The sequence below is a fragment of the Pseudomonas sp. LBUM1643 genome (assembly GCF_059716215.1).
Genome location: NZ_CP166813.1, coordinates 401,711 through 459,381 on the forward strand (window position 1 = coordinate 401,711; position 57,671 = coordinate 459,381).

General features: G+C 60.0%; 50 protein-coding genes (2 of these 50 running past the window's edge). 28 read left to right on the forward strand and 22 right to left on the reverse strand.

All coding sequences use genetic code 11. The annotated features are described in order from the left end of the window. From phaC (ACA063_RS01765) to ACA063_RS01805, 9 genes are all read right to left on the reverse strand, one after another. Positions 1–438 carry the 5' end (the start) of a class II poly(R)-hydroxyalkanoic acid synthase gene (gene phaC, locus ACA063_RS01765; RefSeq protein WP_497664551.1) on the reverse strand. 1,245 nt of this gene lie to the left of the window's left edge, so the window shows 438 of its 1,683 coding nt (coding positions 1–438); the start codon lies at positions 436–438; its stop codon lies beyond the left edge, outside the window. A 115-nt stretch (positions 439–553) separates the two neighbouring features. Further along, positions 554–1,408 carry a poly(3-hydroxyalkanoate) depolymerase gene (phaZ, locus tag ACA063_RS01770; protein WP_497664552.1) on the reverse strand — a complete coding sequence of 285 codons (855 nt, stop codon included), beginning with the start codon at positions 1,406–1,408 and terminating at the stop codon, positions 554–556. Between the two features lie 134 nt (positions 1,409–1,542). Next, positions 1,543–3,222 carry a class II poly(R)-hydroxyalkanoic acid synthase gene (phaC, locus tag ACA063_RS01775; protein WP_497664553.1) on the reverse strand — a complete coding sequence of 560 codons (1,680 nt, stop codon included), beginning with the start codon at positions 3,220–3,222 and terminating at the stop codon, positions 1,543–1,545. A gap of 254 nt (positions 3,223–3,476) precedes the next feature. Then, positions 3,477–3,857: a gamma-butyrobetaine hydroxylase family protein gene (locus ACA063_RS01780; RefSeq protein ID WP_497664554.1), complete on the reverse strand. Its 381-nt coding sequence runs from the start codon at positions 3,855–3,857 to the stop codon at positions 3,477–3,479. Positions 3,858–4,064: 207 nt separating this feature from the next. Next, a complete protein-coding gene (hslU, locus tag ACA063_RS01785; protein ID WP_497664555.1) occupies positions 4,065–5,405 on the reverse strand; it encodes an ATP-dependent protease ATPase subunit HslU in 1,341 nt (446 codons plus the stop codon). 55 nt (positions 5,406–5,460) lie between these two features. Next, a complete protein-coding gene (hslV, locus tag ACA063_RS01790; RefSeq protein ID WP_162440024.1) occupies positions 5,461–5,991 on the reverse strand; it encodes an ATP-dependent protease subunit HslV in 531 nt (176 codons plus the stop codon). 292 nt (positions 5,992–6,283) lie between these two features. Next, positions 6,284–6,991: an SPOR domain-containing protein gene (locus ACA063_RS01795; RefSeq protein ID WP_008149545.1), complete on the reverse strand. Its 708-nt coding sequence runs from the start codon at positions 6,989–6,991 to the stop codon at positions 6,284–6,286. A gap of 1 nt (position 6,992) precedes the next feature. Beyond that, a complete protein-coding gene (gene argS / locus ACA063_RS01800) occupies positions 6,993–8,729 on the reverse strand; it encodes an arginine--tRNA ligase (RefSeq protein ID WP_497664556.1) in 1,737 nt (578 codons plus the stop codon). Positions 8,730–8,952: 223 nt separating this feature from the next. Further along, the gene (locus ACA063_RS01805; RefSeq protein ID WP_497664557.1) at positions 8,953–11,172 is read right to left on the reverse strand and encodes a primosomal protein N'; all 2,220 of its coding nucleotides are present in this window, start codon (positions 11,170–11,172) and stop codon (positions 8,953–8,955) included. A 371-nt stretch (positions 11,173–11,543) separates the two neighbouring features. On the opposite strand from ACA063_RS01805, the gene rpmE reads away from it, so the two are divergent. The 3 genes from rpmE (at position 11,544) to ACA063_RS01820 (ending at position 14,040) form a co-directional block, all read left to right on the forward strand. Further along, positions 11,544–11,774 (forward strand): 50S ribosomal protein L31, encoded by a 231-nt coding sequence (rpmE, locus tag ACA063_RS01810; protein ID WP_008080648.1) that lies wholly within the window; start codon positions 11,544–11,546, stop codon positions 11,772–11,774. A 26-nt stretch (positions 11,775–11,800) separates the two neighbouring features. Further along, on the forward strand, positions 11,801–12,589 hold the full coding sequence (locus tag ACA063_RS01815) for a thermonuclease family protein (RefSeq protein ID WP_497666455.1): 789 nt from the start codon (positions 11,801–11,803) through the stop codon (positions 12,587–12,589). A 182-nt stretch (positions 12,590–12,771) separates the two neighbouring features. Further along, positions 12,772–14,040 carry a malic enzyme-like NAD(P)-binding protein gene (locus ACA063_RS01820; RefSeq protein ID WP_497664558.1) on the forward strand — a complete coding sequence of 423 codons (1,269 nt, stop codon included), beginning with the start codon at positions 12,772–12,774 and terminating at the stop codon, positions 14,038–14,040. 248 nt (positions 14,041–14,288) lie between these two features. Here ACA063_RS01820 and ACA063_RS01825 read toward each other — a convergent pair whose 3' ends face one another. Next, positions 14,289–16,730: a penicillin-binding protein 1A gene (locus ACA063_RS01825; protein ID WP_497666456.1), complete on the reverse strand. Its 2,442-nt coding sequence runs from the start codon at positions 16,728–16,730 to the stop codon at positions 14,289–14,291. Between the two features lie 219 nt (positions 16,731–16,949). Here ACA063_RS01825 and ACA063_RS01830 point away from each other — a divergent pair, with 219 nt between their 5' ends. From ACA063_RS01830 to ACA063_RS01940, 23 genes are all read left to right on the forward strand, one after another. Further along, positions 16,950–18,014, forward strand: coding sequence for a pilus assembly protein PilM (locus ACA063_RS01830; protein ID WP_497664559.1), 1,065 nt, complete (start codon positions 16,950–16,952; stop codon positions 18,012–18,014). Next, positions 18,014–18,580, forward strand: coding sequence for a PilN domain-containing protein (locus ACA063_RS01835; RefSeq protein ID WP_497664560.1), 567 nt, complete (start codon positions 18,014–18,016; stop codon positions 18,578–18,580). Before ACA063_RS01830 ends, ACA063_RS01835 begins: the two co-directional genes overlap by 1 nt. Further along, positions 18,577–19,200, forward strand: coding sequence for a type 4a pilus biogenesis protein PilO (gene pilO / locus ACA063_RS01840; protein ID WP_497664561.1), 624 nt, complete (start codon positions 18,577–18,579; stop codon positions 19,198–19,200). The genes ACA063_RS01835 and pilO overlap by 4 nt, the downstream gene beginning before the upstream one ends. Next, positions 19,197–19,724 carry a pilus assembly protein PilP gene (locus ACA063_RS01845; protein ID WP_497664562.1) on the forward strand — a complete coding sequence of 176 codons (528 nt, stop codon included), beginning with the start codon at positions 19,197–19,199 and terminating at the stop codon, positions 19,722–19,724. Before pilO ends, ACA063_RS01845 begins: the two co-directional genes overlap by 4 nt. 13 nt (positions 19,725–19,737) lie before the next feature. Then, positions 19,738–21,828 (forward strand): type IV pilus secretin PilQ, encoded by a 2,091-nt coding sequence (locus tag ACA063_RS01850; RefSeq protein ID WP_497664563.1) that lies wholly within the window; start codon positions 19,738–19,740, stop codon positions 21,826–21,828. 4 nt (positions 21,829–21,832) lie between these two features. Further along, entirely contained in the window at positions 21,833–22,351 is a 519-nt protein-coding gene (aroK, locus tag ACA063_RS01855) for a shikimate kinase AroK (RefSeq protein ID WP_032830073.1), read from the forward strand. A gap of 151 nt (positions 22,352–22,502) precedes the next feature. Then, positions 22,503–23,603 carry a 3-dehydroquinate synthase gene (gene aroB / locus ACA063_RS01860; RefSeq protein ID WP_497666457.1) on the forward strand — a complete coding sequence of 367 codons (1,101 nt, stop codon included), beginning with the start codon at positions 22,503–22,505 and terminating at the stop codon, positions 23,601–23,603. 10 nt (positions 23,604–23,613) lie between these two features. Beyond that, positions 23,614–25,200, forward strand: a complete 1,587-nt coding sequence (locus ACA063_RS01865) for an AAA family ATPase (RefSeq protein ID WP_194691665.1) — start codon at positions 23,614–23,616, stop codon at positions 25,198–25,200. Between the two features lie 349 nt (positions 25,201–25,549). Next, positions 25,550–29,998, forward strand: coding sequence for a glutamate synthase large subunit (gene gltB, locus ACA063_RS01870; RefSeq protein WP_497664564.1), 4,449 nt, complete (start codon positions 25,550–25,552; stop codon positions 29,996–29,998). Between the two features lie 33 nt (positions 29,999–30,031). After that, positions 30,032–31,450, forward strand: a complete 1,419-nt coding sequence (locus tag ACA063_RS01875; protein ID WP_045061932.1) for an FAD-dependent oxidoreductase — start codon at positions 30,032–30,034, stop codon at positions 31,448–31,450. A 241-nt stretch (positions 31,451–31,691) separates the two neighbouring features. After that, positions 31,692–32,759: a uroporphyrinogen decarboxylase gene (gene hemE, locus ACA063_RS01880; RefSeq protein WP_497664565.1), complete on the forward strand. Its 1,068-nt coding sequence runs from the start codon at positions 31,692–31,694 to the stop codon at positions 32,757–32,759. Between the two features lie 294 nt (positions 32,760–33,053). Then, positions 33,054–34,520, forward strand: coding sequence for an N-acetylglucosamine-binding protein GbpA (gbpA, locus tag ACA063_RS01885; protein ID WP_497664566.1), 1,467 nt, complete (start codon positions 33,054–33,056; stop codon positions 34,518–34,520). Between the two features lie 169 nt (positions 34,521–34,689). Further along, positions 34,690–35,172: a type II secretion system protein N gene (locus ACA063_RS01890; protein WP_497664567.1), complete on the forward strand. Its 483-nt coding sequence runs from the start codon at positions 34,690–34,692 to the stop codon at positions 35,170–35,172. Between the two features lie 7 nt (positions 35,173–35,179). Continuing rightward, positions 35,180–37,108, forward strand: a complete 1,929-nt coding sequence (gene gspD / locus ACA063_RS01895; protein WP_497664568.1) for a type II secretion system secretin GspD — start codon at positions 35,180–35,182, stop codon at positions 37,106–37,108. Further along, complete coding sequence (gene gspE, locus ACA063_RS01900) at positions 37,105–38,592, forward strand: type II secretion system ATPase GspE (protein WP_497664569.1); 1,488 nt, start codon at positions 37,105–37,107, stop codon at positions 38,590–38,592. The genes gspD and gspE overlap by 4 nt, the downstream gene beginning before the upstream one ends. A gap of 3 nt (positions 38,593–38,595) precedes the next feature. After that, positions 38,596–39,804, forward strand: coding sequence for a type II secretion system inner membrane protein GspF (gene gspF, locus ACA063_RS01905; RefSeq protein ID WP_497664570.1), 1,209 nt, complete (start codon positions 38,596–38,598; stop codon positions 39,802–39,804). Between the two features lie 3 nt (positions 39,805–39,807). Further along, complete coding sequence (gene gspG, locus ACA063_RS01910) at positions 39,808–40,263, forward strand: type II secretion system major pseudopilin GspG (protein ID WP_497664571.1); 456 nt, start codon at positions 39,808–39,810, stop codon at positions 40,261–40,263. 3 nt (positions 40,264–40,266) lie between these two features. Continuing rightward, positions 40,267–40,734 (forward strand): type II secretion system minor pseudopilin GspH, encoded by a 468-nt coding sequence (gene gspH, locus ACA063_RS01915; protein ID WP_497664572.1) that lies wholly within the window; start codon positions 40,267–40,269, stop codon positions 40,732–40,734. Continuing rightward, positions 40,727–41,110, forward strand: coding sequence for a type II secretion system minor pseudopilin GspI (gene gspI, locus ACA063_RS01920; RefSeq protein WP_497664573.1), 384 nt, complete (start codon positions 40,727–40,729; stop codon positions 41,108–41,110). Before gspH ends, gspI begins: the two co-directional genes overlap by 8 nt. Further along, complete coding sequence (locus ACA063_RS01925; RefSeq protein WP_497664574.1) at positions 41,103–41,645, forward strand: type II secretion system protein GspJ; 543 nt, start codon at positions 41,103–41,105, stop codon at positions 41,643–41,645. The genes gspI and ACA063_RS01925 overlap by 8 nt, the downstream gene beginning before the upstream one ends. Next, positions 41,642–42,493, forward strand: a complete 852-nt coding sequence (locus ACA063_RS01930; RefSeq protein ID WP_497664575.1) for a type II secretion system protein GspK — start codon at positions 41,642–41,644, stop codon at positions 42,491–42,493. Before ACA063_RS01925 ends, ACA063_RS01930 begins: the two co-directional genes overlap by 4 nt. After that, complete coding sequence (gene gspL / locus ACA063_RS01935) at positions 42,490–43,596, forward strand: type II secretion system protein GspL (RefSeq protein ID WP_497664576.1); 1,107 nt, start codon at positions 42,490–42,492, stop codon at positions 43,594–43,596. Before ACA063_RS01930 ends, gspL begins: the two co-directional genes overlap by 4 nt. Beyond that, a complete protein-coding gene (locus ACA063_RS01940) occupies positions 43,593–44,024 on the forward strand; it encodes a type II secretion system protein M (RefSeq protein ID WP_497664577.1) in 432 nt (143 codons plus the stop codon). Before gspL ends, ACA063_RS01940 begins: the two co-directional genes overlap by 4 nt. Here ACA063_RS01940 and ACA063_RS01945 read toward each other — a convergent pair. After that, complete coding sequence (locus ACA063_RS01945; protein ID WP_497666458.1) at positions 44,017–45,249, reverse strand: MFS transporter; 1,233 nt, start codon at positions 45,247–45,249, stop codon at positions 44,017–44,019. The two genes, ACA063_RS01940 and ACA063_RS01945, sit on opposite strands and share 8 nt — an antisense overlap. Positions 45,250–45,416: 167 nt before the next feature. On the opposite strand from ACA063_RS01945, the gene ACA063_RS01950 reads away from it, so the two are divergent. Both ACA063_RS01950 and ACA063_RS01955 read left to right on the forward strand, forming a co-directional pair. Beyond that, positions 45,417–46,319, forward strand: a complete 903-nt coding sequence (locus ACA063_RS01950; protein ID WP_497664578.1) for a LysR family transcriptional regulator — start codon at positions 45,417–45,419, stop codon at positions 46,317–46,319. A 509-nt stretch (positions 46,320–46,828) separates the two neighbouring features. Next, complete coding sequence (locus ACA063_RS01955; RefSeq protein ID WP_497664579.1) at positions 46,829–47,158, forward strand: DUF6124 family protein; 330 nt, start codon at positions 46,829–46,831, stop codon at positions 47,156–47,158. 118 nt (positions 47,159–47,276) lie between these two features. Here ACA063_RS01955 and ACA063_RS01960 read toward each other — a convergent pair whose 3' ends face one another. From ACA063_RS01960 to ACA063_RS02010, 11 genes are all read right to left on the reverse strand, one after another. Then, a complete protein-coding gene (locus ACA063_RS01960; protein ID WP_497664580.1) occupies positions 47,277–48,503 on the reverse strand; it encodes a beta-ketoacyl-ACP synthase in 1,227 nt (408 codons plus the stop codon). Continuing rightward, the gene (gene fabG, locus ACA063_RS01965; protein ID WP_497664581.1) at positions 48,503–49,231 is read right to left on the reverse strand and encodes a 3-oxoacyl-ACP reductase FabG; all 729 of its coding nucleotides are present in this window, start codon (positions 49,229–49,231) and stop codon (positions 48,503–48,505) included. Before fabG ends, ACA063_RS01960 begins: the two co-directional genes overlap by 1 nt. Next, on the reverse strand, positions 49,224–49,688 hold the full coding sequence (locus ACA063_RS01970) for a hotdog family protein (RefSeq protein WP_162439900.1): 465 nt from the start codon (positions 49,686–49,688) through the stop codon (positions 49,224–49,226). Before ACA063_RS01970 ends, fabG begins: the two co-directional genes overlap by 8 nt. Further along, positions 49,685–50,881, reverse strand: coding sequence for a beta-ketoacyl-[acyl-carrier-protein] synthase family protein (locus ACA063_RS01975; RefSeq protein ID WP_497664582.1), 1,197 nt, complete (start codon positions 50,879–50,881; stop codon positions 49,685–49,687). The genes ACA063_RS01970 and ACA063_RS01975 overlap by 4 nt, the downstream gene beginning before the upstream one ends. Beyond that, positions 50,878–51,360: a hypothetical protein gene (locus tag ACA063_RS01980; protein ID WP_497666459.1), complete on the reverse strand. Its 483-nt coding sequence runs from the start codon at positions 51,358–51,360 to the stop codon at positions 50,878–50,880. Before ACA063_RS01980 ends, ACA063_RS01975 begins: the two co-directional genes overlap by 4 nt. Before the next feature lie 113 nt (positions 51,361–51,473). Continuing rightward, positions 51,474–52,199: a class I SAM-dependent methyltransferase gene (locus ACA063_RS01985; RefSeq protein ID WP_497664583.1), complete on the reverse strand. Its 726-nt coding sequence runs from the start codon at positions 52,197–52,199 to the stop codon at positions 51,474–51,476. After that, the gene (locus ACA063_RS01990) at positions 52,196–53,443 is read right to left on the reverse strand and encodes an NAD(P)/FAD-dependent oxidoreductase (RefSeq protein WP_497664584.1); all 1,248 of its coding nucleotides are present in this window, start codon (positions 53,441–53,443) and stop codon (positions 52,196–52,198) included. Before ACA063_RS01990 ends, ACA063_RS01985 begins: the two co-directional genes overlap by 4 nt. Then, positions 53,430–54,587 (reverse strand): cation:proton antiporter, encoded by a 1,158-nt coding sequence (locus tag ACA063_RS01995; protein WP_497664585.1) that lies wholly within the window; start codon positions 54,585–54,587, stop codon positions 53,430–53,432. Before ACA063_RS01995 ends, ACA063_RS01990 begins: the two co-directional genes overlap by 14 nt. Then, positions 54,587–56,929: an MMPL family transporter gene (locus ACA063_RS02000; protein WP_497664586.1), complete on the reverse strand. Its 2,343-nt coding sequence runs from the start codon at positions 56,927–56,929 to the stop codon at positions 54,587–54,589. Before ACA063_RS02000 ends, ACA063_RS01995 begins: the two co-directional genes overlap by 1 nt. Then, positions 56,913–57,506, reverse strand: coding sequence for an outer membrane lipoprotein carrier protein LolA (locus ACA063_RS02005; RefSeq protein WP_497664587.1), 594 nt, complete (start codon positions 57,504–57,506; stop codon positions 56,913–56,915). Before ACA063_RS02005 ends, ACA063_RS02000 begins: the two co-directional genes overlap by 17 nt. Before the next feature lie 146 nt (positions 57,507–57,652). Continuing rightward, positions 57,653–57,671, reverse strand: partial view of an acyl-CoA thioesterase gene (locus tag ACA063_RS02010; protein WP_497664588.1) — the 3' end only. The gene runs 407 nt beyond the window's last position; only the last 19 of its 426 coding nucleotides appear in the window; its start codon lies beyond the right edge, outside the window; it ends in the stop codon at positions 57,653–57,655.

The following is a 57,671-nucleotide window of genomic DNA, read 5'->3' on the forward strand; positions in this document are numbered from 1 at the left end:
TTCCTTGATGGCCAGCGGATTGAGCAAGCTGTTGGAGGGCGCCACAGCGTCGTTGAGCAAGGCGAACGCGAAGTGCGCGCGAGCGCGATCATCCGGGCTCATGTTGCTCTCGTCGATCCAGCTTTTGACCTGTTTCTGCCAGCTCAGGTAAGCCTGCAGACTGCGGCGGTAAAAAGGGTTGAGGCTCCACGCCGGATCGGCAAACCGATTGTCCTGCGGGTTGGTGGGGTGCAAGGTCTCCCCCAGCAACACGCGGCCCAGTTGACCGCCGAGTTTCAAGGCGTGTCGGGCGCTGTGCACGGGATTGCGCAAGCCATGGGCAGCCACGCTGCGCAAGGTCGAAAACAGATCACGGCCACGCAGGCCGGTAATCGCACTCTGTGCGTTGATGAACGCGGCGGGAGTGGGTAAGGAATCCCTCACTGGTTTGTCGCGCATGACTCAACACTCCTTCGTCTTCAGGCCAAAAACAAACTTACCGAACCAGAACACCATAGACGCTGCAACGGGTTGTTGCGCGGTGCGGCGTCCTGCCGACCGACGATGGGGAGGCTTAACCGCCCAATGGCGCCGGGTGCGGGTGCATCACCGCGCGCTGCCGTTCTTCCTCGAGGAATTTCATAATGATCGGGGCCACCGCTTCGGCCCGGGTAATGAGGAACAGATGCCCGTCATCGATGACGTGCAACTGAGCGTTGGGAATTCGCCATGCCAGCAAGCGCATGTTGATCAACGGGATCAGCGGATCATCATCACCGGCCAATACCAGCGTCGGCTGATGGATCTTGTGCAGCCAATGAATGCTGGTCCAGCCAAGGCCGGCGAACAGCTGCCAGTAGTAACCAAGCTTGCCAGCCGACCGCACCTTCGCCGCATGGCTGGCCGCCAGTGTTGGGTCGCGACGGAAAGAGCCGCCATAGATCATCGGCGCAATACGAATCACGTGAGAAGGCTGAATGTAGCGTCGGGGACTGGCCATCATCCACAGCACTTTCGGTTTGCCCGGCACCATGACCGCCCCGGCCGCTGTCGCCGCCAGCACGAGTTTTTTACAACGCTCGGGATAGTCGTAGGCGAACTGCTGGGCGAGGGCGCCCCCCCAGGACACGCCAATCACGTTGACTTTCCCGTAATCGAGGTAGTCGAGCATTCGCGCCGTGAGTTTCGCCAGACCCGGAAAGCGATACGGCCGGTTGGGCGTCGACGAACCACCGACCCCCGGAACGTCGAAAGCAATGACTTCCAGGTCCGGGTCCAGCGCCGCGACAAACGGAAACACCAGCTCCAGGTTGGCGCCGATGCCGTTGAAAATCAGCAAGGGCGTCAAGTGAGGCTTGCCGGGGCGTACCGCGGTCCGGAGGGTCTGGCCATCCAGGTCGACGGTACGAAAAACGAACGGTTGCGGCATGCTTCAGGCCCTGTGGGTGAATTCATCCCCAAACCCTGTAGGAGCTGCCGCAGGCTGCGATCTTTTGATCTCAAGAAGCAACATCAAAAGATCGCAGCCTGCGGCAACTCCTACCGAAGTGTGGGGTGTGTCAGTTACCGCTCATGTACATAAGTGCCCGGTGCAGCTTCACCCGCGACATAGGTTTTGTTTCCCAGAGCGGTCGGGGATTTCTTCAGCTTGCCCGAGCGCTCCGCCTGCCACGCCTGCCAGTGCAACCACCAGGAATCGGTGTGCTTGGTAGAGTTTTCTTGCCACTGCTCGGCGTTGGCGGCCATGTCGACACTGGTCATGTAACGTGACTTTGGATTACCCGGCGGGTTCAGAATGCTTTGGATGTGGCCGCTGCTCGACAGTACGAACTCGACCTTGCCGCCAAACAGTTGCGCCGACTTGTAGCAGGACTTCCACGGCGTGATGTGATCGTTGGTGCCGGCCAGCGAGAAGATGTCGGCAGTGACCTGCTTCAGGTCGATCGGCGTACCGCACACTTCCAGTGCATTGGGGCGGATCAGTGGATTACTTTTGAACATCTCGATCAGGTCGCCGTGGAACGCGGCTGGCAATCGAGTGGTGTCGTTATTCCAGAACAGGATGTCGAACACCGGCGGCTCGTTGCCCAGCAGGTAGTTGTTCACCCAGTAGTTCCAGATCAGATCGTTGGGACGCATCCAGGCGAAGACCTTCGCCATGTCGCGGCCTTCCAGCACCCCGGCTTGGTAGGAGTGACGCTTGGCGGCCTCGAGGGTCTGCTCGTCGACGAACAGGGCCACGTCGCTGTCCAGGGTGGTGTCCAGCACGCTGACCAGCAGCGTCAGTGCATTGACCTTCTTCTCGCCGATCGCCGCGTAATGGCCCAGCAGCGCGGTGCAGGTAATGCCGCCGGAGCAAGCGCCCAGCATGTTTATGTCTTTGCTGCCGGTGATCGCGGTGACCACGTCTACGGCTTCCTTCAAGGCTTCGATGTAGGTCGACAGGCCCCACTCGCGCTGTTCCTTGGTCGGGTTACGCCAACTGACGATGAAGGTCTGCACATTGTTGCGCAGGCAGAAACGCGCCAGGCTCTTGTCCGGACTCAGGTCGAATACGTAGAACTTGTTGATCTGCGGCGGCACCACCAACAGCGGGCGCTCATGCACTTGCTCGGTAATTGGCCGGTACTGGATCAGCTCCAACACGTCGTTGCGAAACACGACTGCGCCTTCCGTTACGCCCAGGCTCTTGCCCACCTCGAAAGCACCCATGTTGACCTGGCTCGGCATGCCGCCGTTGTGCACCATGTCCTTGGCCAGATGCGAGAGTCCGTCGAGCAGGCTCTTGCCGCCGGTTTCGAAGAAACGTTTGACCGCCGCCGGGTTAGCCGCACTGTTGGTCGGGGCCATGGCTTCGGTCATGAGATTGATCACGAAATGACCTCGGGCGACGTCCTTGGGCGCGAGGTTACTGTCGTCAATCCAGTCGTGGAGTTCCTTGCGCCACGCCAGGTAGGTTTGCAGGTAGCGTTTGTAGAGCGGGTTCTGGCTCCAGGCCGGATCGTGAAAACGACGGTCATCGCCACCCGGTTGCAACTCGGATTTGCCAAACAAAACGTTCTTGAGCTCAAGGCCGAAATGGGCGACGTGCTTGGCACTGTGAATCGGTTGTTTGATGGCCTGCCTGAGCACCATTCGAGCAGACGCCAGTAGATCCTTTCCACGCAGTCCAACGACAGGATTCAGCCCCAAGGTATTTTCCGAGGCCTGAGATTTCAGGTCATCGTTATTCTTGTTACTCATCTACGACGCTCCATTGTCCTGAGACGAGTACCTGTTCCGCTGTTCAGTCGCACAGCACGCGTCAGGTACTACTGCTCGGGTGACCGATAATCTGCACCACTGCTTTTTATGCAGAGAGCACTGCAGGGAACTTGCCAGCTCCATTGGTTACCCGAGTTTAATTTTTTTCGCAAGCGGGCCAATCGTCGGCCCTGAAGCGGAGCATTCAAACAGATGAAATTAGAAAATGCCCACTAATGAGCAAGAGGCGCGGGCTAGAGCATCAGCTTGACGATGGATTCGTTCGGGTCGCGGGTTTTTCCTGCCGCTTTAAGCTCAGCAAGATAATCGCTCCAGAGTTCCTCCTGACGCACACCCAACTGGTACAGATATTCCCAGGTGAACAGGCCGCTGTCGTGTCCGTCGTCGAAGGTCAATTTCAGTGCGTACTGACCGGCGGGATCTACCTTGGTCAGTCCTACGCTGATCTTGCCAAATTGCAGGATAGGTTTGCCGTGGCCCTGGACCTCGGCGGAAGGAGAGTGCACGCGCAGGAACTCGGCGGGCAGGTGATGTTCCTCCCCGGACGCGTATTTCAGCGACAGGGTTTTCGAGGCTTTGTGGAGTTTGATGTCGATGGGGATCTGGGTCGTCATGGGGCCGGTCGTCCGTCTTGATGAAGGCCCTGTGTCGGCAGGTGATCCAGTGGCGAGGGAGCTTGCTCCCGCTCGGCTGCGCAGCAGTCGTAAAACCCGCGCGATGCGGTTCATCTGATCAACCGCATTCGCCGGCTTTGGGGCCGCTTCGCGACCCAGCGGGAGCAAGCTCCCTCGCCACAGAAGCCCGCTTACACAGAATTTGACCTACAGGATATAACGGGACAGGTCTTCGTTCTGCGCCAATTCGCCCAAGTGGCTGTTGACGTATTCCGCGTCGATCAGGATCACCTTGCCGTCATGAGTGCTGGCCAGGTCGCCGGCACTGAACGACACCTCTTCAAGCAGGCGCTCAAGCAACGTGTGCAAACGACGGGCACCGATGTTCTCGGTCTTTTCGTTGACCTGCCAGGCAATCTCGGCAATGCGCTTGATGCCGTCCGGCTGGAACTCGATGCCCAGCCCTTCGGTTTTCAGCAGGGCACAATATTGCTCGGTCAGCGATGCATGGGGTTCGCTGAGGATGCGCTCGAAGTCTTCAGGCGTCAGCGCCTTCAGTTCGACACGGATCGGCAGTCGACCTTGCAGTTCAGGTACCAGATCGCTTGGCTTGCTCAGGTGGAACGCGCCGGATGCGATGAACAGGATATGGTCGGTCTTGACCATGCCCAGCTTGGTGTTGACGGTGCAGCCTTCGATCAGCGGCAGCAAGTCACGCTGCACGCCTTCACGGGACACGTCTACACCGCCGGAATTGCCGCGCTTGGCGACCTTGTCGATTTCGTCGATGAACACGATGCCGTGCTGTTCGACCGCTTCCAGCGCCTTGGCCTTCAACTCTTCTTCGTTGACCAGTCGACCGGCCTCTTCATCGCGGACCAGCTTCAGCGCTTCCTTGACCTTGAGCTTGCGGCTTTTCTTTTTGCCTTTGCCCATGTTGGCAAACAGGCTCTGCAACTGGTTGGTCATTTCTTCCATGCCTGGCGGCGCGGAAATATCGACGCCGGCCACTTCGGCGACTTCGATTTCGATTTCCTTGTCATCCAGCTGACCTTCGCGCAGACGCTTGCGGAACAGCTGGCGCGTGTTGGAGTCGGCCGACGGTGCCGTGTCATCGCTGTTGAAGCCCGCGCGTGCCGGAGGCAGCAGGGCATCAAGAATGCGGTCTTCGGCAGCGTCTTCGGCGCGATGGCGCACCTTGGTCATTTCCTGTTCGCGCAGCAGCTTGATGGCCGCATCTGCCAGGTCACGGATGATCGATTCAACGTCGCGGCCGACATAGCCGACCTCGGTGAATTTGGTTGCTTCGACTTTGATGAACGGCGCATTGGCAAGTTTGGCCAGACGGCGGGCGATCTCGGTTTTACCGACACCGGTCGGGCCGATCATCAGGATGTTCTTCGGGGTCACTTCAACGCGCAGCTCTTCAGGCAGCTGCATCCGGCGCCAGCGGTTACGCAGCGCGATGGCGACGGCGCGTTTGGCATCGTCCTGGCCGATGATATGGCGATTGAGTTCGTGGACGATTTCACGGGGAGTCATGGACATAGTATTTGGCGGACCTCAAGCAAGAATGAGCCGTGGCACAAAGGCCTCAACAGGCTTACTCGGCGCAGTCCTGCTCCTCAATGGTCAGGGTGTGGTTGGTGAATACACAGATGTCGCCGGCGATACCCAAGGCGGTTTCGACGATTTCCCGGGCCGACAGATCGGTTTTCTTCATCAGCGCGCTGGCGGCGGCCTGGGCGTAACCACCTCCTGAACCCATGGCGATCAAACCTCCTTCGGGTTCGACTACATCACCATTGCCGGTAATGATCAGGGAAGCGTCTTTGTTGGCGACCGCGAGCATGGCTTCGAGGCGGCTGAGGGAGCGATCAGTGCGCCATTCTTTGGCGAGTTCAACGGCGGCGCGAACCAGGTGGCCCTGATGTTTTTCAAGCTGGCCTTCAAAACGCTCGAAGAGGGTGAAAGCGTCAGCCGTGGCCCCGGCAAAACCGGCGATAACCTGACCGTGGTACAGGCGGCGAACTTTCTTCGCGTTGCCTTTCATCACGGTATTGCCGAGAGAAACCTGGCCGTCGCCGCCCATGACGACTTTGCCGTGGCGGCGAACTGAAACGATGGTGGTCAAGGGAGAGTCTCCACGCAGCGGGGCGAAAATGCCTTATGCAAACTCATATGGGGGTGGTGACGGGTTTTTCAACTGCGGGGTGGGAGAGGAGACGAGTGGTGCGTCAGTTGCAACGGTGTGTGCAGTTCAATCCCTGTGGCGAGGGAGCTTGCTCCCGCTCGGCTGCGAAGCAGTCGTAAATCCGGCGAATACGGTCTGTCTGATTCAATGCCTTCGCTGGTTTTGGGGCTGCTTCGCAGCCCAGCGGGAGCAAGCTCCCTCGCCACAAGAGCTTGTTGTTTTCGAGTCGGATTCAGCGGCTCTGGCGTTGTTGTAACAACAAATTGCTAAACCCGCTGCCCGCCAGTTGTTTCTGAGCGGTGGTCAGCTGTTCGCGGTTGCTGAACGGCCCGACCAATACGCGGTACCAGGTCTCGTCCTTCACCGTGCCTGACTCAACTGCTACGGCCTGACCCAGCAGGATGATCTGCGCCCGAACCTTGTCCGCGTCAGCTTCCTTGCGGAACGAACCGGCCTGCAGGAAGAACTTGGTCACCGGTGCCGCCTTGGAGACCGGAGGCGCAGGCGGCGGAGTGATCCCGGCCAGTGCTGCCTGTGCCCGCGCCGTGTCGATCTTCGCTGCTTGCTCAGGCGTCACTGGCGTCGTCGGAATCGCTGGCACTTGTGGCGTTGGCAGGGTTTTCTCCGGGACAGCATCCGGCGGCACGATGACTTCCGATTCCGGCAGCAACGTGTAGAAGTCGTACTTCGGCTTCACCGGTTGGGTCGGGCTCGGCGGGGTCTTGTTGGCCTCGGCGATCTTGGTGGCTTTCTGCTGCTCGATCTTCTCGCGCTTGACGCTTTCGCTGCCCTTGCCGGGCTCCAGCTTCATCAGAAACACGATGAACGCGCCGACCGTCAGGCCGATGGCCATCCACAGCCAACCCGGAATCGGTTGCTTTGCAGGAGCTTGATAACGGCTGGCGCCACGCTTGGGTGCAGGTTTTTTCTTGGCAGCCAACTTACATACGCTCCAGTGTTTCCAGACCCAAGAGTTCCAGGCCTTGCTTGAGAGTGCGGCCGGTCAGCGCGGCGAGGCGCAGGCGGCTCTGCATTTGCGCCGGGGTGTCGGCGCTGAGGATCGGGCAGTTCTCGTAGAAGCTGGAGAACAAGCCCGCCACATCGTACAGGTACGTGCACAGAATGTGCGGCGTGCCTTTGTCGGAAACGTTGTTCAGGACTTCACCGAACTGCGCCAGTTTGGCAGCCAGCTCGTGCTCGTGCGCCGCTTCCAGAACGATCTGGCCTTCGACTTCGCTGAAATCCTTGCCGAGTTTGCGGAACACGCCGGCCACACGGGTGTAGGCGTACAGCAGATACGGCGCAGTGTTGCCTTCGAAATTCAGCATCAGATCGAAGTTGAAGCTGTAATCGCTGGTGCGGTGCTTGGACAGGTCGGCGTATTTGACCGCGCCTATGCCCACGACCTTGGCGATGTTGCGCAGCTCGGCTTCAGCCAGCTCGGGATTCTTGTCCTTGACCAGCGTGTAGGCGCGCTCCTGGGCTTCGATCAGCAGGTCGATCAGCTTCACGGTGCCGCCATCACGGGTCTTGAACGGACGGCCGTCAGCGCCGTTCATGGTGCCAAAACCCATGTGTTCCATTTCCATCGGGTGCGTCACGAAGCCTGCCTTGCGGGCCACGGCGAACACCTGCTGGAAGTGCAGGGCCTGGCGCTGATCGACAAAATACAGCGCGCGATCGGCTTTCAGTACGTTGCTGCGATAGCGCACGGCAGCCAGGTCGGTAGTCGCGTAGAGGTAGCCACCGTCGGCCTTGACGATGATCACCGGCAGCGGGTCGCCATCGGCATTCTTGAACTCGTCGAGGAACACGCACTGGGCGCCATTGCTTTCGACCAGCATGCCGGCGGCCTTCAGGTCGTTGACCACGTTGATCAGGTCGTCGTTGTAGGCGCTTTCACCCATCACGTCGGCCATGGTCAGCTTGACGTTCAACAGCTCGTAGATTTTCTGGCAGTGGGACAGCGAGATGTCCTTGAACTTGGTCCACAGCGCCAGGCAGTCCGGGTCGCCGGCTTGCAGCTTGACCACCAGACCACGGGCACGGTCGGCGAACTCTTCGGATTCGTCGAAGCGTTGCTTGGCCGCACGGTAGAAGTTTTCCAGGTCCGACAGCTCGTCACTGGTGATCGGGTTTTCCTGGAGATAAGCCATCAGCATGCCGAACTGGGTGCCCCAGTCGCCGACGTGGTTCTGACGGATCACGGTGTCGCCGAGAAACTCCAGTACGCGGGCTACGCCATCGCCAATGATGGTCGAGCGCAAATGGCCGACGTGCATTTCTTTGGCGAGGTTGGGGGCGGACAGGTCGACCACGGTACGCTGGGCCGGGCCGGCCTTGCGCACGCCGATGTGTTCGTCGGCCAGTGCGGCGTCCAGGCGAGCGGCCAGGGCTTGCGTGTTCTGGAAAAAATTCAGGAAGCCTGGGCCGGCGATTTCGGTCTTGGTGACGTTCTCGTCAGCCGGCAGCGCGGCGATGATTTTTTCGGCCAGGTCGCGCGGCTTCATGCCGGCCGGTTTGGCGAGCATCATCGCGATATTGCTGGCGAAATCGCCGTTCTTCTTGTCTCGGGAGTTTTCCACCTGGATCGCCGGCGACAGGCCTTCAGGCAACACACCTTCGTTGACGAGTTGGGTGATGGCTTGTTGGATCAGCTGACGAATGGTGTCTTTCATGGGGCTCTCTTTCGACCGCAAGCGCGGCGGCGCCTGGATGCGCGGGTGGAAAAACTGGGCATTATCCGTGGCGGAGACGGGCTTGCCAACTATAGCGGGCAGGTTATGGATATGTGGTGACTATTAAGGCCTCTTCGCGAGCAGGCTCGCTCCCACATTGAAACTACGGCGTCTGGCTCGGAACCCTGTGGGAGCGAGCCTGCTCGCGATAGCAATCTCACTATCAATACAGATCGACGGGATCAACATCCAGTGACCAGCGAACCGCCCGCCCGCTCGGCATCTGCTCCAACACCAGCAACCAATTGCTGAGTAATCGATGCAGCGGCGCCCGCGCTGTCGCCTGCAACAGCAGCTGCGCGCGATAGCGCCCGGCCCGACGTTCCATGGGAGCCGGCACTGGCCCAAGCAGCTCAATTCCGGTCAGATTCTGTTCGGCCAGCAACCTTTCGGCCTCGCTGCAGGCCTCATCGAGAAACCCCTCAGCCTGTCCTGGCTTGTGCGCTTCAGCCCGCAGCAGCGCCAAATGCGCAAATGGCGGCAAACCCGCCGATCGACGCTCGCTGAGCGCCTGTTCGGCAAAGGCGAAATAACCCTGCTCGGTCAGTTGCACCAGCAGTGGATGATCAGCCAGGTGCGTCTGGATAATCACTCGTCCCGGCTCTTCAGCCCGGCCCGCGCGGCCAGCCACCTGAACAATCAATTGCGCCATGCGCTCACTGGCGCGGAAGTCGCCGGAGAACAGCCCGCCATCGGCATCCAGGATCGACACCAGGGTCACCCGAGGGAAATGGTGCCCTTTTGCAAGCATCTGCGTGCCCACCAAAATGCATGGATGGCCCTTCTGGATGGTTGCGAACAACTGATTCATCGCATCTTTGCGCGACGTGCTATCGCGATCCACCCGCAGTACCGGCACGTCCGGAAACAGAATCGCCAGCCGCTCTTCGGCACGCTCGGTGCCGGCTCCCACGGGCCGCAAGTCGACTTTGCCGCACTTCGGACAATGCCGGGGCACACGCTCAACGTAGCCGCAATGGTGGCAGCGCAGCTCGCCGGAACGCTGGTGCACGGTCATTCGCGCATCACAGCGCTGGCATTCGGACATCCAGCCGCAATCGTGGCACAGCAGTGTCGGGGCAAATCCGCGGCGGTTGAGGAACACAAGCACTTGTTGCCCCGCCGCAAGCGTCTGGCCGATGGCCTGCTGCATCGGCCCGGAAATACCACTGTCCAGTGGACGACTTTTTACGTCCAGGCGCAGGAAACGTGGCTGCTTGGCACCGCCAGCTCGCTCGTTCAGGCGCAGGAGCCCGTACCGGCCGGTGTAGGCGTTGTGCAGGCTTTCCAGGGAGGGCGTCGCGGAGCCGAGGACAATCGGGATGTTTTCCTGCCGCGCGCGCACCAGCGCCAGATCGCGGGCGTGGTAGCGCAGGCCTTCCTGCTGTTTGTACGAACCGTCGTGTTCTTCGTCGATGATGATCAGGCCGGGGTTTTTCATCGGCGTGAACAATGCTGAGCGCGTGCCGATAATGATGTCGGCGTCGCCATCGCGGGCGGCGAGCCAGGCTTCAAGGCGCTCGCGGTCGTTCACGGCCGAGTGGATCAGCGCAATGCGCGCATTGAAGCGCTGTTCAAAGCGCGCCAGCGTTTGCGGGCCAAGGTTGATCTCTGGAATCAGTACCAGTGCCTGCTTGCCGGCCTCGAGGGTTTCGCGAATCAGTTGTAAATAGACCTCTGTCTTGCCGCTGCCTGTCACGCCGGCGAGCAGGAAAGCGTGATAACTGTCGAACCCGGCACGAATGGCCTCGTATGCAGCGCGTTGTTCGGGATTGAGGGGCAATTCTGGCTGAGCCAGCCAGTGCTCATGCCGCGCGCCGGGGGCGTGCTTGCGGATCTCTACCTGCACCAGGCCCTTGGCCAGCAGCAAGTCCAGGCTGTCTTTGCTCAGCATCAGCTTGCTCAGCAACTGATGGGCGACGCCGTGGGGATGCTGGGCAAGGGTTGCCAGCGCTTCACGCTGGCGCGGGGCGCGAGCGATGCGCGGGTCATCGAGGCTGGCGCCGGGCGCGGCGGACCAGAAGCGCTCCTGGCGCGCTTCAGCCAGCTCACCCTGCCGCAGAAGTACCGGCAGCGCCCAGCTCAAGGTGTCGCCGAGGCTGTGTTGGTAGTACTGAGAGGTCCACAGGCACAACTTGAACAAGGCCGGAGGCAGCGGCGGTGTGGCGTCGAGCAGGGCGATGGCCGGCTTGAGCTTTTCCACTGGCACTTCGCTGGTGTCGGTGACCTCTACCAGAATCCCGATCATCTCCCGGCGGCCAAACGGTACCCGCAAACGCATGCCCGGTTGCAGCTGGGCACGCAGGACCCCGGCTGGAGCACGGTAATCGAACAGGCGGCGCAGCGGCGAGGGCAGGGCGAGGCGCAAAATGGCGTCGGGCACGCGGAGGATTCTCGATAAGCAGCTAATAACAGCAGGGTCTTACAAGACCTGAAGGCGCAAACTGTGGCGAGGGGATTTATCGGAATGCCGCACCACCCCGTTCGGCTGCGAAGCAGTCGCAAACCCGGTGAGCACGGTTCTTCTGAAGCACCGTAATCACAGATTCAGGGCCGCTTTGCGACCCAATGGGGATAAATCCCCTCGCCACAGTTTGCTCCCAAAGGGACGGTATTAGGGTCGGGAGCCTAGCAGACGGTCGGTAGAAGCGACAGCTTGCGCGATTATCATTGTCTGGTAGAATCCGCGGCCTAATTATGTGCGGTATTCAACAATAGTGTTGAGTGGCGGCACACTAGCCTGAGGAATACACCATGAAAGCCGATATCCATCCAGCATACGAAACCATCGAAGTAACTTGCAGCTGCGGTAACAAGTTCGAAACTCGTTCGAACCTGTGCAAGCCACTGGGTACTGACGTATGCAACGAGTGCCACCCGTTCTACACCGGTAAGCAGAAGACTCTGGATACTGGCGGCCGTGTACAGCGCTTCGCAGACCGTTTCGGTGCTTTCGGCAAGAAAGCTCCAGCTGCTGCAGAGTAAGGTTGAAGAGCCCCTTGGGCTTTTCCTTGCTGTTGAAAAAGGCGTCCCTTGCGGGCGCCTTTTTTGTGTCCGCGATTTGGTTCCCGGCTGCCCAGGCTTATTGCCCGGCGCCAAGCGGCCTGACGTCCGTCAAGGTACAGCGGGTGGTGGATGGCGACACATTACGGCTCAGCGATGGCCGCAGCGTGCGAATGATCGGTTTGAATACGCCGGAGCTGGGCAAGAAGGGCCGAACAGACGAGCCGTTCGCTGTTGCAGCGCGCAAACGCCTGGAATCCCTGGTGGCAGCCAGCGACGGACAGCTCGGTCTGCTTCCTGGTAAAGAGAGCAAAGATCGCTACGGCCGCACTCTGGCCCACCTCTATGGCGCTGATGGTGCCAACCTGGAAGCGCAGATGCTTGCCGAAGGTCTGGGTTTCCAGGTGGCTGTGGCGCCGAATGTCGACCTGGCCAAGTGTCAGCAAGCGGCTGAGCGCATTGCACGTCAGGCCAGGCTGGGGATATGGCGCCAGTCACCGGTACTCAAAGTTGAGCAAATCAACACTTCAGGGTTTGCGGTTGTCAGCGGCCGCGTGACCAAGGTGCAGCGTAATCGTGGCGGAGTCTGGATCGAGTTGCAGGATTCGGTTGTATTGCGCGTTGCACCCAATCTGCTGAAGCAGTTCGATGTGGCGTCTCTGGAAAAACTGAAAGGCAGGCAAATCGAGGCGCGTGGCTGGGTGCTCGACCGTTCGCGACGTGGTGGGTTGAAAGAAGGCCAGGCGCGTTGGTTGTTGCCGCTGACGGACCCCGTCATGCTATGGACAACTCCATAAGAAAAAATTGTAGACATTTTTTAAGTGGATTGTGAACAGTCTATCCCTTGTGTTCCGCGGCTCTTGGCCCAAAGTCGTAGGGCCGGGCGCTTGACAGGGGTGACTGGTCAGTCTTGTGGGGACTTTGCGAGGCGCGTATCCTCGCTGACCAGTCTGTCCAACAGTAAAAGCGGAATGCCCCCATGTCTGATTTGAAAACTGCCGCTCTCGAATATCATGCCCATCCTCGTCCAGGTAAGCTGAGCGTCGAGCTCACCAAGGCCACCGCTACTGCCCGCGACCTGTCGCTGGCATACAGCCCCGGCGTAGCCGAACCAGTACGCGAAATTGCTCGCGATCCTGAGCTGGCCTACAAATACACCGGTAAAGGCAACCTGGTTGCAGTCATTTCCGATGGCACCGCGATTCTTGGCCTGGGTAACCTCGGTCCATTGGCGTCCAAGCCAGTCATGGAAGGTAAAGGCGTGCTGTTCAAGCGCTTTGCCGGCATCGACGTTTTCGACATCGAAGTCGACTCCGAAAGTCCGCAAGCCTTCATCGACACCGTCAAGCGTATCTCCATCACCTTCGGTGGCATCAACCTGGAAGACATCAAGGCACCTGAGTGCTTTGAGATCGAACGCGCTCTGATCGAACAGTGCGACATTCCGGTATTCCACGATGACCAGCACGGCACCGCTATCGTGACCGCGGCCGGCATGATCAACGCCCTGGAAATCGCTGGCAAAACCCTGTCTGACGCCAAGATCGTCTGCCTGGGTGCCGGTGCAGCTGCCATCTCCTGCATGAAATTGCTGGTGAGCATGGGCGCCAACATCGAAAACATCTTCATGGTTGACCGTACCGGCGTTATCCACTCCGGCCGTGACGACCTGAACCAGTACAAGGCTGTGTTCGCTCACGCGACCGAGAAGCGCACCCTGGCTGACGCACTGACCGGTGCTGACGTGTTCGTTGGCCTGTCCGGCCCGAACCTGCTGAGCGCTGAAGGCCTGCTGTCGATGGCGCCTAACCCGATCGTGTTCGCGTGCTCCAACCCGGATCCGGAAATCTCCCCGGAACTGGCGCACGCCACCCGTAACGACGTGATCATGGCCACCGGCCGTTCGGACTACCCGAACCAGGTCAACAACGTACTGGGCTTCCCGTTCATCTTCCGCGGTGCCCTGGACGTTCGCGCCAAGCGCATCAACGAAGAAATGAAAGTGGCTGCTGCCAACGCCCTGCGTGAACTGGCCAAACTGCCAGTACCTCAGGAAGTGTGCGACGCCTACGGCGGCATCAAGCTGGAATTCGGTCGTGAGTACATCATCCCGAAACCAATGGATGCGCGTTTGATCACCGTGATCTCCGATGCCGTGGCTAAAGCCGCCATCGAGACCGGTGTTGCAACCCTGCCGTATCCGAAGAACTACCCGCTGAAAAGCGTGGATGACGTGTTCAACGGCTAAGCCGTTGTAACGCTTCAAGCAAAAAAGCCCCGGCTCTTGTGAGTCGGGGCTTTTTTTTGCCTGCGATCCCTTGTAGGAGCTGTCGAGTGAAACGAGGCTGCGATCTTTTGATCCTGTTTTTCAGGAGTAAGGTCAAAAGATCGCAGCCTCGTTTCACTCGACAGCTCCTACAGGTGCCGGGTTATTTCGGAAACAAAAAAGCCCCGCTCTTCTTTCGAAGGCGGGGCTTTTCGCATTGCGCTACCCGATCAGAACAAATCGATCGGCGCTGCTTCATCGGCCGGCAGCGGGCTGCCCGGCGCATTGCCGTTGCCCAGCTCGCTGGCCGTAGGAGGCGTGTCCTCGGCCTTGAACAGCTCGAAGTAGGCGCCAGGGGTGCCAGGAGAGGCCGCGCGGCCGCTGACCGGGTCTACCCGCAGGCTCAGGATACCTTCCGGCTCTGGTAGCGTGTGCGGCGGCTTGTCCTTGAGGGCAGCGGCCATGTAGTTCATCCAGATCGGCAGTGCCACGGTGCCACCGAACTCCTTGCGACCCAGGCTCTCAGGCTGGTCGAAGCCGGTCCAGACGGTCGTCACGTAATCGGCGTTGTAGCCGGAGAACCAGGCGTCTTTGGATTCGTTGGTCGTGCCTGTCTTGCCCGCAATGTCAGGACGGCCCAGCGCCAGTGCGCGACGTCCGGTACCGAGCTTGATCACGTCCTCAAGCATGCTGTTGAGGATGTAAGTGGTGCGGCCATCGACAATGCGTTCGGCTACGGCAGGTGCTTGAGTCGCTGGCGGCGCAGTTGAGGCGTCCTCCGGCGTCGCGTTGACCGTGAATGCGTTAGCCACCGGAGCGGCAGCAATGCCGTCACTGGCGACATTGCCTTTCGGAACGCTCGGCGGGTTGGCGACGAACAGCGTATCGCCGTTGCGGCTTTCAATCTTGTCGATGATGTACGGCGTGATTTTGTAGCCGCCGTTGGCAAACGTGCTCCAGCCCGTGGCGATTTCCATCGGTGTCAGGGTCGCGGTGCCCAACGCCAGGGACAGGTTGCGCGGCAGATCCTGCTTGTTGAAGCCGAATTTGCTGATGTAGTCGATGGTGCGATCGACGCCCAAGGCCTGTACCAGGCGAATCGAAACCAGGTTGCGCGACTTGTACAGCCCTTCACGCAGACGGATTGGACCGAGGAAGGTGTTGGTGTCGTTCTTCGGGCGCCAGACCTTGTCCAGGTACTCGTCGACAAACACGATCGGCGCGTCGTTCACCAGGCTGGCGGCGGTGTAGCCATTGTCCAGTGCAGCACTGTAAACGAACGGTTTGAAGCTCGAACCCGGCTGGCGCTTGGCCTGCAGGGCGCGGTTGTAGTTACTTTGTTCGAAGGCGAACCCACCGACCAGCGAGCGAATGGCCCCGTTCTGTGGGTCCAGAGAAACCAATGCGCCTTGAGCCTGCGGGATCTGGCTGAACTTCAGCGAATTGTCCGGCTGGCGCTGCACGCGAATCAGGTCGCCGACCTGCGCAACATCCGCCGGCTGCTTGGGATTGGGGCCCATGCTGTTGGTGTTCAGGAAGGGGCGAGCCCATTTCATTGTGTCCCAGCTGACGTGTTCGTCACCGGTGCGCGTCATCACCTGCAGGCCGTTCTTGTCGACCAGAGTAACGATGGCGGGCTCGAGGCTGCTGATGGTGCGTTGCTTGGTCAGCTCGGTTGCCCAGGCTTCGCGAGTCTTGCCCGGCAGACGCGATTCAGGGCCACGGTAGCCGTGACGCTGATCGTAGGTCATCAGGCCTTCGTGCAGGGCGGTGTTGGCCATTTCCTGCAGATTGCTTGGGATCGTGGTAGTTACGCGAAAGCCTTCGGTGTAGGCATCACTGCCATAGCGGCCGACCATTTCGGCGCGGGCCATTTCAGCGATGTAGGGTGCGTTCACTTCCGGGGTTGGCACGTGGTAGCTGGCGTTCAGCGGCTCGTTGATCGCGGTGGTGTAGTCGGCTTCGGTGATCTTGCCCAGCTTGTACATGCGCCCGAGGATCCAGTCGCGACGTTCCTTGCTACGAGCCGGGTTGGCCAGCGGGTTGAAGCGCGACGGGGCTTTCGGCAGGCCGGCAATCATCGCCATCTGCGCAAGGCTCACGTCACGAATCGACTTGCCGTAGTAAACCTGTGCGGCGGCTTCGATACCGTAGGCACGGTTGCCGAGGTAGATCTTGTTGACATACAACTCAAGGATCTCGTCCTTGGTCAGCTGCCTTTCGATCTGCAAGGCCAGGAGAATTTCAGTGGTCTTGCGGGAGAAGCTGCGTTCGCTGGTCAGGAAGAAGTTCTTCGCCACCTGCATGGTGATGGTGCTGCCGCCGGACTGGATGTGACCGCTTTTAACCAGCTGAGAGGCGGCACGCATCAAGCTGCCAGGGTCGACGCCGTAGTGGTTGGCAAAATTGTCGTCTTCAGCACTTAGTAACGCATTAATGAAATTTGGCGGAATGTCGGCGAAGCGGATCGGAGTCCGGCGCATTTCGCCAAATTCTGCGATCAACTTGTCGTCGCTGCTGTATACCCGTAGAGGAATCTGCAACTGAATACTTCTCAGCGCCTCCACAGACGGCAATCCGGGACTAAGGTAAAGATAAGCGCCACTCAGACCCAGAAGCAGTCCGCAGAAAACGGCGACGATGGACCAACCGAAAAATTTCAGCAGACGAATCAAGGCTTTTGGATATCCAGGGCAAAGAATGAATTAGGCATCAGGGTTGACTGAACAGGAGCACACCCGAGCTTGAAGTAAAAAGCAGTAAAAAATCGCTGGGCATTATAAGCATTTTTCCGTCAGAGGCGTCATTTGCGCTTGCTGTCAAGACGGGCGGGTTGAACGCAATGGACATTACAGAGTCCGTAACTCACGGATAGTCATAGGGAATTGGTAGTGCTAGGACTCTTCAATAAAAAGGCCAATACGCTTCTGGGGATCGACATCAGCTCCACGTCAGTGAAGCTTCTGGAGTTAAGCCGTCAAGGCGAGCGCTATCGGGTCGAGGCATACGCTGTCGAACCTCTCCCTGCCAATGCTGTAATCGAGAAAAACATCGCTGAGCTCGAGGGTGTCGGGCAGGCATTGTCTCGCGTGCTGATCAAGGCCAAGACCAGCCTCAGGAATGTTGCGGTCGCGGTCGCCGGTTCAGCGGTGATCACCAAGACGATCGAAATGGATGCCGGGCTCTCCGATGAAGAAATGGAGAACCAGCTAAAGATCGAGGCAGATCAATACATCCCCTATCCGTTGGATGAAGTCGCCATCGACTTTGAAGTGCAGGGCGTTTCCGCGCGCAATCCTGAGCGGGTCTCTGTCCTGCTGGCCGCCTGTCGCAAAGAAAACGTCGAAGTGCGTGAAGCGGTGCTGGCCCTTGCCGGGCTGACGGCGCGAGTGGTCGATGTCGAGGCCTATGCGCTGGAACGTTCTTTCGGCCTGCTGACAGGCCAGCTGGCCGCTTCCCAGGAGCAATTGACCGTGGCTGTGGTCGACATTGGCGCGACGATGACGACCCTCAGCGTGCTGCGCAATGGACGAATTATTTACACCCGTGAGCAATTGTTCGGTGGTCGTCAGCTGACCGAAGAAATCCAGCGTCGCTACGGCATGAGCCTGGAGCAGGCAGGTTTGGCGAAGAAGCAGGGCGGTTTGCCGGACGATTACGTCAGCGAGGTATTGCAACCGTTTCGTGATGCGCTGGTGCAGCAGGTTTCGCGTTCACTGCAGTTTTTCTTCGCCTCCGGGCAGTACAACTCGGTCGATCACATCCTCCTTGCCGGCGGGACTGCGTCGGTGCCGGGCCTTGATCGATTGATCGAGCAGCGATTGGCCACGCCCACCCAGGTTGCCAACCCGTTTTCCAGCATGACCCTGAGCAGCAAGGTCAACGCCGGTGCCCTGGCCAGTGATGCGCCGGCACTGATGATCGCCTGCGGTCTGGCGCTCAGGAGTTTCGACTGATGGCAAGGATCAATCTACTCCCCTGGCGTGAAGAACTGCGAGAAGAACGCCGCAAACGCTTCCTGTGGAGCCTTGTCGTTGTACTGGTGGGCTCTATAGGCGCAGTGCTGTTGGCGGATCAGGTGATCAATAGCGCCATCGATCGGCAACTTGCGCGTAATGACTACATCAGCAAGCAGATTGCCATTGTCGACGAACGCATCAAGCAGATCAGTGATCTCAAGGCTCGGCGCCAGCAATTGGTCGAGCGTATGCGCATCATTCAGGATCTGCAGGGTAACCGACCGATCAGTGGTCGGGTATTTGATCAGCTGGCTCGTACGTTGCCGGACGGGGTGTATTTCACCGAGGTGAAAATGGTCGGCAAGACCTTGTCTATCACCGGTGCGGCAGAATCCAACAATCGCGTGTCGGACCTGATGCGTAATCTCGATGCCTCCGACTGGTTCGATGCACCCAGCCTCACCGAGGTCAAGGCGAACACTGCAGGTCAGTTGGACCAGGCGAATGTCTTTCAGTTGACGGTTCGTCAGACTCAGCCGGCGGTTGTGGAGGGCGACCGATGAGCCCATCCGAATGGTTCGCCGGGTTACGCAATATCGATATCAACGACCTCGATACCAACAACATGGGCTCCTGGCCACCGGCCATTAAAGCGGTGGCAGGTGCTCTGCTGATGGTTCTGGTGCTGGCACTGGGTTACAACTTTTACATCAGCGATCTGGAAAGTCAGCTCGAGTCCAAACGCGAGGAAGAGTCGACGCTAAAGGAGCAGTTCGCGAGCAAAGCCCGCATGGCGGCGAATCTTGAGCTGTACACCCAGCAGATGAAGGAGATGGAAAACTCCTTTGGCGTGCTGTTGCGGCAATTGCCGAGCGACACTGAAGTCCCCGGCTTGCTGGAAGACATCACGCGCACGGGCCTCGGCAGCGGACTGGAGTTCGAAGAAATCAAGCTGTTGCCGGAGGTCACCCAGCCGTTCTACATCGAACTGCCGATCCAGATCACCGTCACCGGCGCCTATCACGACCTGGCCACATTTGTCAGCGGCGTGGCGGGATTGCCGCGAATTGTCACGCTGCATGACTTCGACATTGCCCCGGCGAATCCAGACGGCGGAACGAAGCTGCGCATGAGCATTCTGGCCAAGACATACCGCTACAACGACAAGGGGCTGCAAAAGTGAGCCCGATTCGTTGCTTATCAATGTTTGCCATGCTGCTCTGCCTGGCCGGTTGTGGCAGAGGCGATGACGTCAGCGATCTCGATGCCTACATGAACGAGGTCCGTCTGCGACCACCCGGCAAGATTGAACCCGCGCCGACGTTTCAGTCCTATCCGACGTTCACCTATAGCGCGGCCAATCTTCGCAGCCCGTTTTCCCGACAGGTCAGAATTGACCTGGCCGGCCAGAAGCACGGCTCGCGTAACGTCAAACCCGACCCCGCTCGGGTCAAGCAGTACCTCGAAGGTTTCAACATCGAGCAGTTTGAAATGGTCGGCACGATATCCAATGCAGGTGGCTCCTTCGCGCTGTTGCGCGGGGCAGGCGGAGTGCATCGGTTGAAAGTCGGCGATTATCTGGGACGTAACGATGGGCGAATCGTCGCCATCAGCGGCTCGCAAGTCGATGTGGTCGAAATTGTTCCCGATGGCGAAGGCGCCTGGTTGGAACGGCCCCGGACCATCCCTTTGAAAGAGCACTCATAGTGGGATTCGAACAATGAACAGGATTTTCTCAACCTTCGGTATTTCGCTATGGATAGCGTTGCTTTCGCCGATGGTTCAAGCCGCCAATCTCAAGGCACTCGATGTGGCTGCTCTGCCGGGAGACCGCGTCGAGTTGAAGCTGTCGTTCGATGGCGCGCCCCCGGCACCCAAGGGTTATACGACTGAGTCACCCGCACGGATTGCGCTGGACCTGCCCGGTGTCGCCAACAAGCTGACCAGCAAGACCCGTGACCTGGGCGGCGGCAATGCCCGTAGTGCGACAGTGGTGGAAACCACGGACCGTACGCGGCTCATCATCAATTTGACGCAGCTGACGCCTTACACGTCGCGGGTCGAAGGCAATAATCTGTTCGTAGTGGTGGGGCAAGGGGCGACTAAAGTGGCGTCGAAACCGGCGACCAGCGCACCGCGTGCCGCTACGCCGACCCCGGCTCCCGCGAAAACCTACGCACCTGTTGGCAAGGCCATCCGTGGCGTGGATTTCCAGCGCGGTACGCAAGGCGAGGGCAATGTCGTCATCGATCTTTCCGACCCGTCCATCGCCCCGGACATTCAGGAGCGTGACGGCAAGATCGTCCTCGGTTTCGCCAGAACCCAGCTTCCCGAGCCGTTGCGGGTTCGCCTGGACGTCAAGGATTTCGCAACGCCGGTACAGTTCGTCAACGCCAGCGCCACGGGTGATCGCGCCACAATCAGTATTGAACCCAGCGGCGCCTTTGATTATTCGACTTATCAGACCGATAACAAACTGACCGTCAGCATCCGGCCGATGACCGTGGACGACCTGCAAAAGCGTAATGCCGAGCGGTTCGCCTATACCGGTGAAAAGCTGTCGTTGAATTTCCAGGACATTGATGTGCGCTCGGTGCTGCAACTGATCGCCGATTTCACCAACCTCAATCTGGTGGCCAGTGACACGGTGCAGGGCGGTATTACCCTGCGCTTGCAGAATGTGCCGTGGGATCAGGCGCTGGACCTGGTGCTGAAAACCAAAGGGCTGGATAAACGCAAGATCGGCAACGTTCTGCTGGTCGCGCCAGCCGATGAAATCGCTGCCCGCGAGCGTCAGGAGCTGGAGTCGCAGAAGCAGATCGCCGAGTTGGCCCCTCTGCGTCGCGAGCTGTTGCAGGTCAATTACGCCAAGGCTGCCGATATCTCCAAGTTGTTCCAGTCGGTGACCAGTGCGGATGCCAAAATTGACGAACGGGGCTCGATCACGGTTGATGAGCGAACCAACAACATCATCGCCTATCAGACTCAGGAAAGACTCGACGAGCTGCGCCGTATCGTCGCGCAGCTCGATATTCCCGTGCGTCAGGTGATGATCGAGGCGCGGATCGTCGAAGCCAACGTCGACTACGACAAGAGCCTGGGCGTGCGCTGGGGCGGTTCGGTGCAGAACAAGGGCAACTGGAATACCTCTGGCGTGAGCAACAACGGCGCCAATGCGTCGTCGACCATCGGCACACCGGGCAGCACCAGCACCAATTCGCCGTTCGTCGACATGGGCGCCGCCGCTAATACTTCGGGTATCGGCATCGCCTTTATCACCGACAATGTTCTGCTCGATCTTGAACTCACGGCGATGGAGAAGACCGGTAACGGCGAAATCGTCTCGCAACCCAAGGTGGTCACGTCCGACAAGGAAACCGCCAAAATCCTCAAGGGCACCGAAATTCCCTATCAGGAAGCCAGCTCCAGCGGTGCGACGTCGGTGTCGTTCAAGGAAGCCTCGCTGTCACTGGAGGTGACGCCGCAGATCACGCCGGACAACCGGATCATCATGGAGGTCAAGGTCACCAAGGACGAGCCGGATTACCTGAACAAGGTGCAGGACGTACCGCCCATCAAGAAAAACGAAGTCAACGCCAAGGTGCTGGTTAACGACGGCGAGACCATCGTGATCGGTGGCGTTTTCTCAAATACTCAGAGCAAGGTTGTAGATAAGGTGCCATTTCTCGGCGATGTGCCGTATCTTGGCCGCCTTTTCCGGCGTGACGTGGTTTCGGAGAAAAAATCCGAGCTGTTGGTGTTTCTCACTCCGCGTATCATGAATAACCAGGCGATTGCTGTGAGTCGTTGATTCTGTGCGAAATTTGATTCTTGTAGGACCGATGGGCGCTGGAAAAAGCACCATCGGCCGGTTGCTGGCCAAAGAGCTGCGCCTGCCGTTCAAAGATTCCGATAAGGAAATTGAATTGCGCACGGGCGCCAATATCCCATGGATTTTTGATAAGGAAGGCGAACCGGGCTTTCGTGACCGCGAGCAGGCGATGATCGCCGAGCTGTGCGCGTGCGATGGCGTGGTGCTGGCGACCGGCGGCGGCGCAGTCATGCGTGAAGCCAATCGTCGGGCACTGCACGCCGGTGGTCGGGTGGTCTATCTGCATGCCTCGGTTGAGCAGCAGGTAGGGCGCACGGCTCGGGACCGCAATCGACCCTTGCTGCGCACCGCCGATCCAGCCAAAACTCTTCGGGATCTGCTGGCGATCCGCGACCCGCTTTATCGGGAGATTGCCGACCTCGTGGTGGAAACCGATGAGCGGCCGCCGCGGATGGTGGTGCTCGATATTCTCGAGCGCTTGCAGCAGCTACCTCCCCGTTAAAGCACGGCACGAAATGCGCTATCCTCGGCGTCCTGTCACGGCCGCTCACGTGTGTGGCGGATGGCTACAGAGCGGCGTCACACCAGCAGAGGCCGTGGACATTCGAAAACTCAAGGCAGGACGCCTGATTCCATCTTTACTGTGGGGACACATGCAGACACTCAAGGTCGATCTAGGCGAGCGCAGCTACCCGATTCATATTGGCGAAGGTTTGTTGGATCAGCCTGAGCTGCTGGTCCCGCATATTCGCGGGCGGCAAGTAGCGATTATCTCCAACGAGACTGTTGCGCCGCTCTATCTCGAACGTCTGACCCGCAGCCTTGCGCAGTTCTCGGTGATTTCCGTGGTGTTGCCCGACGGCGAGGCCTTCAAGACCTGGGAAACCCTGCAACTGATCTTCGACGGTCTGCTGACCGCACGGCACGACCGCCGCACCACAGTGATTGCCCTCGGTGGAGGAGTGATTGGTGACATGGCCGGTTTTGCGGCTGCCTGCTATCAGCGCGGTGTCGATTTCATTCAGGTCCCGACCACGCTGCTGTCGCAAGTCGATTCCTCGGTGGGCGGCAAGACCGGCATCAACCATCCATTGGGCAAGAACATGGTCGGCGCTTTCTATCAGCCGAACGTGGTCCTGATCGATACCACTTCGCTCAATACCCTTCCTGCGCGCGAACTCTCCGCCGGTCTGGCAGAAGTTATCAAATACGGGTTGATCTGCGACGAGCCGTTCCTGACCTGGCTTGAAGAAAACGTCGATCGACTGCGTGCCCTGGATCAGACCGCCCTGACTTACGCTATCCAGCGTTCCTGCGAGGCAAAAGCCGAAGTAGTCGGTGCCGACGAGAAGGAAACGGGTGTTCGTGCCACGTTGAATCTCGGCCACACCTTTGGCCACGCCATCGAAACCCATATGGGCTATGGTGTGTGGCTACATGGTGAAGCGGTCGCTGCTGGCACCGTAATGGCGTTGGAGATGTCTGCCCGCCTGGGCTGGATCAGCGAGCAAGAACGCGATCGTGGCATTCGTCTTTTCCAGCGCGCCGGTCTGCCGGTCATCCCGCCTGAGGAAATGACTGAAGCTGATTTTCTCGAACATATGGCAATTGACAAGAAAGTGATCGACGGTCGTTTGCGCCTGGTGCTGCTGCGCCACATGGGCGAAGCGGTGGTGACCGACGATTATCCGAAAGAGGTTCTACAGGCCACGCTGGGAGCGGATTACCGCGCCCTGGCTCAGCTTAAAGGTTAATAAGATCCCGATGACTAGTTTGCACGCCGACGAGGCTTTCCTCGGCCATTACCAGTTGAGTCACGACCCTTTTGCTCCTCGGGTGCCTGGCTTCAAATTCTTCCCGGCCCAGCGCAAACCGGTGCTGGGACAACTGCATCACCTGGCCCGCTACAGCCAGTTGCTGCTGGTGGTCACCGGCCCTCAAGGCAGTGGCAAGACCCTGTTGCGTCAGGCCCTGGTGGCCAGCACCAACAAGCAGTCAGTGCAGAGCGTGGTGGTTTCCGCCCGTGGCGCCGGCGATGCTGCGGGGGTGCTGCGTCAGGTGGCTCAAGCGCTTAACGTTGCTCAGCCTGAAATCAATGCGATTCTGGCCCAGGTGGTTCAGCTGGCACTCACCGGGCAGGAAGTCTACCTGCTGGTGGATGACGCCGAGCAGCTTGACGAATCCGCCCTGGAAGCCCTGCTGGCCCTGGCCGCTGGCGCCCCGGAAGGTCGTCCGCATGTGTTCCTGTTTGGCGAGTCTTCGCTGATTGCACAGCTCGATGAGTTGAGCCTCGAAGAAGAGCGGTTCCACGTCATCGAGTTGCAGCCTTACACCGAAGAAGAAACCCGTGAATATCTGGACCAGCGGCTTGAAGGCGCGGGTCGGGGTATCGAACTTTTCACCGCTAATCAGATCTCTGATATTCATGAAAGCTCCGACGGTTGGCCTGGCAACATCAACCAGGTTGCCCGCGATGCAATGATCGAAGCCATGATTGCCAGCCGCTCAGCGGTCAAGCGTCCAAGTATGGGGTTCACTATGCCGAAGAAACACGTATTGGCGATTTCCGCCGTAGTCGTGGTCGCGGTAGCGGCCGCCTGGTTGATGCCAGGTCGCAGCAAAGCACCAACCACAGGCGCTCCTGCCAACGAGCAAGCACAATTGCCGCTCGGCGAGGGCGCGCCACAAACCAACAGCAGCGGTAATCCTTCCGTTGAATTCGCGGGTAACTCGCAACCGATGCCATTGCCACTGGTCGGCAACTCGCAACCGGTCATGCGCGGTCCACTGGCCGAAGCGGCCGGCGGCATCACCGAAGGCGACGATGGCGTGCCGGTAGAAGGCTCCAGCGCTACCCCGCCGACCGTGACCACGACGGCGCCACCTGCTGGCATTCAGCCGGGCCCTGCGCCGACGCCAGCGGCCAAGCCTGCTCCGACTCAGATCGCAACTGCCAAGCCCGCTCCGGCACCTGTTGCCAAGCCCGCTCCAGCGCCAGCCAAACCTGCCGCCACTGCTGCTGCCAAACCTGCCGAAAAACCGGTGACTGTGGCCAAGGCCGCGGGTGGCACCTGGTACGCCGGTCAGGCTCCGGGTAATTACGTGGTGCAAATCCTCGGCACAAGCTCGGAAGCGTCCGCGCAAAACTTCGTGAAAGAGCAGGGCGGCGAGTACCGTTATTTCAAGAAAGTGCTCAACGGCAAGCCGCTTTACGTCATCACTTACGGTAACTTCGCCAACCGCGATGCAGCCCTTACCGCCATCAAGGCCTTGCCAGCGAAGGTTCAGGCTGGTAAACCTTGGCCTCGTACTGTCGCCAGCGTCCAACAAGAACTGGCAACAACTCGCTGAAGATTCGGCGGCCTTACCCAGGCCGCCTCTCCAAGCACCTCAAAATTCTACGAGTGCGCGCCGTCTCTACAGACCGCGTGCCTTGTGGTGTCTGCGTCACAGTAGTCTTTGAGTCGTAGCGGTCAACATTAAAAATGTTTTGACTAGCACAGCATATCGCTTTAAACCATTCACAAATGCGACATAGATTTACGACAGTTCGTCGTCAAATTTGTGAGCCCCTGTGTCGGTGTGTACAATGACCTCCCTTTTGCCCCCGCAAAGCTGGCGTACGTTCGGCGCGGATGGTAAGTGGTTGAATTGAAAAGAAATTTGCCTCGAAAAGAGGCAGCCTGGTGAGAAAGTGTCTATGAAAGCAGGTCTGTACCAACCAGATGAATTCAAGGATAACTGCGGTTTCGGCCTGATAGCCCATATGCAGGGCGAGCCCAGTCATACCCTTTTGCAAACGGCCATCGAGGCCCTGACCTGCATGACCCACCGCGGTGGGATTAATGCCGACGGCAAAACCGGTGACGGTTGCGGTCTGCTGATTCAAAAGCCGGACGTATTCCTGCGAGCCATCGCCCAGGAAACGTTCGGCGTCGAAATGCCCAAGCAGTATGCCGTGGGTATGGTCTTCTTCAACCAGGACCCGGTGAAAGCCGAAGCCGCTCGCGAGAACATGAACCGCGAGATCCTGGCCGCTGGCCTGCAGCTGATCGGCTGGCGCAAAGTGCCAATCGACACCAGCGTTCTCGGCCGTCTGGCGCTGGAGCGTTTGCCGCAGATCGAACAAGTGTTCATCGGCGGTGAAGGCCTGAGCGATCAGGACATGGCGATCAAGCTGTTCAGTTCCCGTCGTCGTTCGTCGGTGGCCAATGCCGCTGACAGCGATCACTACATCTGCAGCTTTTCCCACAAGACCATCATTTATAAAGGCCTGATGATGCCGGCGGATCTCACCGCCTTCTACCCGGACCTGAGCGACCAGCGCCTGCAAACCGCGATCTGCGTTTTTCACCAGCGCTTCTCCACCAATACCCTGCCGAAATGGCCGCTGGCTCAACCGTTCCGCTTCCTGGCGCACAACGGCGAGATCAACACCATCACCGGCAACCGCAACTGGGCTGTGGCCCGTCGCACCAAGTTCGCCAACGACCTGATGCCTGACCTCGAAGAGCTCGGCCCGCTGGTCAACCGTGTCGGTTCCGACTCCTCGAGCATGGACAACATGCTGGAGCTGATGGTTACCGGTGGCATCGACCTGTTCCGTGGCGTGCGGATGATCATTCCGCCTGCGTGGCAGAACGTCGAAACCATGGACCCGGATCTGCGCGCGTTCTACGAATACAACTCGATGCACATGGAACCGTGGGATGGCCCGGCCGGCGTGGTAATGACCGACGGTCGTTATGCGGTGTGCCTGCTCGACCGTAACGGTCTGCGTCCGGCGCGTTGGGTCACCACCAAAAACGGTTTCATCACCCTGGCCTCGGAAATCGGTGTCTGGAACTACCAGCCTGAAGACGTGATCGCCAAGGGCCGCGTGGGCCCGGGCCAGATCTTTGCCGTGGACACTGAAACCGGCCAGATCCTCGACACCGACGCCATCGACAATCGCTTGAAGTCCCGTCATCCGTACAAGCAATGGCTGCGCAAGAATGCCCTGCGCATCCAGGCGACCATGGAGGACAACGACCACGGTTCAGCGTTCTACGACGTCGATCAACTCAAGCAGTACATGAAGATGTATCAGGTCACGTTCGAAGAGCGTGATCAGGTGCTGCGTCCGCTGGGCGAGCAAGGCTACGAAGCCGTAGGCTCCATGGGCGACGATACGCCGATGGCCGTGCTGTCCCAGCGTGTTCGCACGCCGTACGACTATTTCCGCCAGCAGTTCGCGCAGGTCACCAACCCGCCGATCGACCCGCTGCGTGAAGCCATCGTCATGTCGCTGGAGATCTGCCTCGGTGCCGAGCGCAACATCTTCCAGGAGTCGCCGGAACACGCCTCGCGTGTGATCCTCAGTTCGCCGGTCATTTCCCCGGCCAAGTGGCGCTCGCTGATGAACCTCGATCGTCCGGGCTTCGAACGCCAGATCATCGACCTCAACTACGACGAAAGCGTCGGCCTCGAAGCGGCGATCCGCAACGTAGCCGATCAGGCTGAAGAAGCCGTGCGTGCCGGTCGAACCCAGGTGGTGCTGAGTGACCGTCACATCGGTCCAGGCAAATTGCCGATCCACGCTTCGCTCGCCACTGGTGCGGTGCACCATCGCCTGACCGAAAAAGGCCTGCGTTGCGATTCCAACATCCTCGTGGAAACCGCGACCGCACGTGATCCGCATCATTTCGCCGTGTTGATCGGTTTCGGCGCCTCTGCCGTTTACCCGTTCCTCGCGTATGAAGTGCTGGGCGACCTGATCCGTACCGGTGAAGTGCTGGGCGACCTTTATGAGGTGTTCAAGAACTACCGCAAAGGCATCACCAAAGGCCTGCTCAAGATCCTGTCGAAGATGGGCATCTCGACCATCACTTCGTACCGTGGTGCGCAGTTGTTCGAAGCCATCGGTCTGTCCGAAGAAGTGTGTGACCTGAGCTTCCGTGGCGTGCCGAGCCGCATCAAGGGTGCACGTTTCGTCGACATCGAAGCCGAGCAGAAAGCCCTGGCCGCCGAAGCCTGGAGCCCGCGCAAGCCAATCCAGCAGGGCGGTTTGCTGAAGTTCGTCCACGGTGGCGAATATCACGCGTACAACCCGGACGTGGTCAACACCCTGCAAGCCGCTGTGCAGCAGGGCGACTACAGCAAGTTCAAGGAATACACCTCGCTGGTGGACAACCGACCGGTGTCGATGATCCGCGACATGTTCAAGGTCAAAACCCTGGACACGCCGCTGGACATCAGCGAGATCGAACCGCTGGAATCAGTGCTCAAGCGCTTCGACTCCGCGGGCATTTCCCTGGGCGCCTTGTCGCCGGAAGCTCACGAAGCCCTGGCCGAAGCCATGAACCGCCTTGGTGCGCGTTCCAACTCCGGAGAAGGCGGCGAAGACCCGGCCCGTTACGGCACCATCAAAAGCTCGAAAATCAAGCAAGTGGCAACCGGCCGTTTCGGTGTAACACCGGAATACCTGGTCAACGCTGAAGTGCTGCAGATCAAAGTCGCTCAGGGTGCCAAGCCCGGCGAAGGCGGTCAGCTGCCAGGCGGTAAAGTGAACGGTTTGATCGCCAAGCTGCGTTACGCAGTGCCAGGCGTGACGCTGATCTCGCCGCCGCCGCACCACGACATCTACTCGATCGAAGATTTGTCGCAACTGATTTTCGACCTGAAGCAAGTCAACCCGAAGGCCCTGGTCTCGGTGAAGCTGGTAGCAGAAGCGGGCGTCGGCACCATCGCCGCCGGTGTGGCCAAGGCCTACGCGGACTTGATCACCATCTCCGGCTACGACGGCGGCACCGGTGCATCGCCGCTGACCTCGATCAAATACGCGGGCGCACCGTGGGAACTCGGCCTGGCCGAAACCCACCAGACCCTGCGTGGCAACGACCTGCGCGGCAAAGTCCGGGTGCAAACTGACGGCGGCCTGAAAACCGGCCTCGACGTGATCAAGGCTGCGATTCTCGGCGCTGAAAGTTTCGGTTTCGGCACCGCGCCAATGATCGCGCTGGGCTGCAAATACCTGCGTATCTGCCACCTGAACAACTGCGCCACCGGCGTCGCGACTCAGAACGAGAAGCTGCGCAAGGATCACTACATCGGCACCGTCGACATGGTGGTGAACTTCTTCACCTACGTCGCCGAAGAAACCCGTGAGTGGCTGGCCAAACTGGGCGTGCGGTCCCTCGAAGAGCTGATCGGCCGTACCGATCTGCTGGAAATCCTCGAAGGCCAGACCGCCAAGCAGCAGCACCTTGATCTGACTCCGTTGCTCGGCAGTGATCACATCCCGGCAGACAAGCCACAGTTCTGCCAGGTCGACCGCAACCCGCCGTTCGACAAAGGTTTGCTGGCCGAGAAAATGGTCGATATGGCCACTTCGGCTATCAACGACATGAGCGGTGCCGATTTCGCACTGGATATCTGCAATTGCGACCGTTCGATCGGCGCGCGGATCTCCGGTGAAATCGCGCGCAAGCACGGCAACCAAGGTATGGCGAACGCGCCGATCACCTTCCGCTTCAAAGGGACGGCTGGTCAGAGCTTCGGTGTGTGGAACGCCGGCGGCCTGAACATGTACCTGGAAGGCGACGCCAACGACTACGTCGGCAAAGGCATGACCGGCGGCAAACTGGTCATCGTTCCGCCCAAGGGCAGCATCTACAAGACTCAGGACAGTGCCATCATCGGCAACACCTGCCTCTACGGCGCCACGGGCGGCAAGCTGTTCGCCGCGGGTACCGCGGGCGAACGTTTCGCGGTGCGTAACTCCGGTGCTCACACCGTAGTGGAAGGCACGGGCGATCACTGCTGCGAGTACATGACCGGTGGTTTCGTCTGCGTCCTGGGCAAGACCGGTTACAACTTCGGCTCAGGCATGACCGGCGGTTTCGCCTACGTGCTCGACCAGGACAACACCTTCGTTGACCGGGTCAACCACGAACTGGTGGAAATCCAGCGGATCAGCGGCGAAGCGATGGAAGCCTATCGCAGCCACCTGCAGCGCGTGCTGGACGAATACGTCGCGGAAACCGACAGCGAATGGGGTCGTAACCTCGCTGAAAACCTCGATGACTATCTGCGCCGTTTCTGGCTGGTCAAGCCCAAGGCTGCCAACCTGAAATCGTTGCTTTCCAGCACCCGTGCCAACCCGCAGTGATATGCGCCTGAAGAGTTTGATGAGGTTTTAACAATGGCTGAACGTCTGAATAACGACTTCCAGTTCATCGAGGTCGGGCGCAAAGATCCGAAGAAGAAACTGTTGCGTCAACGCAAGAAAGAGTTCGTGGAGATCTACGAACCCTTCAAACCCCAGCATTCGGCCGATCAGGCCCACCGCTGCCTGGGTTGCGGTAATCCGTATTGCGAATGGAAGTGCCCGGTGCACAACTTCATTCCAAACTGGCTGAAACTGGTGGCCGAGGGCAACATCCTTCAGGCCGCCGAGCTGTCGCACCAAACCAACACCCTGCCGGAAGTGTGCGGCCGGGTGTGCCCGCAGGATCGTCTGTGCGAGGGTGCCTGCACCCTCAACGACGGTTTTGGCGCGGTAACCATCGGATCGGTCGAGAAGTACATCACCGACACCGCGTTCGCCATGGGCTGGCGCCCGGACATGTCCAAGGTCAAACCGACCGGCAAGCGCGTTGCCATCATCGGCGCGGGCCCGGCTGGCCTGGGTTGTGCCGACGTGCTGGTGCGCGGCGGCGTGACGCCGGTGGTGTTCGACAAGAACCCGGAAATCGGTGGTCTGCTGACCTTCGGCATCCCCGAGTTCAAGCTGGAAAAGACCGTGCTGAGCAATCGTCGCGAAGTCTTCACCGGCATGGGCATCGAGTTCCGCCTGAACACCGAAGTGGGCAAGGACGTGACCGTCGAGCAGTTGCTCGAAGAATACGATGCCGTGTTCATGGGCATGGGCACCTACACCTACATGAAGGGCGGTTTTGCCGGTGAGGACCTTCCGGGCGTGCATGACGCGCTCGATTTCCTGATCGCCAACGTCAATCGCAACCTGGGCTTTGAAAAGTCGCCGGAAGATTTCGTCGACATGAAAGGCAAGAAGGTGGTGGTGCTGGGCGGTGGTGACACGGCGATGGACTGCAACCGTACGTCGATTCGTCAGGGGGCCAAATCGGTGACCTGCGCCTATCGTCGCGACGAAGCGAACATGCCAGGTTCGCGTAAAGAGGTGAAGAACGCCAAGGAAGAAGGCGTGAAATTCCTCTACAACCGCCAGCCGATTGCCATTGTTGGCGAAGATCGCGTCGAAGGTGTGAAAGTGGTCGAGACGCGTCTCGGCGAACCGGATGCACGCGGCCGTCGTAGCCCCGAGCCGATCCCGGGTTCCGAAGAGATTATCCCGGCCGACGCCGTGGTCATCGCTTTCGGTTTCCGCCCAAGTCCGGCGTCGTGGTTCGAACAGCACAGCATCCAGACCGACAGCCAGGGCCGCGTTGTGGCGCCGGAACAAGGTCAGTACAAACACCAGACCAGCAACCCGAAAATCTTCGCCGGTGGCGATATGGTTCGCGGGTCTGACCTGGTGGTAACGGCGATCTTCGAAGGCCGCAATGCCGCTGAAGGGATCCTGGATTACCTGGGCGTCTAACTCCGCGACACAAAACCTTGTAGGAGTGAGCCTGCTCGCGATAGCGATGAATCAGTCACCAGATGCAATGACTGACACTCCGCCATCGCGAGCAGGCTCACTCCTACAGTTGTTTCGCGGTGTTGCGAAAACCGTGATTCCACCGCGACAAATTGACCCGATAGACAAAAGGCTGACCTGCAACCGTGCCTTTTGCGTCGCGCTCTGAGAAAATGCCCGCACTTTTTTTCCGGATGCCGACATGACTGCCCTGAAGAACGACCGTTTCCTTCGTGCCCTGCTCAAGCAACCCGTAGACGTCACGCCTGTCTGGATGATGCGTCAGGCCGGTCGCTACCTGCCGGAATACCGCGCCAGCCGTGCCAAGGCCGGCGACTTCATGAGCCTGTGCATGAACCCGGAGTTCGCTTGCGAAGTCACCCTGCAACCGCTCGACCGCTATCCGCAACTGGACGCGGCGATCCTCTTCTCCGACATCCTGACCATTCCCGATGCCATGGGCCAAGGCCTGTACTTCGAGACCGGTGAAGGTCCGCGCTTCAAGAAAGTCGTCAGTACCCTGGCTGACATCGAAGCCTTGCCGATTCCTGATCCGCACAAAGACCTTGGCTACGTCATGGATGCTGTCAGTACCATCCGCCGTGAACTGAACGGTCGTGTGCCGTTGATCGGCTTCTCCGGTAGCCCGTGGACCCTGGCCACCTACATGGTTGAAGGCGGCTCGTCGAAAGACTACCGCAAGACCAAAACCATGCTGTACGACAACCCGCAAGCCTTGCACCTGCTGCTGGACAAACTCGCGCAGACGGTCACCAGCTACCTCAACGGCCAGATCATGGCCGGTGCGCAAGCCGTGCAGATTTTCGATAGCTGGGGCGGCAGCCTTTCGGCGGCGGCGTACCAGGAATTCTCCCTGGCCTACATGAAAAAGATCGTCAGCGGCCTGATCCGCGAACACGAAGGCCGCAAGGTTCCGGTGATCCTGTTCACCAAGGGCGGCGGTTTGTGGCTGGAAAGTATCGCCGACGCTGGCGCGGATGCACTGGGCCTGGACTGGACCTGCGACATCGGCAGCGCCCGTGATCGCGTCGGCAGCAAAGTCGCCCTGCAAGGCAACATGGACCCAACCGTGCTCTACGCCAAACCAGAAGCCATTCGCACCGAAGTCGGCCGGATTCTCGCCAGCTACGGCAAGGGCAGCGGCCACGTATTCAACCTCGGCCATGGCATTACGCCGGAAGTCAATCCGGAACACGCCGGTGCGTTCCTGCGCGCGGTGCATGAGTTGTCGGCGCAGTATCACGAATAACGGTTACTGAAGTATTTGAAGCCTGCCGGGACACGTTCCCCGCAGGCTTTTTTATGCCTGGTGAAATGACTATCGCCCGGCGCGTCTTCGCTCGTAGGACCGATTTCCATCGGCTGACAGATAAATAAAGACAAGGACCTTTCCTTCTGTTGAAAGCGATTACTCCTACATAGAAATTGCCGCTATCCCCGTAAGGTTCCAGCCCCTTGCCGGGTGCGTTACGCACCCGGCGATATCGCACCCATTGGCGCTTTTCCGAGCGCCTCTATTTCGATAAGCAGTCTGGAACCCATCATGAAAAACAATTTCGAGAAGAGAAGTGCGTTAGCCGCCTGCACTACTTCAATGATTCTTTTATCGGCAATGTTCGCCTCGCAAACTGTTTCCGCTCACGGTTATCTGGAAGTGCCACCTTCGCGGGCGCTGCTCTGCCAAAAAGGCGTAAACACCAATTGCGGTGGTGCGCAATACGAACCGCAAAGCGTCGGTGAAACCTTCAAGGGCTTTCCGGCAGGCGTTGGTGGTGCTCCCTTGCAGGGCCCGGTTGATGGGAAGATCGCCAGTGGCGGTCACTCCCTGTTCTCGGCCCTTGACGCTCAGTCCGCGACCCGCTGGCAGCTGACCGAAATCAAAGACCGCAACATCAATTTCGAATGGCAATACACCGCCGTTCACCCTGCGACCAAGCACGAATATTTCATCACCCGCAACGGCTGGAACCCGAACGAATCGCTCAAACGCGCCACCTTCGAAAGCACGCCGTTCTGCACGATCGACGGTGGCAACCAGAAACCCGTCTCCGGTGCCAAGCACAACTGCACCATTCCTGAAGACAAGTCCGGTCAGCACGTCATCCTGGCGATCTGGACAGTCGGTGACACCGACATGGCCTTCTATAACCCTACCGATGTAAACATTCTGGCTGAGCCATCGCTGCCAGGCGGCTGGTCTTCCGTGGGTGGCATTGCGCCGTCGACCGCATTGCTGGTCGGAGACAAGGTTAAAGCCCGCGCGTTCTCGGCCAATGGTGAAAGCCCGGAGTACAGCGTCGAAATATCCATCGACAACGTCGAGGAAGGTTCGCCAAACAACTGGGCCTTCAAACTGGCCGAAAAAATCAATGCGACCCACACCCTTGTTCGAGCCGGTGTTCGTGATGAGAACGGCAACATCGAACCGGTGAAGGGTAACAACAGCCTGTACGCGCAAAAAGAAAGCGCCATCACCCGTTACGAAGTGCAGCTGGACATGAAAGAAGACGCCGCAGCTCGCTTGTCGGTGGCTTCGCAGCAAGCTGAGTACGTATTGGATAAAGGTCGTGCCAAGGTCGACTTCAGCATTATGTCCAATCGCAAAATGAACGTCGAAGCGACATTGTTCGATCAGAACAACAAGCCGGTCGGCACTACTTCGGCCCAAGTGGATAGTGGACTGGCATCGCTCGTCATGGATGTTCGCAGCAATCCCGGCGCACATACTCTGACTCTGGTCGGTACTACTCTGGATGGTCGCACGACTCGCCAGGACACCCAGCCAACCAACATCACCGGTGAAGGCACGGGCATCGAATATGACTTCGTGTTCCCGGAAGGTGTAAGCGACTACACCGCTGGCACCAAGGTGCTGCAACCTAAAACCAATGAAGTCTTCGAGTGCAAACCTTTCCCCGAGTCCGGTTACTGCAAGCAGTACAGCCCGACTGCCAACGGTTTTGAACCCGGTGTCGGTGCTCACTGGCACATGGCGTGGGACAAGCTCTAAGTCCTCCCTGTAAACCTTCAGGCGATCTCGTACAGATCGCCTGAAGGGTCATTTTTCTGTTGAGCATCGAGTTGAAAATGATGGTTTCGGTTTACTCCAGACACCGCATTCACCTGCGCGGGTTTTCGGGTGTATGACAGCGCTCGCCGTCATGCTGCGCAGAAGCTTAATGCTGGTTGTAGCGATCAGCTATGCAACTTTTCTTGTCTGGCAGGAGTGGGACTTTCGCGCAAACGTCTCGATCACTTCGCCTTTTGTAGCCTCGACACTCCCGGCGCCGTCCCGCGAAACGCTGGATACCACCGCGATTACTACCGTGCTGGGTCTGGCAGATGAAACTGCGCGGTTGCCCAGCGCCGAACCATTGACCTTGCAGGCCAGTTTTGTCGTCGGGTCTGGTGTGTCGAGGGCGTTGCTCGCCGACTCTCAAGGTTCGCGCATGTACCAGGTGGGAGAACAGTTACCGGGTGGCAGCGTGCTACGCCGTGTCGAACCCAACCAGGTCGTGTTGTGGAACAAGGGGCGGGAAGAGCTGCTGACGTTGCAACCATCTGCCGAACGTTTTCTACGCAGGCTTGAGTGGCCAGCCGCACCCAATGCAGCTGCCGTTTCATCGCGTTTTCTACGCCCGTTTTTCGAGCCGTCAGAGTGATCATTTCATGAACAGCTTCACCCGTGCGCAGGCATTGCGCGTCCTGCTTCTTCTCGTCTTTTTAGTGTCGGCGAACGAGCCCGGCACACTTCAAGCCGAAGAAGAAAAATGGCAACTGGCGATGAACAATGCCGAGCTGCGGGACATCGTCGAGGAGATTTCCAGCATTCTCGGGACCACCGTAGTGCTCGACCCAAGAGTCACGGGTCGCATTACCGTCATGTCCCGTCAGGCCCTTGATCGCGAGGGTGTCCGTCGCTTGTTCTACTCGGTGCTGGATGCGCATAACTTCACGGTGATCGACGAGGGCGACCGGATCCTGATCACGCCGGTGGCTGAAGCCAAGACCCGTGCCGGCCAAGGCGTGGCAAAGAACGCAACAGCGTCGCAATTTGTCACCCGGGTCATCGAACTGAATACCAGTAACGCCGCCGACATTGCCGGACTGGTGCGGCCGTTGATTTCGGCCAATGGTTACGTCGGCCCGTCGGTATCGGCCAACGCCCTGGTGGTCACCGACACGGCCGCCAACGTGCAGCGTGTCACCCAGCTCATCCGGCAGTTGGACGCTGGCCAGAACACCCTGCATGCCGTCGTGCAATTACGTCACGCCCAAGCGGCTGATGTGGCGCCGGTGATGGAAGCCACGCTAGGCAAACGCAATGCCGATACAGCCACTCAGGTCATCGCCGACACTCGGACCAACCGCCTGATCCTCATCGGTCCGCCCACGGTCCGCCAGCGTCTGGTTGACCTGGCGCGCAGCCTGGATACACCTGCTACCGCGAGCCTCGACAATGCCCGAGTCATTCGCCTGCGCTACAGCGATGCCAGGCAATTGGCTGAAGTGCTTGAAACGATGGGGCAGGGCAGAAAACCGACCCAGACGATGGGGGGGGCAAAGGAGCAGGCCAGCGGCCCTGCGTTCATGATCAAGGCAGACGAAAGCCAGAATGCGCTGGTGCTGATTGCCGAGCCGGCCCAGATTCGGACCATCGAAAACATCGTGCGGCAGTTGGATCAACCCAGGGCCCAGGTGCTGATCCATGCCGCGATTGTGGAAATTTCCGGGGACATGGCCGAGGCCGTTGGTGTCCAGTGGAACATCAATACCGGTGACGCGAAGGGTTTCCTCAACTTCCCCGGTACCGACATCCCGATCGTCGGCGGACTGACGTTCGATGAGAGAAAAAGCGCACCGGAAGGCGCCATTCTGCAGTTGGGCAGCGACCGATTCGGCGCGTTGATTTCGGCGCTGGCAAGCAATACCCGCAGCAACTTGCTGTCCACGCCGAGCCTGCTGACGCTGGACAATCAGCAAGCGGAAATCATCGTCGGCCAGAACGTGCCGTTCAAAACCGGTTCCTACGCCACCAACAGCAGCGGTGCGGATAATCCGTTCACCACAGTCGAGCGCAAGGACGTGGGCATCAGCCTGAAGATCAAGCCCTACATCAACGAAGGCTCGACGTTGCGTCTTGAGGTCGAGCAGGAAGTGTCCGACATCGCGCCCTCAGTATCGGGCGTCGATTCATCTGATCTGATTACCAACAAACGCGCGCTCAAGAGCACCATCCTGGCCGACGATGGCGAGATCATCGTCATCGGTGGCCTGATCAGGGACAGCGTCCGCACTCAGCAGAGCGGCGTGCCCTTGCTGCGTGATATCCCTTACCTCGGCGCGTTGTTTCGCTGGAAAAAGGACACCCAGACCAAAAGCAATCTGATGGTCTTTTTGCGCCCGACCATCGTGCGCAGCAAGGAGGATCTGTCCGGGGTCAGCCAGCAGCGTTACAACGCGCTGCATGACCTCAGCAAGTCTGGCGCGCAGGGCAATAATTCATTGCTGCTGCCGGCGGATTCGCGTCAGTTGTTCGAACCGGTCAGCGATACGCCGGTGTTCGATTTGAGAAAGCAACCGTCGGTGCGTCCGTGAGCGATAAGCCCGTAAACGAAGGGTGCGAGCAATTGCCCTTCGGCTTCGCGCGGCGTTTTGGTGTGCTGCTGGAGCGTGAAGGCTCGGCGCTGAGCCTGGCGCTGCGGGCCGATACGCCGCTGACGGCGCTGGCAGAAGCTCGGAGGATGTGCGGCCAGGACCTGCCGTTTCGAATCCTCGATGCCGATGTTTTCGCTTTACGCCTGGCATCGGCTTACCGCGAGGGCCAGAGCGCTGCGGAGCAGGTCGCCCAAGGGCTGGACAACGAACTGGACCTGCTCAGCCTGGTCGATCAAGTCCCGCAAACCGCTGATCTACTGGAGCAGCAGGGCGATGCACCCATCATCCGGCTGATCAACGCACTGCTCAGTGAAGCAGTGCGCGAGCAGGCATCTGATCTGCACCTGGAAACCTTCGAACAGTACCTGTCGGTGCGCATGCGTGTTGATGGGCAATTGCGCGAAATGCTTCGACCCCGGCGTGAGCTGGCGACCCTGTTGGTGTCGCGAATCAAGGTCATGGCGCGCCTGGACATCGCTGAAAAACGCGTCCCTCAAGATGGCCGTATCGCGTTGCGCCTGGCGGGTCATGAAGTCGATGTACGCGTCTCGACATTACCCTCGGCGCATGGCGAAAGAGTGGTGTTGCGCCTGCTCGACAAACAGGCCGGACGCCTGGACTTGCATCGGCTGGGAATGCCGGACGATACCCTCATGACCCTGCGCCAATTGTTGGCCAGGCCCCACGGCATCCTGCTGGTCACCGGCCCCACCGGCTCGGGCAAGACCACCAGTTTGTATGCCGCGCTCAGCAGTCTGAATGACCAGACCCGCAACATTCTCACGGTCGAAGACCCCATCGAGTATCACCTGCCGGGGGTAGGCCAGATGCCGGTCAATCCAAAGGTGGACATGACCTTCGCCCGTGGCTTGAGAGCGATCCTGCGTCAGGACCCAGACGTGGTGATGGTCGGCGAAATTCGTGACCGCGAGACAGCGGAGATTGCCGTTCAGGCATCACTGACCGGTCACCTGGTGCTCTCGACATTGCACACCAACAGTGCGGTCGGCGCGGTAACCCGGCTGGTGGACATGGGCGTCGACACCTACCTGCTGGCATCGTCGCTGGTGGGGGTTTTGGCCCAGCGCCTGGTGCGTACGTTGTGCCCCCATTGCAAGGTGCCGTACCTCGCCGATGCGGCGACCTGCACGCGTTTGGGGCTTGGCCCCGAGGCATCGCATCAACTCTTCAGGGCCGAGGGATGTGAACAGTGCCAGCACGGGTACCGCGGTCGGGTTGGCATTTACGAACTGATCAGCGTGACCCCCGAAGTGTCCGCACTGATCCATCAAGGCAGCAGTGAACACGCCTTGACCGAGGCAACCCGCAAGCACTCGCGCAGCCTGTTTCAGGACGGTCGTCAGCGGGTACTGGACGGTTTGACCAGTCTCGATGAGTTGCTGCGTGTGACGCAGGAGGACTAGCCAATGCCAACATTTATTTACCGCGCTCACGATGCCCATGGCCGCAGTTGCAAAGGTCGACTGGAAGCCGACGGTGCTCGTCATGCCCGCCAATTGCTGCGCGAGCGGGGGTTGTGGCCACTTGAGCTGACCGAGGCCAGCGCCGGCGGCGACGGGGGAGTAAAGCCGCGCGTGGGGCGTTTGAGTGCGGCTGAACTGGCGCTGCTGACGTTGCAGTTATCGACGCTGGTTCAGGCCGGCTTGCCCCTGGAGGAAGCGCTCGATGCGGTCGCGAAGCAGAGCGCCAAGCGCAAGGTGGCCGGTCTGTTGTCTGCCGTCAGAAGCCGGGTGATGGAAGGGCATGCCTTGGCGGCAGCGCTGGGGATGTTCCCCAGGGCGTTTCCCGAATTGTTCCGGGCCACCGTTGCTGCCGGCGAACGTTCCGGCCACCTCGGCCACGTGCTGGAGCAACTGGCGGCTTACACCCAGACCCGCCAGGCCTCGCGCCAAAAAATCCAGATGGCCCTTGTCTACCCGCTCATTCTGATGCTGGCCAGTGTGGCGATCATCGGCTTTTTGCTCGGTTTTGTCGTGCCGGACGTCGTGAAAATTTTCGTCGACAGCGGACAGCCATTGCCTTGGCTGACCCAGGCGTTGATCGGCGTGAGCAACGGGCTGCGCAACCACTTTCTGTTACTGCTGGCACTGCTGGCAACACTCATCAGCCTGTGGCGCTGGAGCCTGCGCCAGCACTCATGGCGCCTGCGCTGGCATCGGCTGGCCTTGCACCTGCCGGTCATGGGCGAAGTGCTGCGTGCAATGGAAGCCGCGAGGTTTGCCAGCACCCTGGCAATCCTCGGCAAGAGCGCGGTGCCTTTGGTGGACGCGTTGGAAATCGCTGCGGCGGTCATCGGCAACCTGACCATTCGCGCCCGCATGGTCGATGTCGCCCGCTCGGTCCGTGAAGGCGCAACCCTGACTCGCGGCCTCGAACTGAGCGGTGATATCCCGCCGATGATGCTGCACATGATTGCCAGCGGTGAACGCGCCGGCGAACTCGATCGCATGCTCGCTCGTGCCGCCGATCAACAGGAAAGCAGCCTGGCGGCGCGTATCGCACTGGTCGTGAGCCTCTTTGAGCCGGCCATGCTGGTGGTGATGGGCGGCGTCGTGCTGCTGATCGTCCTGGCCATCCTGCTACCGATTCTCAGCCTCAACCAATTGGTGAATTGAACCATGCAACCCTTACCTAAAAACTCACCCTCCACCCAGCGCGGTTTCACCCTGATTGAAATCATGGTGGTGGTCGTCATCATCGGCGTGCTGGGGGCTATCGTGGTGCCGCAGTTCATGAGTCGTCCTGATCAGGCCAAGGTTACCGCCGCAAAAATCGATATCCAGGCCATCGCTACCGCGCTGGAAATGTATCGCCTCGACAACTTTGCCTACCCCTCGACGCAACAAGGTCTGGAAGCCTTGACCAAGCGCCCTTCCGGGCTTCCTGCCGCGCGGAACTGGAACCCTCAGGGTTACCTGAAAAACATGCCCGTCGATCCGTGGGGCACGCCGTATCAGTACCTTAATCCTGGGGTGCAATCGATCGACGGGGACTACGACATTGTGTCGCTGGGCTCCGACGGCGCGATAGGGGGTGAAGGGCAGGCGAGCGATATCGGCAACTGGAGTCGCTGACCGATGCGCAAGCGGTGTACAGGCTTCACCTTGCTGGAGCTGATGATCGTCATCGTCTTGATCGGTGTGTTGCTGGGCATGGCGAGTTTTGCCACGGGCCTGAATCCGGCGCGCCAGGCAAGGCAGGAGGCGCACGCGCTTGCACAGGTCATGCAACAGCTACGAGAACGCGCCGTGTTTGAGGGGCGTGAATATGGCCTGCGCCTGAGTATCGAGGGTTATCGCGTGATGCGGCATGAAACGCGTGGCTGGGAATCGGCGGGCAGTTTTTATCGGTGGCCTGATAACGTTCGGGCGCGGCTCAAACAAGACGGGTATTCGTTGATCCTCGGTGCTGACGAAGGGCCGCCTCAATTACTGTTGCTCAGCAGCGATGAAACCAGCGCGTTCACGCTGACGTTCATCGCTGCTGACAGAACCTGGCTGAGTCTTTCCGGGGACGGTATCGGTGAGGTGGTGATCGATGGGTAGCCGTCAGTCCATCACGCGCATGCGCGGCTTCACGTTGTTGGAAATCATGGTAGCCCTGGCGATTTTTGCGACGCTGGCGGCCGCTGTACTGTCGGCGAGTCAATACGTGGTGAAGCAGACCGCTGGCGTCGAAGAGCGTGTCTTCGCGGCCTGGCTGGCGGATAACCAGCTCAACGAATTGCGCCTGCAATCGCCAGTGGCTGTCGGCCAACACCAGCGGGTCGTGCACATGAATCGCCGCGATTGGTTGCTGCGCCTGACTGTCAGTGAAGCGAGCGATCCGTACCTGCTCAACATCAACATCGACATCACGCTTCCCGGTCGCGAGCACCACCTGTACCGCGCCAGTGGCTGGGTGCCTTTTCGTCATGAATAAACAGCGCGGATTCACCCTGCTGGAACTGGTCATCGCGTTGGCAATTTTCGCCCTGCTGGGGTTGGCCAGTTGGGGCTTGTTCGATGGCGTGGTGCGAGTACAGCAAAGTACGACAGCCCATGAACGCGAATTCAGAAGCCTGCAACGCGCCGTGGCCGTGATCGAACGTGACCTGATGCATGCCACCGGGCAGCCCGTCGTGCTGACACAGGCAGGCCTGCAGTTACAGCGCAGTCACTGGCGAAATCCCCTGGACCAGCCTCGCAGTGAACGGCAAGCGCTGAGCTATCAACTGGAGAACGGCGCGTTGTGGCGCGAGAGCCGGGGAGACGGTACGGCGGTCGTGCAACGACAGAAACTGCTCGACGAGGTTCGGGACTTGAGCTGGCGGCTGTTTGATGCCGAGGCTGGCTGGCGAAGTGATTGGCCCTCCGGGCAAGGCCAGAAAGCGCCAATGGCGTTGGAAGTGCAAGTGTCGGCCGGACGTTTCGAAGCGATCCGTCGAGTGCTGCTGATGCCGGGCGCGCGGCCATGAACGGACGTCAAAATGGCATGGCATTGATCAGCGTATTACTGGTCATGAGCCTGGTGCTGTTGATCACCAGCGGCTTGTTGCGCAGTCATCGCCTGATGCTGCAAAGCAGCGGTCAACAGTTGCAGCAGTTACACCTGCGCCAACTGGCCATTGGCGCCGAAGCCTGGGCACTGCTGCAGTTGCAGGACGCGGAGCAAGGCACAAAAAGAACTGTCGATCTGACTCAGGACTGGGCCCATCTGACGCCTGCATTCGACAATGAGGAGGCGCAAATCAGTGTCGATATCGAGGACCTCGCAGGGCGGTTCAACCTCAACGCATTGCTGAAGCCGGGACAGATCGATCAGGTCACGCTCAACCGTTGGGCGCGCTTGCAGGCATCGCTCGATCTTGCGCCGCTGCAACTGAACCAGGTGGGGGAATTGCGGGAGCTGAGCCAGCTGCGTTTGCTGCCGGGCGTTGACGGTCAGGTGTTGCGTCAGCTTGAACCCTGGGTAGCGATGTTGCCCGCCGAGGCGGCATTGAACATCAACACGGCACCAGCGCTGGTATTGAGGACGCTCGCTGAAGTGGACGCCACGACCGCCGATGCCTTGGTCCTGCAGGCGTCGACCTCGGCCTGGGGCAGCGTTCAGGCCTTTACTCAAGACCCGCTGATTTCCGGATTGGGCCTGAGCAGTCATGGACTAGGGATCTCCAGCCGCTGGTTCCGGATCACGGTGCAGGTGACCTCGGGACATCGCCGTTTACGATTGATCACCGACGTCGAGCGTGACCTCAAGACACGCCAACTGAATGTCCTGCAAAAACGTTTTCTCCCTTCGATGGCCAACGAGACTTTGCGATGAACACCTGGCTTTACCTGACCGCCGAAGGCCTTGTGGCGGAGTCGACCGACTGGCCTTGTTGCGTCTGGTCACCGACCGGCCAACGCCAAACCCTACCTTTAGATCAAGCAGCACAGGCGTTGAACGGGCAGGCCGTCGACCTGCTGTTGCCAATCGAGTTATGCAGCTGGGTGCGCAGCGATCCCTGGCCTTCGCGACGCGCTCCCGACAAACGAGTCATCGCGTTTGCGGTGGAAGATCAACTCAGCGAGGCGCTCGAGGCGTTGCACCTCAGCGTCGGTGCGCGTGACCGTGAAGACCGCTACCCGGTGATGGTCATTGCCCGACAACGACTGACTGCCATCCTGGCGTTGTTGGCGGCGTCAGGCATTGAGGTCCGCTCGATCTTCGTTGATGCCGACATCTTGCCCGACGATCACGCGCTAGGCGTCTGGTGGTTGGGTCGCTGGATCCTGGGTGGCGGGCTGCCGACGCGGATGGCGTTGTCGGAGGACGCGCTGACCCAACTGCGGCCCGTGTTGCCCGCGGACATTCGGTGGTGCGATGAGCGTCAGGATGGCCCAACCCTTGATCAATGGCTGAAGACGCGCCCACCGCATGCAATCAATTTGCTGCAAGGTTGTTTCGCCCCGCGTCGCAGACCTTTGCCCTGGCGCCTCGGCGGGTTTGCGATGGCGTTCGTGTTGTTGATGACCTGGGGCGCCAGTGAAATGCGCATTCGTTTTCTGGAAAGTGAAACCCGCCGTCTCGTCACTCAAAACGAGCAGCGGTTCAAGGCGATTTACCCTGATCAAAGCCGCATCGTGGATCTGGCCGCTCAACTCAAGGCACTTCAAAGTCGACCGGTGGAACCACAGAACACACGGATTGCCGGGCTGGTGAAACTGATTGAAACCGTCATCGGTGCCAGCGCTGTCGAAGTGCGCCGTATCGAGTTCCGGGCGGGTGACGGATGGAAGATCCAGCTGACCGCCAACAGCTTTGCCGAGCTTGAGCAGTTGCGTGAACGGGGGCGGCAGCAAGGCATGTCCGTCAGGCTCGATAGCGCCACCAAAGAGCGCAACAACGTGCACGCCACCCTCACCGTGGAAGACAACGCATGAAGCAGGCATGGCAACGCATTTCTGTGCGTGAACAACGGTTGCTGCAAGCCCTGGGTACTTTTTTGTTGATCGTTGTGGCATTCAGTCTGATCTGGCAGCCGACTCGCCAGCGTCTGGAAACCGTAGAGCGTCAACATCAGCATCAGTTGGCATTGGTTGCGCAACTGCAACTCGCGCAACCGCGGAGCAATGCTCCAGCCGATTCCAGTCAGCCCCTGTCGCTGCGCATCAGCGACAGCGCCACGGTAGCGGGGCTCGATATCCACCAGATGGAAACCGACATCGATTCAGTGCGCCTGACCCTCAGCGCAAACGCGAAGGTCGTGATGCAATGGCTCGACGGCGTCGAGCGTGAGGGGGTTGCGCTGCAATCATTGACGCTGGAAAAACGAGACGCGCTGCTGGAGGTGCGGGTGGTGTTCAGATAGGGGTGCCGCTACCGGGCAAGAGCGGCAACTTCGCCAACTTCAACGCCACGAGCAGCGCAATCACCAGCAAGGTGCCAACGAACAGCCCGATCCCGTTCCACCCACCCAGGTGCCAGAACACACCGCCCGCCGTCCCGGCAATGCTCGACCCGGCGTAATAGCTGAACAGGTACAGCGACGACGCCTGACCCTTGGCCTTGGTGGCGCGGCGGCCAATCCAGCTGCTCGCGACCGAATGCGCGCCGAAGAAGCCGAAGGTGAAAATCAGCATGCCGATGATGACCAGCGGCAGTGGCGTGAACATCGTCAGGGCGAGGCCGCCGATCATCAATACGATGGTCGACCAGAGCACTTTGCGGCGCCCCAGTTTGTCGGCCAGCGAGCCGATTTTCGCCGAACTGTAGATCCCCGACAGGTACACCACTGACAGCAGCCCGACGAAGGCTTGTTCCATGTGGTACGGCTCGGCCAGCAGGCGATAGCCGATGTAATTGAACAGGGTGACGAACGCGCCCATCAACACAAAAGCTTCAAGGAACAGCAGCGGCAGGCCGGCATCGCGAAAGTGCATGGTGAACCCGTCGAGCAGGCTGCGCGGGTGCAGCGAGCGTGGGCGGAAGTTGCGTGATTCGGGAAGGATTTTCCAGAACACCGCCGCTGCAATCAGCGCCAGCCCCCCGATGACCAGCATCGCGGTGTGCCAGCTGACGAAGTCGATCAACACGCCGGTGATCAAACGACCGCTCATCCCGCCGATGGCGTTGCCGCCGATGTACAGGCCCATCGCCAGGCCGATGTGCTGCGGGTGGATCTCTTCGCTCAGGTACGTCATGGCGACCGCCGCCAGACCGCTCAACGACAAGCCGATCAGCGCACGCATCAGCAACACGCCATGCCAGCTCGGCATCATCGAACTGGCGATGGTGCACAGCGCTGCTGCGAACAACGCGGCAACCATCACCGGTTTGCGCCCCACTCGGTCGGAGATTGGGCCGGTGATCAGCAGGCCGATGGCGAGCATGCCGGTGGCGACTGATAGGATCAGGCTGCTCTGTGCTGCATTGATGGCGTATTCGTGGGACAGCAGCGGCATCATCGGTTGCACGCAGTACAGCAGGGCGAATGTCGCGAAGCCGCCGCAGAACAGCGCCAGCACCGTGCGCATGAACATCGGCGTGCCTTTTTCGATGTAGATCTCCTTCATCTCGGCGACGACATCGTCCAGCGCGGCGGGTGGAACTTCATGGGCGAGTGGAGCGACAACAGTTTTCACTTCGGACCTCGGTAGCAGGTAGCCGGTCAGGCAATGAAAAAAGCATATAGCTGCCTAATGATTCAATCCAATATATTGTTCGACCTGTTTGAGAGGTTTTACGACCTAATGGAGTTTTCATGGAATTGCGTCACCTGCGCTACTTCATCGCCGTCGCCGAAGAACTGCACTTTGGCCGCGCCGCACAGGTGCTGGGCATCTCGCAGCCACCGCTGAGCCAGCAAATTCAGGCACTCGAACAAGAGGTTGGGGCGCGCTTGTTCGAGCGTACCAATCGTCGGGTCGAGCTGAGCGAAGCCGGCCGGTTGTTTCTGCAGGAAGCACGGCTGGTGCTGGCACAGGTCGACAAAGCCGCCGACGTCGCACGCCGGGCGCAACTCGGTGAGCTGGGCGAACTGAAGATTGGCTTTACCTCATCGGCACCCTTCAACTCCACCATCCCCCAGGCGATTTTCTCGTTCCGCCAGCGTTTCCCGGCGGTGCATTTAAACCTGCGGGAAATGAGCAGTACCCAAGTGGCCGATGCGCTGGTGGACGAGTCCATCGAAGTCGGGATCATGCGACCGCTTGGTCTGCCGGATTCTCTGAGCGTGGTTGAGCTGATGAGAGAGCCGCTGGTGGCAGTGCTCAGTTCCAAGCATCCACTAGTGAATAGCAGCGAGGACGGCCTGTTTCTGTCAGCCCTTGCCCTCGAGCCGTTCGTCTTTTTCCCGCGCAGCTACGGCAGCGGTCTTTACGCGCAACTGCTCAGTCTGGCGCGGGACTCCGGCTTCAGCCCGCACTTCGCCCAGGAAGCCGGCGAGGCCATGACCATCATTGGACTGGTGGCGGCGGGGTTGGGCGTGTCGGTGCTGCCGGCGTCGTATCAACGGATGCGCATTGACGGGGTGGTGTATCGGCCTTTGCTGGATCCGGCAGCGGTGTCGGCGGTGTGGCTGGTGCAGCGCAAGGATCAGAAGTCGCCGATGGCGCGGGCGTTTGTGGCGTTGTTGACGAGGAAGGTTGAGCCTCTCGCGCAATGACTGCTGCGCAGTCAATCGCGGGCAAGCCCGCTCCCACAGAGTCTGGCGGCGTGAACGCGATTGCCGTCACACCGACTAACTTTGTGGGAGCGGGCTTGCCCGCGAAAGCGTCCGCCAGCTCACCAGAAAACGTGCATTTACCTATACTTAATCGGACGATTCGCTGAAGGACGTAGGACATTTCCATATTGCCTTGAGCAGGCCACAGCGCCTTGCGGCATTGCCTACAACTAATCCAGAATCCGCCGGCTTGTGCGCCTTGGGGGCGGTCGATAACTTGGATCGGTCACTGATTCCCAGTGATCGGGTTTAGTCGCCCGAGGTTGTTAGTAGGTGCACAGCGTTCTATTCAGTCAGGTATCCCTCATCCCTGTACTTAATGGTGGTTGTGCGCAGGGCGCTTTCGAGCGCGCCGGTATTGCTAACTCCCCGGTCGACTAACCTGCGCACAGCCGCCACCCATTCGTTTAGTCGCGAGGCAGTTGCGGCTCCATTTAAGGAGTTGGCAAATGTTAAAGGTCACACCCAATCCGCCGGACACCGATCCGACGTCGCCGCACCAAAACCTCAATTCTGAAACGCCGAACGATGCCACCGAACACCTCGGCAGTCGCTCGCGTCAACCGAGCTCCATCTTCCTCATCGCTCCCGATATCGACAATCAAACTCTGCTCGAGTACGCCTGCGAATCCCTGGCCTCAGCGAACGTCATGGCCAGCGACTTTGCGAGGTATCTGGAAGGATCGCAGTGCAACACACTGCTAGGCATCCAGCAGTCGATCATGCTGGGGGAGTTGGCTGTGAATCGGGTGCTGGATAACCTCGATCCATCCAATTAACGACCGCGTTGCCCAAATAAAAAGATCGCAGCCTGCGGCAGCTCCTACAGTGTCCGAGTCGTACGCACGACCCCTGTAGGAGCTGCCGAAGGCTGCGATCTTTTGATCTTGACGTGCTTTACGACCAACGCCGAAAAATCAGCGACGTATTCACCCCGCCAAACGCAAAATTGTTGTTCATCACGTATTCATTACTCATCTGCCGGAACTCGCCGCGCAGGTAATCCAGCTTGCCGCAATGCGGGTCAACTTCATCGAGGTTGAAGGTATGTGCGTACAAGTCGCTGTTCATCATTTCGATGCTGAACCACGACTCCAGCGCCCCGCAGGCGCCGAGGGTGTGGCCGAGAAAGCTTTTCTGCGAGCTGATCGGCATGTGTTCACCAAACAGCGCGCTGGTCGCCAGGGTTTCGGCAATGTCGCCTTGTTCGGTCGCGGTGCCGTGGCCATTTACGTAGCCAATGTCAGACGGCTGCAAGCCTGCGTCTTCCAGTGCCAGCTCCATGGCCCGGCGCATGGTGAGTTGCTCCGGACGGGTGGTGTGCTGGCCATCGGCGTTGCTGCCGAAGCCGACGAGTTCGGCATGGATGTGCGCACCGCGAGCCAGGGCGTGTTCGAGTTCTTCGAGCACCAGCATGCCGCCACCTTCACCGATCACCAGACCATCGCGGTCCTTGTCATAGGGGCGCGGGGTGGTTTGCGGGGCGTTGTTTTTCAGGCTGGTGGCGTAGAGCGCGTCGAAGACCATGGCTTCGGTGGGGCACAGTTCTTCGGCACCGCCGGCGAGCATCAGTGGCAGGCGGCCGAACTTGATTGATTCGTAGGCATAGCCAATGCCCTGGCTGCCGCTGGTGCAGGCGCTGGACGTCGGAATCAACCGGCCGGTGAGGCCGAAGAAGATGCTGATATTGGCGGCGGTAGTGTGGGGCATCATGCGCACGTAGGAGTTGGCGTTGAGCCCCTCGGCGACCGAGTTGAGCAGCATGTTGCCGAAGGCCTTGATCTCGTCCGTGCTGCCGGTGGAAGACCCGCAAGCGACGCCCATGCGCCCATCCTTGATCGATTCATCGCCCAGCAACCCTGCGTCGGCGAGGGCCCGCTCTGACGCGCCAACGGCAAGGCGCGAAACGCGGCCCATGCTGCGCAGTTGTTTGCGAGTCCAGTGGCCGGGCACCTTGAAGTCATCGATGGGCCCGGCCAGGCGGGTGTTGAGTTCGGTAAACCGGTCCCACTCGTCCATTCGGCGAATGCCGCTGCGGTTGGCCGCGAAGTTGCCGGCGATGGTTTCCCAATCGCTGCCCAGAGAAGTGATGCCGGCCATGCCGGTGACGACGACGCGCTTCATCAGCACAGGCCTCCGTTGACGGCCAAAACCTGCCGGGTGATGTACGACGCTTCCGCCGACATCAGGAAATTCACTGCACCGGCCACCTCTTCCGGGGTGCCCATGCGTTGTGCGGGGATCATTTTCATCAGCTCTTCCACCGGCACGTTCTCATCGAGCATCGCCGTGTCGATCAGGCCAGGGGCGACGCAGTTGACGGTGATCTTGCGCTTGCCCAATTCGATCGCCAGGGCTTTCGCCGCACCGATCAAGCCCGCCTTGGATGCGCTGTAATTGACCTGGCCACGGTTGCCGATCAACCCGGACACCGAGGTGATGCAGACAATCCGCCCTGCGGCGCGACGACGAATCATCGGCATCATCACCGGGTGCAGCACGTTGTAGAAACCGTCGAGGTTGGTGCGCATCACCACATCCCAATCATCCTCGCTCAGCGCCGGAAAAGCACCGTCGCGCGTCAGTCCGGCATTGAGCACCACACCGTAGTAGGCGCCGTGGGTTTCCACATCGGCCTCAAGGATGGCTTTGCAGCTGGCGCGGTCGGACACGTCGAATTGCAGCACTCGGGCAAGGCGGCCCAGTGCTTCGATTTCTGCCTGCACTGCCTGCGCCTCCGCGAGACCGCTGCGGCAATGCAGCACGATGTCATGCCCGGCCTGGGCCAGCCGCAAGGCGATAGCGCGGCCGATGCCACGGCTGGAACCGGTGACCAGTACGGATTCAGTCATGACTGGACTCCTTCGATTCATGAAGATATTGCGCAGGCTGAGGCGGGCGGAACACGTTCAGACGGGCGGTGGCGTGGATGCCGGGGGCGTTGATGTGGCATTCGAACACGCCCATGCCGTTGTCGTCTTCCAGCGAGCGCAGCCCGTGGATGGTCAGCTCGGTGCCGGCGGGGAAATGTTCGACGTTGCATTCGAATTTACGGGTGCCCAGCAGGAAGCCCAGCGCCACGGCATCGCCACGCTGACGTGCATGGCAGCCGGCATAGGCGGCAACGCTCTGGGCCATCAGTTCGATACCGACCCAGGCTGGCAGGCTACCGTCTGGGCGGTTGAACAGGCCGTCGGGTTTGACGGTCAGCCGGGTGAGGATCTGCTCGTCATCGAAGGACAAAACCTGCTCGATCAGGATCATGTCGCCAGCGTGAGGCAGCAGTTCGGCGAGCGGCCAGTCAATCATGGTGCGTCTCCGATAATCAGGCTGACGTTGTTGCCACCGAAGGCAAAGGAATTGCTCATCAGGTAGCGAGGTGCAATGGACGTCAGCCGATCGGCCGGGGTCACCCACTTCAGTGCGGGCAGCTCGGGGTCTGGCTGGCCATCCCAGACGTGCGGCGGCAAGGCGTGCTGTTGGTTGTCGGTGCTCAGGCTCAACCAGCAGAACGCCGCTTCGAGCGCCCCGGCAGCGCCGAGGGTATGACCGGTCATCGGTTTGGTCGACGAACACGGCACGCCTGCCGGGAACAGCGTAGCCACCGCCAGGCTTTCCATGGCGTCGTTGTGTTGCGTGGCGGTGCCGTGCAGGTTCAGGTAGCCAATCTGTTCGGGTTGCAGGCTCGCGCGGCTCAAGGCTTTGCGCATCGCTTGCAGGGCACCGCGGCCGGTCGGTTCCGGGGCGGATATGTGATGCGCGTCGGAGCTGGCGCCGCTGCCGAGCAGGGCAATCGATTGATGTTCGCCGGCACGTCTGGTCATCAGAAACAGCACTGCCGCTTCGCCAATGTTGATGCCGTTGCGATTGACTGAAAATGGATTGCAACGTTGCCCGGATACCGCGTCCAGCGCCGAGAACCCGTTCAACGTCAGCTTGCACAGGGTGTCGACCCCGCCGCACAGCACCGCGTCGCACAGGCCGAGATTCAGCAGGCGCTGGGCACTCATCAACGCTCGTGCGCTGGACGTGCAGGCGGTGGAAATCACGTAGGCCGGACCACTCAATTGCAGCCATTGCGATAGAAAATTCGCCGGCGCGCCGAGTTCCTGCTGCTGATAGTCGTATTGGGTGGGGAATTCATCTTCACGAATGTAGTGAGCCAGCCCGCGACTGGCTTCGTCGATGCCCGACGTACTGGTGCCCAGGACCAAGCCGATACGGTCACGGCCGTAAGTCTGGATGGCCTGGTCGATGTCGTCACGAATCTGCAGCGCGGCTTCGAGCAGCAATTGATTATTACGGGTGCCTTGCTCCGCGAGTTCGGCGGGAATGGGTGCGAGCTCACCGCGTACGGCGGCCACCGGTAATGAGCGGTCTGCGACCCAGCCGCTTTCGTTGCGCATGCCGGAGCAGTCGCCGGCAAACAGATGGTGCGCCACTTCCTGCTTGTCCCGGCCCAGGGCACAGATCACCCCGAGTGCGTTCAGATAGGCCGTCATGGCGTGTCCCCGCTCAGCGGCGTGACCTGATATTTCGGACCTTTAGGCAGGGTCAGCTCAAAATTCATCGGTTGCGCGTAACGCACGTCCCAGTGCTCGGGCAGGCTCCGTTGTGCACCATGTTGCCAGGCGAGGGGATAGTTGCCTTGCAGTTGGTCCTTGGGTGTCAGCGCAAACATCAACGCCGCGAACAACTCCCGGGCTTCCGGGTTCGGCGGCAGCAGACCGTCGGCGTGCCATTCACCGTCGACCAGTTTCTGGCGTGCCTGTGGGATACCCAGCAAGTCCATCATCGACCAGCGAATGCCAGGGCCTTCGCGCTGGATCACCAGCACCCAGTCCAGACGCTGATCGTCTTGCAGGCGCTGGATGTGCAGTTGCAGTGGCAACGGCAGGTCCGGGGTCTGCTCGGGCAGCGGCGCGCGGCTGGTGCAGGCGCTCAACAGCAAGGCGGCGCCGAGTAGCAAAAACCTCGCTATCCCTGTAGGAGTGAGCCTGCTCGCGATGACGGTATTACATCCAACAGTCAGGTTGCCTGACCCACCGCAATCGCGAGCAGGCTCACTCCCACAGAATTTGATGACAGTGAACATCACAGTGCTCTCTCTAGCGGTTTGCGCGCCACCACATTGACCAGGGTTTCTTCCCGCTGGCCAAAGGGCTTTGGCTGACGCAAGCCGAAGCGTTCAAGCAAACCGAAATCCCTGGCGCGGCTCCACCACAGGTACGGGTACGAAACGTTCTGCGGACTGAATTCGAAACCCTGTTGGCGGATCATCTGCAGATACCCGGCAGCGCTTTTCTGCACGTGCATCGGGTGACGAAACAACCAGCGAATCACCCACGTATCAATGTAAGCCTCGGTGGACTCGGCGAACAGCAGATAACCGCCCGGCTTGAGCACCCGGTAGAACTCGGCCAGGGCTTTGTCTTGCTCGACCAGATGGTGGAACGTCTGGTGGCAAAACAGCAGGTCAACGCTGGCGTCCGGCACGTTGATGCTGGCGCAGTCGCTGCCGATCAACTCCACGTCGATACCCTGACGGGCCGCTTCTTCACGGCTCAGGAGCAGACTGTGTGGGTCGGCGTCCAGGCCAATCAGGCGCTGGGGCGAGAAGCGCTGGTGCAGGTACTGGAACGACTTGCCCTGACCGCAACCGGCATCCAGCAACACGGGATTGCACGGCAGCGCTTCAGTGAACAGGTTGCGCAAATCATTGATGGCGACTCGCAACACATGGTGCTGCCAGGTATGGCTGCGCAGGAACCAGAAGCCGAAGCGGGTTTCCTCGACGTAGTTGTCGCTCAGGTAACTCATGTCGCATCCCTTGCACACAGCTCCGACAGCATGCGCAGTCGGCGTTTGGGTTCGGCAACGAACGGGTTGCGTACGTCCCAGGCATAGCCTGCGAGGATCGCGCTGATCATGCGGCGGATATCGGGTGAGCTGTCCGGGTGGTAAATCACGTCCTGGAAAGTCCCGGCGTACCAGCCTTCGACGTAGCAGCGGAACGTGTCCACGCCACGCTTGAGCGGTTCGGCAAATTCGGTCTGCCAGTCGACGCTTTCGCCTTGCAGTTGGCGGTGCAGAACGGCGGCGGCCATGCTCGCCGAACGCATGGCGATGGTCACGCCCGAGGAGAAGACCGGATCAAGGAATTCCGCCGCATTACCCAGCAGCGCAAAGCCCGGGCCATGCAGGGTTTTGACATTGGCGGAGTAACCGCCGATGGTGCGCGCCGGCGTATCCCACACGGCATTGTTCAGCACGCCGGACAGGCTAGGGGTTTCAGCGATGAATCCGCGCAGGCAGTCGTCGAGATCGTCGGTTCGACCTTCAAAATGTTCCGCCGCCGCGACCACGCCCACCGAGCACCGGCCATTGCTGAACGGGATGGTCCAGAACCAGATGTCGCGTTGGGTCGGATGGGTGGTGACGAGGATTTTCGTGCGGTCGAAAGACGGGTTGTCGATATGGTCTTCGACGTGGGTGAACACCGCCTGGCGCACGGGAAAATTCGAGGGCGCTTCAAGGTCGAGCAAGCGCGGCAGGACGCGGCCATAGCCACTGGCATCGAGCATGAACCCGGCTTCGATCTGGTACTCGCTGCCGTCTTCTCGCTGCACACCGAGCAGGGGTTTTGGCCGGTCGATATCAACGCTGACAATGGCTTCACCGTAGCGGACTTCCACGCCTTGCAACGCGGCCTGATCTGCCAGCAGCTTGTCGAAATCGGCGCGCTGTACCTGAAAGGTGGTGGGCTTGCCGTTGCTGAAGGTGTCACCGAAATCAAAGGCGCTGTACTGCTCGCCCCAGGCGAAGGCGGCGCCGGTTTTCAGCTGGAACCCGGCGGCGTTCACAGCCTCGAGCATGCCGGCTTCTTCGACGAAATCCAGGCAGTGGGACAGCAGGCTTTCGCCGATGGAAAACCTCGGGAAATGCTGGCGCTCGATCATCAGCACATCGTGCCCCTTGCGCTTGAGCAGCGCGGCGGCGATTGCGCCCGAAGGGCCTGCACCGATGACAACCACCTGGCGACGTTCCATTTCAACTGTTGGCATGGGGATTCCTTGTCGGGGCGGCGATGTTCATGGGGGTTCGGTGCATACCGGCCAGTGCCGGCAGCAGTGTCGCAATCAGGCCCATCAGCATCAGCGCAAAGTACAGCGCCGGGCTGATGAGTTGTTGTTGCAATAGCAGGTTGAGAAAGACGATCTCACTCAAACCGCGAATGTTCAGCAGGATACTTTCGCGCCAGCGGCTGGCGCCTTCGAACGACGCGCCAGCCCAGCCCAGGCCGAGCCAGTTGCCCAGCAGTTTACTGGCAATCGGCAACAGCAGCAGTGCGCTCAATTGCAGCGCGTTGAGGCTGTCCATGGCGCTGTGGACGTTGATCTGCACGATGCCGAACGTGAGGATCAGCGGGATCGCAATGTACGTCTGCAGGCGACTCATCCACAGGGCCGGCAACGGCAGAATCAGCGGCACTTTCAATGCCGCCATGCACAACAGATAACCGATGCCGAGAATCAGCGCGTTAAGCCTGAAGTGTTCCGCGACCACCAGTAGCGCGAAGAAGCAGCCACTGTGCAGCAACGGTTGGCGCAGCCTGAGCAGGCGCAGCAGCAACGGCAGGCACGCCCCGGCCAGTGGCAGCAACAGGCTGCTCAGGTGCAGGCTGCCCTGGGCGATGGCGAACAGGGTCCAGCATGTGAGGTCGATCAGGATCGCGGTTTGCACCAGTCGCCGAGTGGCGGCAGTCGGGTAGTTGATGTGCCGCAGGTACAGGTACAACACCGGGATCGCGGTAATGGCGAACAGCAAACCGACCGCCAGTGAACTGATCCACGGTTGCGCCGGTAGCAGCCAAAACGCTGTCGCCAGTCCGCAGGCGAATGGAATGCAGAAACTCGGCAAGGCGATTTTCAGGCTTTGGCGATCGAGGCGCAGGTCGATCACATCACTGAGGATGTGTCCCAGCAGCAGGGCAAAACTCAGGCTGTAGAGATTTTTCAGCCAGGTTGGCGAGATCAGTTGAGCGCCGCTCAACTGCCAGCCCGGCTCGATCCAGAAGTACATCAACAACGGCAAGCCGAGGGTCGCCAGCAGCAATTGGCTGACGATCGGGATCAGGCCGAAGTGGCGCCCGACACGGGTGGCCACGGCGAACAGCGCCAGGGCCATTGCCCAAAACCCGAGGATCATCACGCTGCCGGCTCCGCTACCGCAACCGCATGGTTTTGTCGCCCGGCCCACGGCGCCAGCATGAAGCTGAACGCCAGGCCCAGGCTCACCGACAGACCAAAGTTGCTGACGGCGGGTGTGCTCGATACCGCCAGTAAACCGAACGACAGCCAGGTGGTCAGCGCTGCCAGCAAGGTGCCCAGCAGGCTCACGGCAGCGCCGCCGACCTGCTCGCGCATGAGGATCGCGTAATCGACACTGATCGCCGTCACCAGCAGCAGGCCGAACAGGCTGAACAACGTCAACGGTTGTCCCAACCAGCCCAGACTGGCCAGGCTACACAGTGCGGCCAGCAACGGCAGGGCGACGATGCGCAGGGCGCCGCCGAGGCCGAACGGCAGGATCAGCACCAGCACGATCAATACGCAGGAGGCGAGTTTCAATTCGGCGGCGCTGATCTGGGTGGCGGCAAACACCGAATTCAGTTCACCGAGGCGATCGACCAGTTCCACGCCCGGCAAGTCCCGCGCCTGAACTTGCAGCAGCGCAGGGTTGTTCAGACCTTGCAGGCTGACCATGGCCGCTACACCGCCGTCATCGGTCGGGCCCAGCCAGAGTGGGCGATAAGGTTCCGCCAAGGGGCCGGCCAGTGCTGCGTCGATGTCCTGAGTGGGCAACGCCTGCAGCTTCGTCACTTCGGCTTGCAGCGCTTCGGCCGGCACACCGAGGTCGAGCAGTGGCTGCCAGAATTGCGCCAGTTTTTTTAGCGCTTCGCGTGCTTGCAGCTGCTCGCTTGGCGGACTGACCAATTGATTGAGCGAGAGGTAGCCCTGAAGCTTTTCCAGGTTGACCAGTTGATCCAGACGGTCGCTCAGCGCGGTTTGCCGATCGAGCAATTCCTCTTGATTGGCCGCCCGCACCAGGAAGAACTGGCTGGTAGGTTGAAAGCCGGTGATGCGAGCAATGGCTTGAGCTTCATCGGTCAATTGCTGCGGTGCGCCGACCCATTGGCGAATGTCGTTCTTGCTGTCGAGCTTTAACAGGCCGCCCACGCAGAAGGCGATCAGCAAGGCCAGCAGCACCGGCGTGCTGGCATGTTTGAGCAATGTTTCGCGCAGCTTCAGCAAGTATTCGGACACTGTCAGCGGCCATTGCGCCGGTCGCAGATCCACGCCCTTGAGCAGCGCGGGTAACAGGCACACCGCAGACAGATAAGCGCCAAGCAGCCCGGCGGCAGAGAACACGGCGATTTGGGTCAGGGCCGGGAAGGGCGTCCAGGCCAGGGCGAGATAGCCGATGCAACTGGTGATCAGGCTCAGCGTCAGGCCGGGCAACGTCAGGCGCAAGGCCGGCCAGCTGTGCCAGGGTTTCAGGCTCCAGCTCTTGGACAGGTAATGCAGCGGGTAGTCGACGGCAACGCCGATCAGGCTGGAACCCAGCACCAGCGTCATGACATGCATATGACCGAACAACGCGACGCACGCGACTGCACCGAACAACATGCCTACCAGCACCGGGACGAACGCGAGCACAACGCGCCAACGTCTGAAGGCCAGCAACAGCAACAGCAAAATCCCGACCGTAGCGCCGCCGCCCACCCAGGTCATCTCGCGGGTGGCTTGCTGCTGACCGTTGGCGGCGTACAGCAGGCCACTGGCGGCGAGTAGTTGCACGTCGGCCTGCGCCGCTTCTTCGCGACTGGTCTGGAGCAGGTCGGCCACTTGCAACGGCAGCTTCATGTCGAAGGCGTTGCCAGTGGTGCGTGCTCGCAGCAATACCCAACTTTTGCCGTCGGCATCGGCGATCAGCGCGCCGCTGCCGATGTCCAGCTGCACTGCGCCGTGCTGCGGCTGGCTGTTCTGGATACGTCCGGTCAGGCCCAGCCAGTCATCCTGGCTCGGCACCAGCGTGAAGCCAGTGAAAGGGTCGAACAGCGCTTGTACGCGCTGTTGGATGAACGCGTCGGGATGCTCGATCAGCTGTTGCCGATCCTCTGCGGAAAGCATTGCCAATCGACCTTGCAGCAGTTGCGTGCGCAACGCCGGCAGGTCGGCTTGCAGGTTCCACTGGACCTTTTCGAACAGGCCGCTGGCCTGCCACTGCTCCCCGAGTTTCTGCGCCATCGCGACGGCTTGCTGGCGATCGGTATGGCCGACCAGCACCAGCATTTCCCGGTTGAGCGGTTCTTGCATGCGTTGTTCGGCGCGCAGTTCCAATGCGTCAGGGGCGGTGCCCGGCACCAGCTCCATCAGGTTGGCCGACAGCGGAGGGCCGTCACGCCATTGCCAACCAGCGAGCGCGAGCACCGCCAGCAGCAGGATCAGAAAGAACGTCGGGAGCCTGCGTTCATTCGGCAAAGTCATGCTGCTCCGCATCGGTTAACGGTTGTGCGCTGGTGCTGTCCTGCATGCGCAGCAGGGTGCTGTCGCCCTGGGTTTCCAGCAGTTCGATGCTGCGCACCAACTCACCCCCGGTGATGTTGATCTGGTTGAACACCTGCTTGAGCAACATCGAGCGGGGGATCAATGTCAGCTTCCAGTCCTGCGCATCACCGCTCAGCGACAGCTCGAAATCCCGGGTCAGCCCGCTGCTATCACCTTGCAATACCGCGAGGAACAAACGGTTGTGCTCGGCACCGGCACTTTTGCCCGGTAGCAGTTGCCAACCGTTGGCATCACGTCGTGAGATGCCTTTGTCGTTGATGCGGTAATCCTGTTGCAGCGGTGTTTTCAGTAACCACAGCAGGCCCTGATTTTTTGCGAGGATGAACGTGCCCTTGCTGGTCAACGGCTGAGGCAGGGCGCGCAGGTGTTTTTCCTGGATGAAATGGCCGTGGATGACATAGGGTTTGGCCAGTTGATCGCTGAGTTGCTGCAGATCAAAAGCGTTAGCAATCGACGAAAGCCCAAGCAGCGCCAGCATCGCGAGGTATTTGAACATTGACCGTGGCGAGCGAGCTTGCTCGCGCTGGGCTGCGTAGCGGCCCCAAAATCGGCGGATTGGTGAGTGCTGCGCACTCAAGCGCGAGCAAGCTCGCTTGCCACAAGGGAGTGGCCGGGCATCAAAAGAGGTGTCGATTCCCGGAGTCATGGAAGCATCCTTTCG

What these genes read in the sequence shown, in the direction of transcription:
- ACA063_RS01890 (WP_497664567.1), top strand. Translation starts at nt 34,690, where the DNA reads ATGCTGGTTGTAGCGATCAGCTATGCAACTTTTCTTGTCTGGCAGGAG.
- gltB (WP_497664564.1), top strand. Translation starts at nt 25,550, where the DNA reads ATGAAAGCAGGTCTGTACCAACCAGATGAATTCAAGGATAACTGCGGT.
- ACA063_RS01875 (WP_045061932.1), top strand. Translation starts at nt 30,032, where the DNA reads ATGGCTGAACGTCTGAATAACGACTTCCAGTTCATCGAGGTCGGGCGC.
- ACA063_RS01835 (WP_497664560.1), top strand. Translation starts at nt 18,014, where the DNA reads ATGGCAAGGATCAATCTACTCCCCTGGCGTGAAGAACTGCGAGAAGAA.
- ACA063_RS01955 (WP_497664579.1), top strand. Translation starts at nt 46,829, where the DNA reads ATGTTAAAGGTCACACCCAATCCGCCGGACACCGATCCGACGTCGCCG.
- ACA063_RS01975 (WP_497664582.1), bottom strand. Translation starts at nt 50,881, where the DNA reads ATGACGGCCTATCTGAACGCACTCGGGGTGATCTGTGCCCTGGGCCGG.
- ACA063_RS02005 (WP_497664587.1), bottom strand. Translation starts at nt 57,506, where the DNA reads ATGTTCAAATACCTCGCGATGCTGGCGCTGCTTGGGCTTTCGTCGATT.
- gspI (WP_497664573.1), top strand. Translation starts at nt 40,727, where the DNA reads ATGGGTAGCCGTCAGTCCATCACGCGCATGCGCGGCTTCACGTTGTTG.
- ACA063_RS01995 (WP_497664585.1), bottom strand. Translation starts at nt 54,587, where the DNA reads ATGATCCTCGGGTTTTGGGCAATGGCCCTGGCGCTGTTCGCCGTGGCC.
- gbpA (WP_497664566.1), top strand. Translation starts at nt 33,054, where the DNA reads ATGAAAAACAATTTCGAGAAGAGAAGTGCGTTAGCCGCCTGCACTACT.
- ACA063_RS02000 (WP_497664586.1), bottom strand. Translation starts at nt 56,929, where the DNA reads ATGACTTTGCCGAATGAACGCAGGCTCCCGACGTTCTTTCTGATCCTG.
- ACA063_RS01960 (WP_497664580.1), bottom strand. Translation starts at nt 48,503, where the DNA reads ATGAAGCGCGTCGTCGTCACCGGCATGGCCGGCATCACTTCTCTGGGC.
- gspG (WP_497664571.1), top strand. Translation starts at nt 39,808, where the DNA reads ATGCAACCCTTACCTAAAAACTCACCCTCCACCCAGCGCGGTTTCACC.
- fabG (WP_497664581.1), bottom strand. Translation starts at nt 49,231, where the DNA reads ATGACTGAATCCGTACTGGTCACCGGTTCCAGCCGTGGCATCGGCCGC.
- ACA063_RS01985 (WP_497664583.1), bottom strand. Translation starts at nt 52,199, where the DNA reads ATGAGTTACCTGAGCGACAACTACGTCGAGGAAACCCGCTTCGGCTTC.
- phaC (WP_497664553.1), bottom strand. Translation starts at nt 3,222, where the DNA reads ATGAGTAACAAGAATAACGATGACCTGAAATCTCAGGCCTCGGAAAAT.
- ACA063_RS01940 (WP_497664577.1), top strand. Translation starts at nt 43,593, where the DNA reads ATGAAGCAGGCATGGCAACGCATTTCTGTGCGTGAACAACGGTTGCTG.
- gspH (WP_497664572.1), top strand. Translation starts at nt 40,267, where the DNA reads ATGCGCAAGCGGTGTACAGGCTTCACCTTGCTGGAGCTGATGATCGTC.
- ACA063_RS01990 (WP_497664584.1), bottom strand. Translation starts at nt 53,443, where the DNA reads ATGCCAACAGTTGAAATGGAACGTCGCCAGGTGGTTGTCATCGGTGCA.
- phaZ (WP_497664552.1), bottom strand. Translation starts at nt 1,408, where the DNA reads ATGCCGCAACCGTTCGTTTTTCGTACCGTCGACCTGGATGGCCAGACC.
- hemE (WP_497664565.1), top strand. Translation starts at nt 31,692, where the DNA reads ATGACTGCCCTGAAGAACGACCGTTTCCTTCGTGCCCTGCTCAAGCAA.
- gspF (WP_497664570.1), top strand. Translation starts at nt 38,596, where the DNA reads ATGCCAACATTTATTTACCGCGCTCACGATGCCCATGGCCGCAGTTGC.
- hslU (WP_497664555.1), bottom strand. Translation starts at nt 5,405, where the DNA reads ATGTCCATGACTCCCCGTGAAATCGTCCACGAACTCAATCGCCATATC.
- pilO (WP_497664561.1), top strand. Translation starts at nt 18,577, where the DNA reads ATGAGCCCATCCGAATGGTTCGCCGGGTTACGCAATATCGATATCAAC.
- rpmE (WP_008080648.1), top strand. Translation starts at nt 11,544, where the DNA reads ATGAAAGCCGATATCCATCCAGCATACGAAACCATCGAAGTAACTTGC.
- aroB (WP_497666457.1), top strand. Translation starts at nt 22,503, where the DNA reads ATGCAGACACTCAAGGTCGATCTAGGCGAGCGCAGCTACCCGATTCAT.
- gspD (WP_497664568.1), top strand. Translation starts at nt 35,180, where the DNA reads ATGAACAGCTTCACCCGTGCGCAGGCATTGCGCGTCCTGCTTCTTCTC.
- ACA063_RS01930 (WP_497664575.1), top strand. Translation starts at nt 41,642, where the DNA reads ATGAACGGACGTCAAAATGGCATGGCATTGATCAGCGTATTACTGGTC.
- gspL (WP_497664576.1), top strand. Translation starts at nt 42,490, where the DNA reads ATGAACACCTGGCTTTACCTGACCGCCGAAGGCCTTGTGGCGGAGTCG.
- ACA063_RS01780 (WP_497664554.1), bottom strand. Translation starts at nt 3,857, where the DNA reads ATGACGACCCAGATCCCCATCGACATCAAACTCCACAAAGCCTCGAAA.
- ACA063_RS01850 (WP_497664563.1), top strand. Translation starts at nt 19,738, where the DNA reads ATGAACAGGATTTTCTCAACCTTCGGTATTTCGCTATGGATAGCGTTG.
- ACA063_RS01950 (WP_497664578.1), top strand. Translation starts at nt 45,417, where the DNA reads ATGGAATTGCGTCACCTGCGCTACTTCATCGCCGTCGCCGAAGAACTG.
- argS (WP_497664556.1), bottom strand. Translation starts at nt 8,729, where the DNA reads ATGAAAGACACCATTCGTCAGCTGATCCAACAAGCCATCACCCAACTC.
- ACA063_RS01820 (WP_497664558.1), top strand. Translation starts at nt 12,772, where the DNA reads ATGTCTGATTTGAAAACTGCCGCTCTCGAATATCATGCCCATCCTCGT.
- ACA063_RS01970 (WP_162439900.1), bottom strand. Translation starts at nt 49,688, where the DNA reads ATGATTGACTGGCCGCTCGCCGAACTGCTGCCTCACGCTGGCGACATG.
- ACA063_RS01865 (WP_194691665.1), top strand. Translation starts at nt 23,614, where the DNA reads ATGACTAGTTTGCACGCCGACGAGGCTTTCCTCGGCCATTACCAGTTG.
- ACA063_RS01925 (WP_497664574.1), top strand. Translation starts at nt 41,103, where the DNA reads ATGAATAAACAGCGCGGATTCACCCTGCTGGAACTGGTCATCGCGTTG.